We start from the raw sequence: 56412 nt of genomic DNA on the forward strand, positions 1-56412 counted from the left end.
TGGCGTCCCCTAGGGGACTCGAACCCCTGTTACCGCCGTGAAAGGGCGGTGTCCTAGGCCACTAGACGAAGGGGACAAAACCTTCTGTACATCTGATCAGAGCTGAGACCTGATCGATTCAAGGACGGTGTGGCCAGACCTTGAACCTGTAAATTGGTGGAGCTAAACGGGATCGAACCGTTGACCTCTTGCATGCCATGCAAGCGCTCTCCCAGCTGAGCTATAGCCCCTCATCGGTGAGGACGGGGCGAATCTTAATGGCGGTTTGGAAGTGTGTCAAATTTATTTTCAACAATTTCCAAAATTTTTTGCCGGGATAACAATCACTTACCGGCGAAACCCCGAAAAACCTGGGTTTCGCCGTTACCGCAGCCAGCTTAAGCAATAGCGCCCAGCAGCTTTTCCCACTCTTTGTTTTCTTTCTTCGACACACCACCAAGCAAATCAAGGGCTTGGCGCAGACGGAAACGCGTGAGGTCCGGGCCGAGAATTTCCATCGCATCGAGCACCGACACCGAACTGGCCTGCCCGGTGATCGCGGCAAACATCAACGGCATCGCATCACGCAATTTCAACTCCAGGGACTCCACCACCGCCTGGATCGTCGCGGTAATCGCATCCTTCTCCCACTGGCGCAGGCTTTCGAGCTTCCACAGGATCAACTGCATCAACTGACGCACCTGATCACCGGAGAGCTTCTTGGACTCGAACAGCTTGGCATCCGGGCTCACGCCACCGGCGAAGAAGAAGCTGGCCAACGGTGCGACCTGGCTGAAGGTCTCCACCCTGCCCTGCACCAGCGGTGCGATCTTCATCATGTACTCCGGATTCAGCGCCCACTGCTGCACACGGCTGGCAAACTCTTCCACCGGCAAATCACGCAGCCACTGGCCGTTGAGCCACGACAGTTTCTCGATGTCGAAGATCGGACCGCCCAGGGAGACACGGGACAGGTCGAAGTTGTCGACCATTTCCTGCAGCGAGAACTTCTCGCGCTCGTCCGGCATCGACCAACCCATGCGGCCCAGGTAGTTGAGCATCGCCTCAGGCATGAAGCCCATGCGCTCGTAGAAGGTCACCGAGGTAGGGTTCTTGCGCTTGGACAGCTTGCTCTTGTCCGGGTTACGCAGCAGCGGCATGTAGCACAGCTGCGGCTGCTCCCAGCCGAAGTACTCATAGAGCAGGATCAACTTGGGCGCCGACGGCAGCCACTCTTCACCACGCAGCACGTGGGTGATGCCCATCAAGTGGTCGTCGACCACGTTGGCCAGGAAGTACGTCGGCAGGCCGTCGGTCTTCATCAGCACCTGCATGTCCATGCGGTCCCACGGGATCTCGACGTCACCGCGCAGCATGTCCGGCACCACGCACACGCCCTCGCTCGGCACCTTCATGCGGATCACGTGAGGTTCGCCGGCGGCCAGGCGCTGGGCCACTTCTTCCTTCGACAGCAGCAACGCGCGGCCGTCGTAGCGTGGGGTTTCGCCACGGGCCATTTGTTCGGCGCGCATCTGGTCCAGTTCTTCTGCGGTGCAGAAGCATGGGAACGCATGGCCCATGTCGACCAGTTGCTGGGTGTACTGCTTGTAAATGTCGCTGCGCTCGCTCTGGCGATACGGGCCGTGCGGGCCACCGACGTCCGGGCCTTCCGCCCAGGTAATGCCCAACCAGCGCAGGGCGTCGAAGATCTGCTGTTCCGACTCACGGGTGGAGCGCAACTGGTCGGTGTCTTCGATCCGCAGGATGAATTCACCGCCGTGCTGCTTGGCAAAGCAGTAGTTGAACAAGGCGATGTAAGCAGTACCGACGTGGGGATCCCCAGTAGGCGATGGCGCAATGCGCGTGCGGACGGTGGTCATGGCAGGTCTCGAATGGGCGATAAAACTGAAAATTGAAACAAGGGGCGAATGGTAACACCAGCTTGGGTGATTCTGGCAGACCGCGGTGCCTGCATTCGCGAGCAAGCCCGCTCCCACATTCGACCGCATTCTCATGCTGGAAATCGGTCAAGTGTGGGAGCGGGCTTGCCCGCGAAGAGGCCAACCCAGTCACCGCAAATCAAACAGCCAGCAAGCGCTCACGCAACTTGCCAATCTCATCCCGCGTCTGCGCCGCCGCCTCGAACTCCAAGTCCCGCGCCAACTGGTACATCTTCTCTTCCAGTTGCCGGATACGCTTGGTGATCTCACTCGGCGAGCGCAGTTCGTTCTCGTACTTGGCACTTTCCTCGGCGGCCTTGGCCATCCCCTTGCGCTTCTTGCTGCGCGAACCTGGCACGGTCGCACCTTCCATGATGTCGGCGACGTCCTTGAACACACCCTTGGGCGTGATGCCGTTAGCCAGGTTGAAGGCAATCTGCTTGTCGCGACGACGCTCGGTCTCGCCAATCGCCCGTTCCATGGACCCTGTAATGCGGTCGGCGTACAGGATCGCACGCCCATTGAGGTTACGCGCCGCGCGGCCAATGGTCTGGATCAACGAGCGCTCCGAACGCAAGAAGCCTTCCTTGTCCGCATCCAGGATCGCTACCAGCGACACTTCCGGCATGTCCAGGCCTTCACGCAGCAGGTTGATGCCCACCAGCACATCAAAAGTGCCCAGGCGTAGGTCGCGGATGATCTCCACGCGCTCCACGGTGTCGATATCCGAGTGCAGGTAACGCACACGCACGCCGTGGTCGGCCAGGTAGTCGGTCAAGTCCTCGGACATGCGCTTGGTCAGCGTGGTGACCAGTACTCGCTCTTCCAACGCTACGCGCTTGGTGATTTCCGACAACAAGTCATCGACCTGGGTCAACGCCGGGCGGATTTCGATTTCCGGGTCTACCAGGCCGGTCGGGCGCACCAACTGCTCGATCACGCGACCAGCATGCTCGGCCTCGTAGTTGCCCGGCGTGGCAGACACGAAAATGGTCTGTGGGCTGATACTTTCCCATTCATCAAAGCGCATGGGCCGGTTGTCCAGCGCCGATGGCAGGCGGAAGCCGTACTCCACCAACGTTTCTTTACGCGAACGGTCGCCCTTATACATGGCACCGACCTGCGGCACGCTGACGTGGGATTCGTCGATCACCAGCAAAGCGTCCGGCGGCAGGTAATCGTAGAGCGTGGGCGGCGGTGCCCCGGCCTCGCGACCCGACAGATAGCGCGAGTAGTTTTCGATACCGTTGCAGTAACCCAGCTCCAGGATCATCTCCAGGTCGAAGCGGGTACGCTGCTCCAGACGCTGGGCTTCCACTAGCTTGTTGTTGGAGCGCAGGTATTCCAGGCGCTCAGCCAGCTCGACCTTGATGCCCTCGATAGCGCCCATCAGGGTTTCACGGGGTGTCACGTAGTGGCTCTTCGGGTAGAAAGTGAAGCGCGGCAACTTGCGGATCACCTCGCCGGTCAACGGGTCGAAGGCAGACAGGCTCTCGACCTCATCGTCAAACAACTCGATGCGGATCGCTTCCAGGTCGGATTCGGCCGGGTAGATATCAATCACATCGCCACGCACACGGAAGGTGGCGCGGGCAAAGTCCATGTCGTTGCGCGTGTATTGCAAGCTCGTCAGGCGACGCAGCAGCTCGCGCTGGTCGAGTTTGTCACCACGGTCGACGTGCAGCACCATCTTCAAATAGGTTTCCGGGCTGCCGAGGCCGTAGATGCACGACACCGTGGTGACGATGATCGCGTCCTTGCGTTCCAGCAATGCCTTGGTGGCCGATAACCGCATCTGTTCGATATGGTCGTTGATCGACGCATCTTTCTCGATGAAGGTATCGGACGACGGCACATAAGCTTCGGGCTGGTAGTAGTCGTAGTAAGAAACGAAGTACTCCACCGCGTTGTTCGGAAAGAACGCCTTGAACTCGCCGTACAACTGCGCAGCCAAGGTCTTGTTCGGCGCCAGCACCAAGGTCGGGCGATTGATCTGGGCGATCACGTTGGCGATGCTGAAGGTCTTGCCCGAACCGGTTACCCCGAGCAGCGTCTGGTGCGCCAAGCCAGCCTCGATGCCTTCGACCATCTGGCGAATGGCTTCCGGTTGATCTCCGGCGGGTTCAAAGCGGGTGACGAGTTGGAAATCCGACATAACGTACCTCGTGAAGTCACTCCCAGACTGTAAACCCGTCGAGGACGAAATAGACCACCCTCCGCGAAGATTCAGAGCGGATAGTAGGAAAAACCATGATAGCCATGGAAGTGGTGGCGAATGTGATGGGTTTCAAGGCAATCGTCCTACACGCCATTACCAATCAATGTTGCAATAAGACTAACGGTCGGTAAATAAACCGAAAAACTTGGCCGAAAAGCCGTTTCGGCTGTCGCCCTCGGCGGTGATGGCCTCTATACTAGCTCCCCGTTTGTGCACCGCTCTAGTGCATTCGGCTGGAGCGCGACACGTCCCTCCTATCCCCCATAGAGCTGCCGCAAAAATGAGCCTGTTCTCCGCTGTCGAAATGGCACCACGCGATCCTATCCTGGGCCTCAACGAAGCATTCAACGCCGATACACGAACCACCAAGGTCAACCTTGGCGTGGGCGTTTACTGCAACGAGGAGGGGAAGATTCCACTCTTGCGTGCCGTTGCCGAAGCGGAAGCCATTCGCGTGGCGCAACACGCCGCCCGTGGCTACTTGCCGATCGATGGCATCGCCGCCTACGACAAGGCCGTGCAAACCCTGCTGTTCGGTGCTGAATCGCCATTGCTGGCAGCTGGCCGCGTCACCACCGTACAGGCGGTGGGCGGCACTGGCGCCCTGAAAATCGGCGCGGATTTCCTCAAGCAACTGCTGCCCAACGCCGTCGTCGCCATCAGCGACCCGAGCTGGGAAAACCACCGTGCCCTGTTCGAGACCGCCGGTTTCCCGGTGCAGAACTACCGCTACTACGACGCCGCCACCCACGACGTGAACCGTGCTGGCCTGCTCGAAGACCTCAACGCCCTGCCGCCACAGTCCATCGTGGTGCTGCACGCCTGCTGCCATAACCCGACCGGCGTCGACCTGAGCCCGGCCGATTGGCAGAACGTGCTGGACGTGGTCAAGGCCAAGAATCTGGTGCCGTTCCTCGACATGGCCTACCAGGGCTTTGGCGACGGTATCCATGAAGACGCCGCAGCGGTGCGCCTGTTTGCTGAATCGGGCCTGACCTTCTTTGTATCCAGCTCATTCTCCAAGTCGTTCTCCCTGTACGGCGAACGTGTGGGCGCCTTGTCCATCGTCGGCGAGTCCAAGGAAGAAAGCGCGCGTATCCTGTCCCAGGTCAAGCGTGTGATCCGCACCAACTACTCCAACCCGCCCACCCACGGCGCAGCGATTGTTGCAGCGGTATTGAACAACCCTGAACTGCGCGCCCAGTGGGAAGCCGAGCTGGGCGAAATGCGCCTGCGCATCCGCGGCATGCGCGAGCAGATGGTCGCTGACCTGGCCAAGGCTGCACCGGGCCACGACTTCAGCTTTGTCGGTCGCCAGCGCGGGATGTTCTCCTACTCCGGCCTGACCGTTGAGCAAGTCACCCGTCTGCGCAACGAGTTCGGCATCTACGCCCTCGACACCGGCCGTATCTGTGTGGCGGCGTTGAACCAGTCGAACATTGATGCAGTCACAAAGGCAATCGTCCAGGTGCTGTAAACCTGTAGCCGTTGCACGAAAGGGGAAGCCGATGGCTTCCCCTTTTTCGTATCCAGCTCCTAGACTGAACCCCAACTGCCCCTTTGCTGTGAGAGCCCCATGAGAAACGATGACCTGGACCTGCGCGCCGACCGCGACGAACTGGACGACTACACCCCGCGCACGCCGCAACCCAAGCGCCAGAAAAGCCTGGTGCTGCAAGTGGCGCTCGGTGTATTCCTCGGCGGCCTGGCGTTGTGGTTAGTGCAACTGGGGGCGACAGCGCTGATGGCAAAGCTCGCAATGGGCACCCTCCAATTCGGCGGCTAACGCCGATCAAAAGTGTGGGAGCTGGCTTGCCTGCGATAGCGGTGGACCCGTACCAGAGATGCAAGCTGACAGACTGCTATCGCAGGCAAGCCAGCTCCCACATTGGATTCAGGGTGCCACCAGATTGCGTTCTTCCAGCAGCTTTACGAAGCTATTCAAACTCTGCGACACCGTCCCCCGCCGCCAGATCAACCACGTATGCAAAATGCGGAAGTTATCCATCAACGGCCACACACTCACCGCCGCAAACCCCGGCATGCTTTCCAGCATGCTGCGTGGCATCAGTGCCAGGCCGGCTCCGGCGCTGACGCAGGCGAGCATGCCGTGATAAGACTCGATCTCGAAGATCTTGCCCGGCACCGCGCCATCCTGGGAAAACCAGCGCTCCAGGTGATGCCGGTATGAGCAGTTCGAGCGAAAGGTGTAGATACTCTCCCCGTTCACATCCTGCCCCCGTGTGATCGGCGCGTGATGCAGCGGTGCAATCACCACCATCTCCTCCTCGAACACCGGCACCCCTTCCAGCGTGGCGTGCAGCAGCGGCCCATCGACAAACGCCGCCGTCAGCCGCCCCGACAGCACCCCCTCGATCATCGTGCCCGACGGCCCGGTACTCAGGTCCAGCTCGACCTTGGTGTGCTTCTGGTTATACGCCGCCAGTAATGCCGGAATACGCACCGCCGCCGTGCTTTCCAGGGAGCCGAGGGCAAACGTGCCCTGGGGCTCCTCCCCCGCCACCGTCGCCCGGACCTCCTGGACCAGATCGAGAATGCGCCGCGCATAGCCGAGGAAATTCCAGCCGGCCGGTGACAGACGCAGGCGGCTCTTCTCGCGGATAAACAATTCCACGCCCAGGTCCTGCTCCAGTTGCTTGATACGCGTGGTCAAGTTCGACGGCACGCGATGAATCAACTGTGCGGCAGCGCTGATACTGCCCTGCTCGGCAACGGCCTTGAAGATTTCCAGCTGCACCAGATCCAAATCATTCTCCAATCGTGAATATATTGCTTAATATTATTCAGTTTCTGAAAAACATACATCCCCGTAGGCTGAACCCATCCCACTCATTCAGCAGGACGGTGCCATGAACGCGACTACCCACGCCCTCTCGATCAACCCCACCAACGGCGAAACCGTCGGCAGCTACCCATACGAAACCGAGTCGCAGCTGAATGCCGCCCTCGATCGCTCCACCCGTGCCTTCCACACCTGGCGTCGCCAACCGATCAGCCAGCGCGCCGAGTTGCTGCTGGCCCTGGCCACCACCCTGCGTGAGCAAGCCGAAACCATGGCGCAGATGATCACCCTGGAAATGGGCAAACCCATCGCCCAAGCCCGCGCCGAAATCGAAAAGTGCGCCCAACTCAGCCAATGGTACGCAGCCCAGGGCCCGGCCATGCTTGCCCCGGAACCGACCTTGGTGGACAACGGCAGCGCGCAGATCGAATACCGCCCACTGGGCCCGATCTTCGCCGTGATGCCGTGGAACTTCCCGGTGTGGCAAGTGTTGCGCGGTGCCGTGCCGACCTTGCTGGCCGGTAACACCTACGTGCTCAAGCACGCGCCCAATGTGATGGGCAGCGCCTACCTGATCCAGCAAGCGTTCCAGAAAGCCGGCTTCGCCGAAGGCATTTTTGAAGTGGTCAACGTGACGAACGAAGGCGTCTCCAAGGCCATCGCCGACCCACGCATCGCCGCCGTCACCCTCACCGGCAGCGTGCGCGCCGGCATCGCCATCGGCTCTCAGGCCGGTGCTGCGTTGAAAAAATGCGTGCTGGAACTGGGCGGTTCCGACCCATTCATCGTGCTCAACGACGCCGACCTCGACGCTGCCGTGCAGGCCGCCGTGATCGGCCGTTTCCAAAACAGTGGCCAAGTCTGCGCCGCCGCCAAGCGCCTGATCATAGAAGAAGGCGTAGTAGCCGCGTTCACCGCCAAATTCCTCGAAGCCAGCCGCACACTGGTAATGGGCGACCCGACCGCAGCCGACACTTACATCGGCCCGATGGCACGCGTTGACCTGCGTGAAGAGCTACACGGCCAGGTCCAGGCTACCCTGGAAGAAGGCGCGACGCTGCTGCTGGGCGGCAACAAAGTGCCCGGTGCCGGCAACTACTATGAGCCGACCGTATTGGCCAACGTCACCGACCAGATGACCTCGTTCAAACAGGAACTGTTCGGGCCGGTGGCATCAATCATCACTGCACGCGATGCCGACCACGCTGTGGCCCTGGCCAACGACAGCGAGTTCGGGCTGACGGCGAGCATCTTCACCACCGATGCGGCGAAGGCGCGGGACATCGCCAACCAGCTGGAAACCGGCGGGATCTTCGTCAATTCCTTTAGCGTCTCCGACCCTCGGGTGGCGTTTGGCGGGATCAAAAAGAGTGGGTTCGGTCGCGAGCTGTCGCACTTCGGCGTACGGGAGTTCTGCAACGCACAGACCGTCTGGCTGAACCGCCAATAACCCCTGTAGTGAGCGGGCTTGCCCCGCGCTGGGTGGCACAGCCGCCCTAAACCCAGACACCTTGGTCTTCCTGAAACACCGCAGCGTCTTTGTTGGGGTGGCTTCGCCCCCAGCGCGGGGCAAGCCCGCTCACTACAATCAAGAAGCGAGCATCAGCAGCGAATATGCCGCCGCACGCACTGCACCAATCCGTCCAGCGCCTGAGACTTCACCGGCGCAAGCACACAGACCGTGTGCGCGCGCGCGCCTTCCGTCACCGTCAGGGTGTAATGCACCTGGCCTGGATTCCCGGGCGCTGGAGCGGTGCTTTGTGGCAACTGAAAAAAGTCTGACGCGGCGATCAGTTGCCGCAATTCCTGTTGATCCTGCTCGGGTAGCGTGTCCAGTTCCACCGTACGCGGTTGGGCCAGGCCCGGAAAAAAACCAGGCCCGCCGATTTCCTTGATCGAAATTTGCATGACTGTTCCTCACCTCAGACGGAAATACCGACCGCTTTCCAACCGTCCTTGACCGCCTTCTGCTCATCCTTGTTCACGCCATAAAGGCGACCGGCCACATCGTAAGTAATGCGCGCAAAGCGCAAGAACCCCGAGCTGGGCCGAAGCCGCGCATCACGCAACGCGTCATACCAGATGCGCCCCGCACGTTCCCAGGCGAACCCGCCCAATTGAGTCGCTACCTGATAGAACGCATGGTTGGGAATACCGGAATTGATATGCACCCCGCCATTGTCCTCGTAGGTCTGGACAAAATCATCCATGTGCCCAGGTTGAGGGTCCTTGCCCAGCAGTTTGTCGTCAAAAGCAGTGCCGGGAGCCTTCATTGAACGCAGTGCAGTGCCTTTGATTTTTTTGGTAAACAGCCCTTTGCCAATCAACCAATCGGCGTCCTCGGCCTTTTGCTTCAACGCATATTGCTTGATCAGTGAACCGAACACGTCCGACAACGATTCGTTCAATGCCCCGGACTGGTTGAAATACATCAGCTTGGCCTCATCCTCGGTGACGCCATGGGCCAATTCATGGCCAATCACGTCAAGGGCTACCGTGAACCGGTTGAACAACTGGCCATCCCCATCCCCAAACACCATCTGGGTGGAGTTCCAGAACGCGTTGTTATAGCTCTGGCCAAAATGGACGGTTGCGTCCAACGCCATACCTGCATCGTCGATGGAATTGCGGTCGAAGACCTGGTCAAAAAAATCGAAGGTGGCGCCCAGGCCATCATAGGCCTCGTCCACCGCAGCATCACCACTCTCGGGCTGCCCTTCACCACGGATCAACGTTCCTGGCAGGCTATCGGTACCCTCGGCGCTGTAGATCGAACGCTGTTTCTCGGCGCCCATGGCCAGGGCCTGATGGGCCGGGCTCTTGGCGGGCACCGCGACCATCCGCAACGAGCGGAACGTGCTGTCCTTGGCACGAGTACGCAGCGCGACATCTCGTTGCGCCTTATTACCGTGGCGCGCGATCTGGTCGAGCATGTAGGGCGGAATCAAGCAGAAAACAGGGTTACGCAAATGGCGATCACACATTGGCTGGCTCCTTTTGGCGTGCGGTGAACGTCCGGGAGACTGTTTCAGGATAGCCCCCGAGGGTTAACGCGTACCTTCAATTGTCATCAAGCTATGTTGCAGTCGCGTTTATCCGAGGAGGACTCACCGATGCCAGCACGTAAAGCCAAAATCGACCTTGCCCACCGCCCCAGACTCGGCGATTTACGCCCGTTGATCATGCCCAGCCCCAGCCTCATGGAAGCCAGGGCGGCGGCGCCCCGCGTTACCTCGGCCAAAGATTTGAAAGACCGGCGCGGCTACGCAGACGACTTTCTCGGCAGCTTCGTAGTGCCATGGCCAACGGTGGAGGAAACCCTCGCAGGTGACGTTCAGACACTGGACGGTGGCGGCCAGCGCCTGGACTACACGCACTTCTCGGTGACGATGTCACGCTCCAAGCGGCTCGCACTGTATGTGGGCGTCAATATCGACGGAGGCCGGTCGGTAGACATCATCCGCCGCAACGACAGCTGGGCCTACGATGGTCGCCTGCCCAACAGTGCCCAGGTGGGCGACGAGCTGTATGCCAAGAACGGCCTGGATCGTGGTCATCTGGTCCGCCGACAAGACCCCAATTGGGGCGACGACGCCCAGACCGCCAACGCCGACACCTTCCATTTCACCAACTGCTCGCCACAGATGAGTGGGTTCAACCAGAAGACCTGGCTGGAACTCGAAGATTACATTCTGGACAACACGCAACGCTGGAAAGCCCGCGCCACGGTGTTTACCGGTCCGGTGTTTGCCGCGGGTGACCGTGTGTACCGAGGCGTTCAAATTCCCCAAGCGTTCTGGAAAGTCGTCGCCTACCTCAACGACGACGGCAAACCCTCTGCCAGCGCCTACATGATCGACCAAATCCGCGAACTGGATCAGCTCGACCTGGTATTCGGTCAACTCAGGACCTACCAGCGCAGCGTGATCCAGATAGAGCGCCTGACCGGCATCCGCTTCGCCAACCTGGCCGACTACGATGGTTTCAGCAACGAAGAACGCGCCACCGGCACGCGGATCGAAGCGCTGATCCAAGGCCTTGAGGACATTCGCGTCTGAACAAGCGCACCTTGGGCTATGTCGCCTCGTCCTGATCGACTACCATACCGCGCCGGTTCCCAAACGGGACTAATAGGGAATCCGAAGCGCGGCCCCATCGCGTCAATCGGAACTGCCCCCGCAACTGTAGGTGCTGAGCCTGCTCCACACTGCCACTGAGCCATGCTCGGGAAGGCCGGAGCGAGGCAACGACGCATCAGTCAGGAGACCTGCCGGCCCAGCTAGATCACTAACCGGCGGGGTGTCCGGGAAGGACATCCTTGCCCTGCCCCATCGGCAGCGTTCATGGCTGTATTTCCAAACCGTGCCTCCCCAGCTCCTTGTACGGTTCAAACGGAGATGCCCCATGCTGCCACGCGTTACCGCCCTGCTCACCGGCGTAGGCTTCTGTGCCTTGGCCCAGGCCGCGCCCACCCACTACCCACTGACCGTCGAAAACTGTGGCAGCCACCTCATCTTCCAACAAGCTCCCGCCCGCAGCGTGACCATCGGCCAGGCCGCCACCGAAATGCTCTACGCCCTGGGCCTGGCGGACAAAGTGGTCGGTACCTCGTTGTGGTTCAACAACGTACTGCCTCAATTCCAGGCGCAGAACGACAAGATCGAGCGCTTGGCCAGCAACGAGCCGAGCTTCGAAGCCGTGATCGCCAAGCGCCCGCAACTGGTAGCCGCCGAGCTGGAATGGGTGGTCGGGCCGCAGGGCGTGGTCGGTACCCGCGAGCAATTCCATGAACTGAAAATCCCCACCTACCTGCTGCCCTCCGACTGCGAAGGCAAGGACAACCTGGTGGGCGCCGACGGCACGCGCCTTGAGCCGTTTCGCATCGAGACGATCTATAAAAGCATCAGCCAACTGGCGCAGATCTTCGACGTACAGGACCGCGGCCAGCAACTGAACGACACGCTCAAGGCGCGCCTGGCCAAATCGGTCGCCACCGCGCAGAGCAAAGGCCTCAAGCAAGCCAGCGCACTGGTGTGGTTCTCCAGCGCCGAAATGGCCAGCGATCCGTACGTGGCCGGTCATAAAGGTATTCCGGAGTTCATGCTGGAAACCCTGGGCCTGCACAACGTGGTGCAGTCCGATGAAGAGTGGCCCGCCGTCGGCTGGGAAACCCTGGCCAAGGCCAATCCGACCTTCCTGGTGATCGCCCGCATGGACCGCCGCCGCTACCCCGCCGACGACCATGAAAAGAAACTCGCCTTCCTGCACAGCGACCCGGTGACTCGCAACATGGACGCCGTGAAAAACAACCGCATCATCATTATTGACGCCCTGGCCCTGCAAGCCAGCATCCGCATGTTCGATGGCCTGGAACAACTGGCCGGCGCGATCGACGGCTACGACCTGCCCCAATGATCCGTACCCTGCTCGCCCTCACCCTGCTACTGCTCGCGGTCCTTGCTGGCGTGGCCATCGGCGAAACCGCCATCGAACCGCAGGTGGTGTTGCAGGTGCTCGCCAACAAACTGTGGGCGGCCGGCTATGTGCTGGACCCCATCGACGAAGGCGTGGTGTGGAACTACCGCCTGACCCGCGCCCTAGTCGCCGCCGCCTGCGGTGCCGGGTTGGCGACCTGCGGCGTGATTTTACAGTCGTTGCTGCGTAACCCCCTGGCCGACCCGTACCTGCTCGGCATCAGCGCCGGTGCGTCGACTGGCGCCGTGCTGGTGGCGTTGATCGGCGTGGGCGGCGGCTTGATTTCGCTGTCGGCGGGCGCGTTCGTCGGCGCCATGGCGGCGTTTGCCTTGGTGATTCTGCTGGCCCGCGCCAGCGGTTCGGCCAGTGGCACCGGGCAGATCATCCTCGCCGGTATTGCCGGTTCGCAGTTGTTCAATGCCCTCACCGCCTTCCTGATCACCCAGTCGGCCAGCTCCGAACAGGCCCGCGGCATCATGTTCTGGCTGCTGGGCAACCTCAGCGGCGTGCGCTGGCCGTCAGTGTGGCTGGCGATGCCCGTGGCGGTCTTGGGCCTGGCGGTGTGCCTGTGGCATCGCCGTGCGCTGGATGCATTCACCTTCGGCACGGACTCGGCGGCGTCCCTCGGCATCCCGGTGCGCCGCGTGCAGTTCGTGCTGGTGGGTTGTGCGGCGCTGGTGACGGCGGTGATGGTGTCGATTGTCGGCTCCATCGGCTTTGTCGGGCTGGTCATTCCCCATGCCGTGCGCCTGCTGCTGGGCACTGGACATTCGCGCTTGCTGCCGGCCAGTGCCCTGGGTGGCGCGCTGTTCCTGATTGCGGCAGACGTCCTTTCACGCACCTTGATCAAAGGCCAGGTGGTTCCGGTCGGGGTGGTCACAGCATTGGTGGGCGCGCCGGTGTTTGCGCTGATCCTGATCGGCCGGAGGAACGCGCGATGAATGTCTTGAGTTGCACCGGCCTGGGTTTCAAAGTGCGTGAGGCCCAGTTGCTGCATGACATTCACCTTGACGTTCAGTTGGGCGAAACCCTGGGCATCGTCGGGCCGAACGGTTCCGGCAAATCCACCCTGCTCAAGCTGCTCGCCGGCTTGCGCGCACCGGCCAACGGCGAAGTACGGTTGGGCGGCCAGCCCCTGGGCAAACTGTCACGCCGCGCCATCGCGCAGCAACTGGCGATGGTGGAGCAACAAGCCGACACCGACGACGCCATCCGCGTGTTCGACGCTGTGGCCCTGGGGCGCACGCCCTGGCTGTCGGCACTGAGCCCGTGGTCCGGCGAAGACCATGCCATCGTAAGTCAGGCACTGCATGACGTAGACGCCACCCACCTGGGCCAACGCGCCTGGCGCAGCCTCTCCGGCGGTGAACGCCAACGCGTGCACATCGCCCGCGCCCTGGCGCAACGTCCGCAGATTCTGCTACTGGATGAGCCAACCAACCACCTGGATATCCAGCATCAGCTGGCAATCTTGAAAGGTGTGCAAGCGTTGCCGGTGACCACGCTGATTGCCCTGCATGACCTGAATCAGGCGCTGACCTGCGATCGCCTGGCCGTGCTGGATCGCGGGCACTTGGTGGCGCTGGGCAAGCCGCTGCAGGTACTGACGCCACAACGCTTGCAGGACACATTCGGGGTGCAGGCGCATTACCTGACAGACCCGTTCGACGGAGCGCAGATCCTGCGCTTACGCCCAAGTTGACTGATGGAGCACCGCTCAGATGTGGGGCAGGCAACCTATTCATTGGCAGTGCCGCCGCCTTCGCAGCCTCGCTAAAGCTCGACAGCTCCCACAGAGGTCCTGGAGAGGCCACTTAGGGATAGTTCACCGCAGATTTTCATCAATGATCCTGAGCCACGGCCAGCGCGCCTGATAACTGCGCGCCTTCTGCACGAACAACTCAGGCTCCGGGTGCAGGGGGTTAATCCGCAGTACACCCTGCTCTACATCCGCCAACCCATACGGCGCATACACCTCACCCGTCTCAATCTCCAGCCCGATGCACGTGCCCGCTACCAGGTAACGGTCAACGCCCTGTCTGGCCGAGTGCAACTGCGGATAAGGCCGGCCAAACCGCTCGGCGTACCACAGGTGAACCCGCGCCTGGTTCTTGACCTCGACGTTGACGCCCAAGTCCTGAAACAGCTGCTCAGCGGCGCGGATCACTTTGTCTTCAGCATCGTAGGACAGGTCGGTATCGAAGTAAAAAACGTCGTAGTCCTTTACTCCCTGGGCGGCGGGAAGGTTCGATTGATGATTCCACACCGCCTGGAACAGACAGCCTGCCGTGAGCATGCATTGGGACACGCAGAGGTCAGGCAGGCGCGCTGTGATTTCAGCATTGATGGGGTTGGCCATGGCCAGTTCGAGCAAGGTTTTGACGGTCAATGTCATGGTGACTCCTTCATCTACGGTGTAAGCGACCGACTGTAACCCACCCATGATGACAGTCCCCCTTAAGCCAGTTGACTGTTTAGCCCCTGGAAGGAATGGAGGCGACAAAATCCCCTTGCCACTCAGTGGATGTGTGCAGCTTTTCGTTCTCCAGCCATAAGAGCCCGATATCCAGCCACTTCAACAGTTTTTCGGTCTCACTGTCAGGCCGTGTCGGCTGCACAATCGCGGTATGACAACTCTCCGAAGGACCTATAAGCCGGTGCCAATAGGAGAAGACCTGACCAATCGCCATCCGAACTTGCGATGGATCTGCGCTGCTCTTCACCTCGATAAGTAAATCGTCCTTGGGGCCCTTGTATTCTTTGACCAAGATATCGTAACGGCAATCCTTTGCTCGCCCCTCAAGAAGGGTCCAGCCCTGGCTGACGATCAGCCCTTCAATTCAACTGCCCGATTGCCCGCCGCGTCGTCGTAGGCCACATACAACGACTCGGCGATCTGGCTTTTGATGGCTTTGGTGGATTCCAGCCCCAGCACAAAACCTTCAGCCTTGCCTCCGGCGCGGTTGAGTTCTTCATGGGTAGAGGCGCCAGTGATGGCATCCAGGAGTTTGGCGGCGTGAGGGCCTACACCCTTGGGAAGGGAAATTTGGTCGATGGACATGGCGATACCTATAAGAAGAAGGATCGGTAGCGCGTGGAACCACTGCCGGGGTTGGCATGTTAGACCTGTTTGGAAATAAAGTTCTGCTTTCCAGCCTTATCGCTCGACTTCGCGCACCAACACCCCAAACAACTCCCCGCGCGGCCTCTCACCCACCCCAATCCCCGCCTTCTCAAACCACTCCCGCCCCGCCTCTGGATGCGGCCCGCTCAACACCACCACACCCTTCCCGTACGTATACCGGGCCGCCGCCACATCGCCATCCCGATAAGTCGCAATCGTCGTATAGGGTGACGCCGCATCAGCCGGCGGGAAGTATGGCCCATCCTGATAAAACACGTTATCCGGTTGCCCATCCCACACCACCCGCACCGCCGCATCATCAACCCCTTTCACTTCAAACTCGGGCCGTCCCGCTTCGGAGTCCAGGTCTTGCGGTATCAAACCCAGGTTGCTGTCATCCGCCAGGTAAGCTCCCATGCACAGCCCCAGGTAGCGCCCACCCTTGGCCACATAGTCACGAATGGCTTGCGCCCGTGCGTCGCCCAGGCTGGCCAGGGCGCCGGGAATGTCCTGGCCGCCACCGGGTTGCACATAGAGGTCATAGCGGGCGAGGTTTTGCGGAGTGATGTCGATCGACTCTTTCGCGCCGACGAAGTCGATGTGGACGTTCGGGTTGAAGTGCAACAGGGCGGTTTTGACGTTTTCAGAGCAGTCATCACAACCCGCCGGGCCACGGTAGATGGCGACGTGGCTGATAGTGGGCGCCGCCTGGGTTGGAGACGGCTGCAATGCGGCGAAGGCAAGTAATGTTGAGGCAACGGCACGTAGCTTCATGGTCACGAGTTCACGGAAAAGGGATGCGCGTGAATACGCTAGCTCGAACGGCGTGGGGAATACGTTAATAGTTGTAAATCGGCTACTGTCGCGTAAATCAACATTCAACCGGGGCAAGCCATGGAGCTGAAGTTCAGTCACGTCGATGTATTGGTAGAAGATCTCGAAGAGGCCTGTGCGTATTACGCGAAAATCCTCAAAGCCAGGATCTCCACCACCCAAGTGTGGGAACGCGGTGGCTTGCATGTGCGCTATGCAGTGGCGCTGATGGGCCAGGAGCGTTTCATGCTGGTGCAACCACTGGCGGGCAACCTGCGGGAGCTGCTGGATAAGCACGGCGAAGGAATGATTTACCGGCATTGCTACACCACACCTGATATCGAGGTGGCCTATGCCGAGTTGATCGCCGAGGGGGTCCAGCCGCAGGATGAGAACGGCCGGCCATTGGCCCTGGAGGATCTGCAGTCACCGTCCGGCACGCGCATCATTTGGCTGCCCAAGCGTTTTGGGCATTTCTCTGTCGAGATCTTGGAGGAGAAAGGCCTGGAGGCCTTTATCGCGCGCGTGTTTGCATGAACAGCGTGGGGCGGACCTCACCGCCCCAACAGCTCCCTGACCCGCCCCCCTAGCCCCTCCACCGCAAACGGCTTCGTCAACACACCCATTCCCGCCGCCAGTTGCCCATAACCCATCACCGCGTTTTCGGCGTAGCCGGTAATGAACAGCGTCTTCAAGCCTGGCCGCAACTCCATGCCCGCTTCCGCCATCTGCCGGCCATTCATCCCGCCCGGCAGCCCGACGTCGGTCACCAGCAAATCAATGTGCACGTCCGACCTCAACAGTTTCAGCCCCGCCGCGCTGTCGGCGGCTTCGATGACGGTGTAGCCGAGTTCACCGAGCACGTCGGCGAGCAGCATGCGCACGGTGGATTCGTCGTCCACCAGCAGGATGGTTTCGCCATGTTGGGCGCCTTCAATCTCGGCTTGTCCGAGGGGGAGTTCGTCTAAGGGCGCGGCGCCGTGATGGCGTGGCAGGTAGAGGGACACACAGGTGCCAACACCTTCGGTGGAATGCAGGTGCACTTGGCCGCCGGACTGCTGGGCAAAACCATAGATCATCGACAGGCCCAGGCCGGTACCTTGGCCGATGGGCTTGGTAGTGTAGAAGGGTTCGAACACGTGGGCCATCACGTCGGGCGGCATGCCGGTGCCATTGTCGGTGACACTCAGACACAGGTATTGACCTTCGGGCAGGTCGTGGGTGCGGGCGGGGGCGTGGTCGAGCCAGTGGTTGGCAGTTTGCAGGGTGATCTTGCCGCCTTCAGGCATGGCGTCGCGGGCGTTGATGCACAGGTTGAGCAAGGCGTTTTCCAATTGGCTGGCGTCGACAAACGCTGCCCAGGCATCCACGGCTCCGACGGTTTCGACTTGCACACCAGGCCCGGCAGTGCGCTGGATCAGTTCGGCCATGCCGTACATCAAACTGTTGACGTTGGTGACGCGGGGCTCCAGGGTTTGCCGGCGAGAGAAGGCCAGCAGCCGTTGGGTGAGCACGGCGGCGCGTTTGGCCGAGCCTTGGGCGGCGACCATGTACTTGTCGACGTCACTGAGGCGGCCCTGGGCAATGCGCCGGTTCATCAGCTCCAGGGCACCGGAGATGCCCGCCAGCAGGTTGTTGAAGTCGTGGGCCAGGCCTCCGGTGAGCTGGCCGACGGCTTCCATTTTTTGCGACTGGCGCAGCTTCTCTTCGGCCTGCATCAACAGCGCGGTGCGTTCAGCCACGCGTTGCTCAAGGGTTTCGTTGAGGGCACGCAATTGGGTCTGGGCATCACGCAGGGCTTCATCCGCGATGGTGCGCTCAAGCAGGTCGGCGGCCTGGCGTGCAAGGATGTCGAGCAGGCGCAGGTCGCGTTCGGACGGCTGGTGCGGTTGGCTCCAGTGGGTGGAAATCATGCCAAGCAGGCGACCGTCGCGGGAGCGCAGCGGGGTCGTTTGCGCGGCGCGAATGCCCGCTCGGCGAAACGCCAGAAGATCTTCGGTATCTGCAATGTCGGCCCACTCTTCAAAATCGGGAATGATCGCGCGTTGGCCGAGTTTGAGGGCCATGGTGCAGCTGCTGTAGGCCACGGGGCTCACCCACTGCCAGAACCCCACGGCTTCGGGCGGCAGGCCACGAGAGCAGAGCAGTTGCAGCTCGCCGCCGTGCCCGCCGGCATGCCCCTGGGGGCATAACAACTGCATGGTGCCGAACTGCGAACCGGTAATGGACACGGCAGCATCGACGATCTTGCCGTAGAGGGCTTCGAGGTCCTGTTCGCCGATCAGGTCCAGGCTGATGCGGTGCAGGAATTCGATGTCCGACAAGGCCGTTTCCGATTCGCTGGCGGTGCCTCGCGGGAAAACGCCCGGAAAGGCGGTGCGTAGGGTTTTCATGGCTGCTCCTGGGGAGCCTGAAGTGAGCGGTATCAAGCGTATCAACAAAGTTCTGACCACGCGACGCAGCCGTAGGTTCGGCGCCGATCAGCGCCCTTCCCTACCAAACGTCGCCTTTACGAAATCCACAAAACTGCGCAATTTCGGGGTCAAGCGACGATCCGGCGCGTACAGCAGGTTCATTGGTGATACCGGCACATGGTATTCCGGCAACACGTTGACCAAAGTGCCCTTGCGCAGCGCGTCGTTGACCAGCTCCAGCGGCAACAACACCACCCCCAACCCCGCCACGGCGGCCGAGAGCAGCGGGTCGCCCTGATTAATCGTCAAACGGCTTGTAATCGGCACGTCAATAGGCCCGCCCGGTCCCTCGAAATGCAAGTGGGAACGCCCGTCGGAATAGGCGAACGCCAGGCATTCATGCTCTTGCAGGTCCGACGGTGTGAGAAGGGGCGGCCGCCGCGCCAGGTAAGCTGGAGCGGCGCACAGCAGCATTTGATACGGCCTGAGGGGCAAGGCCTTGAGGCCGCTGTCGGTGAGTTCGCCGATGCGAAATACCACGTCGTAGCCGTCTTCGACCAAGTCGATGATGTCGTTGGACAAGGTCAGGTCCACCGCCACCTGCGGGTACTTGACCATGTACTCCAGCAAGCGCGGCGACAGCGTACTCACGCCGAACGTCACCGGGGCATTGATGCGCAGGCGCCCGCTGGGAACGCCACGGGTCACGGCGGCCATTTCTTCGGCGGCGTCCATGTCGGCCAGGATCAGCTTGGCGCGTTGATAAAACGTACGGCCAAAATCGGTGAGGCTTTGCTTGCGTGTAGTGCGGTTGAGCAGCGATACACCCAAGTGCTGTTCAAGCATTTTCACCTGCTTGCCTACCAACTGCGGCGACAGGTTGAGCTCATCCGCCACGGCGCTGAACGAGCCCAGCTCCACCGCTTTAACGAACGTGGCCATCAAGGTCAGGCGGTCCATTGGAAACCCGTTGTTTCTAGTGTTGCGCCATCCTAGGCCTTTATCCCTGCGCAACCAACGCCTAAATTGAACGCCTCATTGATGAACACCGAGGTCAACATGGCACGTATTGTCAGGATTCACGCCTACGGCGACGCAAGCGTCTTGCAACTGGAAGACGTTGATGTGCCTGCACCCCAGGCGGATGAAGTACAAATCCAGGTCAAGGCGATTGGCTTGAACCGCGCCGAAGTGATGTTCCGTAACCACGCGTATTTGCAGGAAGCCGAATTCCCCAGCCGCCTGGGCTATGAAGCCGCAGGCGTGGTGGTGGCGGTCGGCAGCGCTGTCAGCGAGTTCAAGGTAGGCGATGCGGTCAGCGTAATCCCGCCGCTGGATATCGCCCGCTGGGGCACCTACGGCGAGGTGGCGAATGTGCCCGCTTACCTTGCAGTCAAGCATCCTTCAAACCTGAGCTTCGAACAGGCCGCCGCATCGTGGATGCAGTACGTCACGGCCTGGGGCGCGCTGGTCGAACAGGCCAAGCTGAGCCAAGGCGACGTGGTGCTGGTGACCGCCGCGTCCAGCAGTGTCGGCCTGGCCGCCTTTCAAATCGCCCGCAGCGTCGGTGCCACGGCCATTGCCGTCACCCGTACCCGTGCGAAACAACAGGCCTTGCTCGACGCAGGCGCCACCCATGTGATCATCGGTGATGAAGAAGACCTGGTGGAACGGGTGATGGCCCTGACCAACGGCCAGGGCGTGCGCGTGGTGTTCGACCCCATCGGCGGGCCGTCCTTCGAAGCGCTCACACAAAGCATGGCCAGGGGTGGCATCCTGCTGGAGTACGGCGCACTGAGCCCTGAACCCACGCCGTTTCCGCTGTTCACCGTGCTAGGCAAGAGCCTGACGCTCAAGGGCTACCTCTACGCGGAAATCGTCTCCGACCCCGCGGCACTGGCCAGGGCCAAGGCGTTCATCCTGGAAGGGCTCGCGTCGGGCGCACTGGCGCCGATCATTGCCAAGACGTTTGCGCTGGATGAGATCCAAGCGGCCCATGGTTTTCTGGAGGCGAACCAGCAAGTGGGGAAGATTGTGGTGACGGTTTAGTGTCTGCATCGAAACGCTGAACCACAGTGAGGGCAGTGCAATAACATTGCATTGCCCTTCTACTTGAGGATTACTGTAGGCCGCGCCCCAGGTCGAGGTCCCTGCCATGTTTGAAATCACCGCCCTTATCACCTACGTCGCCGTTGTGATCGGCTTGTTCCTGATCCCCGGCCCTTCCGTGCTGCTGGTGCTTACACGCACGCTTCAAGGCGGGCGCAAGGTCGGTATCGCGACCGGGCTGGGCGTGGCTTGCGGAGACCTGGTGCATACACTGTGCGCGGCGTTGGGGTTGTCGGCGATCTTGATGACGTCGGCGACGGCATTCAATGCCGTGAAGTGGGCGGGTGCGGCTTACCTCATCTACCTCGGTATGCGTGCCTTCATGACCAAGACCGGCACCCACGCTCGGCTTGAGTTGCCGGCGGTGACACCGCGCCAGGCGTTTTTCCAGGCCGTGGGCGCGGAGGTGCTGAACCCGAAAACGGCGATCTTCTTCCTGGCCTTTCTGCCGCAATTCGTGCACCCGGAATCGGGCTCGTCGCTGGTGCAATTTGCCGTACTCGGCTTGATCTTTTCGGTGCTCAGCGCGGTGTACACCAGCCTGTTGGCCATCGCTATCCGTCCGTTGAGCCGAGGCCTCAAAGGGCTGTCCGCGCTACGTAAATGGGAAGGTAAAATCATCGGTACGCTGTTTATGGGGTTGGGCGTGAAAGTGGCGTTTCAGCAACGATGAAGCCTGCAACACCCAACATGGCGGTTATCGGCGCCGTCTGGTCTGATACTGCTCGAATGCAGGCGCAAGGTCGAGCTTGAGCAAGGCCGGCATTGAACCATTGTGGGAGAGGGCTTGCTCCCGATAGCGGTGTGTCAGTTATAGATTACTGATCTGACACGCTGTCATCGGGGGCAAGCCCCCTCCCACATTTGATCTGCGGTGTTGCCTCTACAACGCAGACGCCAGCAATAATTCTCGCGTATAGCCATGCCGGGGCGTCTCGAACAGTTGCTCGGTGCTCCCCGCCTCCACCACCACCCCATCCTTGACCACGATCAGGTCATGGGCCAACGCGCGCACCACCGCTAGGTCATGGCTGATGAACAGGTAGGTGAGCCCGTGCTCTTGCTGCAAGCGGCGCAACAAGGTCACCACTTGTTTTTGCACGGTGCGGTCGAGGGCCGAGGTGGGTTCGTCGAGCAGAATCAGGTCCGGCTTGATCACCAGCGCTCGGGCGATGGCGATACGTTGGCGCTGGCCACCGGAGAATTCGTGGGGAAAACGATGGCGGGTGGCGGGGTCGAGGCCGACGTCGCGTAACACTGCAATCACTTGGGCTTCGCGCTCAGTCCGGTCGAGATCAGTGTGCACGCGCAGGCCTTCTTCGATGATCTGCTGCACGCTCATGCGTGGGCTGAGGCTGCCGAACGGGTCCTGGAACACCACTTGCAACTTGCGCCGCCACGGGCGCAGGGCCTTGCCCTTGAGCGTATCGAGGGCTTGTCCCTGGAAGCGGATACTGCCCTGGGCGTCGATCAGCCGCAGGATCGCCTGGCCGAGGGTGGATTTGCCCGAACCGGACTCGCCGACAATGCCCAGGGTCTTGCCGCGTTGCAGGCGCAGGTCAATGCCGTCCACCGCTTTGATCGGCGGCCGACGGCGCAACAGGCCGCCTTGGGCGAACCAGACTCTGAGACCGTCCACTTCCAATAGATTTTCGGTCGCGGCCTGCTCGATCGCACAGCCTTCTGGTTCGGCTTCGAGCAATTGCTGGCTATAAGCATGTTGCGGCGCGGCAAACAGCGCCTCACAGTCGGCCTGCTCGACGATCTGCCCGGTACGCATCACCGCCACCCGCTGAGCAATGCTGCGCACCACATTGAGGTCGTGGCTGATCAGCAACAGCGCCATGCCCAGGCGCTGTTGCAGGTCTTTGAGCAACGTCAGGATACGCCGTTGCACGGTCACATCCAGTGCGGTGGTGGGCTCGTCGGCGATCAACAGCAGCGGCTCGCACGCCAACGCCATGGCAATCATCACGCGCTGGCGCTGCCCGCCGGAAAGTTGATGCGGATAGGCACTCAGGCGTTGGCGCGGCTGCCGGATACCGACCAGTTCCAGCAACTCCAACACCCGTTCCCGCGCCGCCGCGCCGCCCAGGCCCTTGTGCAGCAGCAGGGTTTCCGACAGTTGCCGTTCGATGCTGTACAGCGGGTTGAGCGAGGTCATCGGCTCCTGGAAGATCATCGCGATGCGGTCCCCGCGAATCTGGCGCAAACGCTCGGGGCGAGCACCGAGCAACTCCTCGCCCTGGTAACGGATGCTGCCTTCGGTGCGCGTGGTATGCGGCGGCAACAACTGCAGGATCGAATGGGCCGTCACCGATTTGCCGGAGCCCGACTCCCCCACCAGCGCCAGGCACTCCCCTGCGTGAATATCCAGGTCGATGCCGCGCACCGCCTTATGCCCGTCGAAGGCCACCTGCAAGTTACGAATTTCAATCAATGCATCAGTCACGGCACGGGCTCGCTTATCAGGATCGAGGGTCGAAGGCGTCGCGGCAGGCTTCACCGATAAACACCAACAGGGACAGGATCAGCGCCAACGCAAAAAATGCCGTCAGTGCCAGCCACGGGGCTTGCAGATTGTTTTTACCCTGGCCGATCAACTCGCCCAGGGACGCACTGCCGGCGGGCATGCCGAAGCCGAGAAAGTCCAGCGCGGTGAGTGTGGAAATCGCTCCGGTAAGGATGAACGGCAGGTAGGTCAAGGTGGCCGTCACTGCGTTGGGCAGCACGTGCCGCACCATCACCTGAACATCCCCCACGCCCAACGCACGGGCGGCCTTCACGTACTCCAGGTTACGCCCGCGCAAGAACTCGGCGCGCACCACATCCACCAGGGCCAGCCAGGAAAACAGCGCCATGATCCCCAGCAGCCACCAGAAACTCGGCTCGACAAACCCGGAGAGGATGATCAACAGATACAGCACCGGCAGCCCGGACCAGATCTCAATCAGGCGCTGCCCCAGCAGGTCGACCCATCCGCCGTAGTAACCTTGCAACGCGCCCGCGGTGATACCGATCAGCGTGCTGACCAAGGTCAGCGCCAGGGCGAACAGCAGCGACACCCGCGTACCGAAAATCACCCGGGCCAACACATCCCGAGCCTGGTCGTCGGTACCCAGCCAGTTCGTCGTACTGGGCGGGGTGGGCGATGGCGCGGTGAGATCGTAGTTGACCGTGTCATCACTGAACGGGATGGGTGCGAACAACAGCCAGCCGCTCTGCTCGATCAGCTCGCGCACATAGGGATCGCGGTAGTCTGGTTGAAACGGCAACGTGCCGTTGAAGTCTTGTTCGGTGTAGCGCGCGAAGGCCGGGAAATACCACTGGCCCTTGTAGGCCACCAGCAGCGGTTTGTCATTGGCCAACAGCTCGCCGCCCAGGCACGCGGTGAACAGCGCCAGAAAGATCCACAGCGACCACCAGCCTCGGCGATTGCGTCTGAAGTGCAGCCAGCGACGGCGGGTAATAGGCGAAAAAACCGACATCACTGGGCCCTCGCGGAGAAATCGAGCCGAGGGTCGAGCAGGCGGTAGCACAAATCACCGAGCAATTTGATCACCAACCCGACCAAGGTGAAGATAAACAGCGTGCCGAACACCACGGGATAGTCCCGCGCCACCGCCGCCTCGTAGCTCAGGCGGCCGAGGCCATCAAGGGAGAAAATCACCTCGATCAGCAGTGATCCGCCGAACAACATCGCGATCAGCGCCTGGGGCAGGCCCACCACAATCAGCAACATCGCGTTGCGGAACACATGCCGGTAGAGCACCTGCTGTTCGCTGAAGCCTTTGGCCCGCGCCGTCACCACGTACTGGCGGCTGATTTCATCCAGAAAGCTGTTCTTGGTCAGGATGGTCAAGGTTGCAAAACCGCCGATCACCAGCGCCAGCACCGGCAGTACCAAGTGCCAGAAATAGTCGAGCACCTTGCCCGGCCACGACAGGTCGGCGAAGTTCTCCGAGACCAACCCTCGCACCGGGAACCAGTTCAACAGGCTGCCACCGCCGAACACCACAATCAGCAACAGGGCGAACAAAAACGCTGGCATCGCATGGCCGATGATCACCGCCGCACTGCTCCATACATCGAAGCGGCTGCCATGGCGCACGGCTTTGCGGATGCCCAGCGGGATCGATACCAGGTAACTGATCAACGTGGCCCAGAAGCCCAACGACAAGGTCACCGGCAGCTTTTGCAGAATCAGGTCGGTAACCTTGGCCCCACGGAAAAAACTGTCGCCGAAATCCAACTGCGCATAGCGGCTGAGCATCAGCCATAGGCGCGCGCCCAAAGGCTTGTCGAAACCGTATTGACGTTCGATCTCGGCCACCAGCGCCGGGTCCAACCCACGCTGGGTACGCGATTCATTGCTGCCGCTTTCTACCCGGGTGCCCGCCACCGATGCCTGGGTGCCGATCCCTTGCAAGCGGGCGATGGCTTGTTCCACCGGGCCACCCGGAGCGGCCTGCACGATAAAGAAATTGACCAGCAGGATGCACAACAGGGTCGGCACGATCAGCAGTAAACGGCGCGCGCTATAGGCCAGCATGTTGGGACACCTCAGTCAGTTGGCGCATTTGCGCAGTGGTCAGCGGCGTGGGACTCAGTTCCCACCAGGTGTCGATGCCCACTTCATTCAGTGGCGCGGTGTGCGGGCGGCCGAAACGGTTCCACCACAGCGTGGACGAGCCCGGCGGGTAGTAATTGGGAATCCAATAGAAGCCCCACTGCAGGACACGGTCGAGGGCATGGGCGTAGCGCACCATGGTCGGCCGGTCGCCGGCGCGTACCAGGCCGTCGATCAAGGCGTCCACTGCCGGGTTGCGCAGGCTCATGTAGTTGTTGGAGCCCGGATCGTCGGCACTGTCGGAGCCGAAGTAGTTGATCAGCTCGCGCCCCGGCGAGGGGCTGACCGGGTAGCCGGCGACGATCATGTCGTAGTCCCGGGCGCGCACTCGGTTGGTGTACTGGGCGGCGTCGATCAGGCGGATATTGAAGCCGATGCCGATCTGCGCCAGGTTGCGTTTGTAGGGCAGCAACAAACGCTCGAAGCCCTTCTGGCTGTTGAGGAAAGTGAATTGCAACGGTGTGCCTTGGGCATTCACCAGTTGATCGCCACGCGGCGTCCAGCCGGCCTCCTCCAATAGTTTCAAGGCGCGGGCCTGTTGCGAGCGAATGCGGCCGCTGCCATCGGTGTGGGGCGGCTGGTAGACCTGAGTGAAGACTTCATCGGGAATGCGCCCGCGCCAGGGTTCCAGAATCGCCAACTCCTCGGCATCCGGCAGTTGGCTGGCGGCCAGGGCGCTACGGGAAAAAAAGCTGCGCTGGCGCAGGTACATGCCGTGCATCATCTGGCGGTTGCTCCAGTCGAAATCCCACAACAGGCTCAACGCCTCGCGCACGCGGCGATCCTGGAACGGTGGCTTTTGCAGGTTGAACACAAACCCCTGGGTACCCTGCACTGCGTGCGGCGCCAGATGCTCACGTTGCAGGCGGCCATCGCGCAACGCCTCGCCGTCGTAGCCCACCGAGTAGCTGGTGGCGGAAAACTCGCGGTTGAAGTCATACCCCTGGGCTTGCAGGATCTGGCGCGACACATCGGTATCGCCAAAAAACTCCAGGCGCAGGGTGTCGAAGTTGTATTGCCCCCGACTCACCGGCAGGTCCTTGCCCCACCAGTCCTTGACCCGTTCAAAGGTGACGCTGCGACCGTTGTCCACCGCACTGATGCGGTACGGGCCGCTGCCCAGAGGCGGTTCAAAGCCACCGCCGTTGGCGAAGTTGCGCCCACGCCACCAATGTTCCGGCAGAACCGGCAGCGAAGCGATGTCCAGGGGCAAGGTGCGGTTGTCTGCACTTTTGAAGGTAAAACGCACCTGGCTCGGTGACTCCACCAGCACCTGGTCCACATCGGCAAAGCTTTGGCGATAAGCCAGGCTGCCTTGGGTGGTGAACAGCTTGAAGGTGTAGGCCACGTCTTGCGCGGTGATGCGCGTGCCATCGGCGAACTGCGCCTTGGGGTTGAGGGTGAAGCGCAACCAGGAATGGTCCGGCGCCAGCTCCATGGACTGCGCTACCAGGCCATACACGGTGTAAGGCTCATCCTGGGAACGGTACGCCAGTGGACTGTACAGCCAGCCCTGGATCTGGGTGATGCCGGTGCCTTTGTCGACATACGGAATCAAATGATCAAACGCCCCGCCCTCCATGGACGAACGCCGGAAGCTGCCGCCTTTGGGCGCGTCCGGGTTGACGTAGTCCAGGTGTTTGAACGTGGCCGGGTACTTGGGCGCTTCGCCGTAAACCGTCAGGGCGTGTGTTGGCTGAGCGAACAGCGATGGTGCCCAAAAGCCCATCAGCGCTGCCCATAAGATGCAACGAAACAACCTCACAAACGCAGCTCCTTTTCCGAAAACACCGGAGATCCAATGTGGGAGCTGGCTTGCCTGCGATAGCGGTATGTCAATGACTGAAGCATCGACTGACACGACCTCATCGCAGGCAAGCCAGCTCCCACCTTCAAATTGCATCGTTTTGGCGAATGTCTTTCGCACTCAAAAGTTGTAGGAAACCCGGCTATACAACGTGCGCCCGAACGGGTCGGAATAGCGCGGGTCGTAGCCACTCTGGAAGGTCGAGGTCTGGTTGCTGAACGGCGGTTCGCGGTCGAACAGGTTCTGCACGCCGACCGTGACTTGGGCGGTGTCGCGCCAGGTGTAGGTGCCGGCCAGGTCCCAGACGCTCCAGGCGCTGACCTTGTCGTGATACGCACGGTTGTAGTCGTTGTAGCCACTGGTGTAGCGGTTGGTCAGCGAGGCGCCGAGCGGGCCTTTGCTCCAGGTGCCGGTCAGGCTGTGGCGCCAACGGGCCACGGCCCCCGCCGAGGCGAAGTCACCGCCGCGGTAGTCGCCAAGCTTGTCGATGAACGCGCCCTTGAGCTGCTGCTGGTACTCGTAGCTGTTGACGTAAGTGCCTTGCAGGTTGGCGCCGAACAGGCCCAGCCTGGACTCGGGAAAACGGTAATCGACACTGACGTCCACGCCATTGGTCTTGACCTTGCCCAGGTTGGCCAGCCCGGTGACGATGTGGTCGATCGAACCATCGGCCTTGCGCACGATGCGCTCGGGGTACAGGTCGGGCTGTTCGAACACCGCCGACTCGGGGAATTCGGCGATCTGGTTGGCGATCTTGATCCACCAGAAATCCAGGCCCACGGACAGATCGCGTACCGGCTGATAGACAAAGCCCAGCGTCACGTTGCGCGCCGTCTCGGGGCTGAGGTCCGGGTTGCCGCCCGTGCGGCTGAAGAACTGCTGGGCGCAGTCGCGGTTGGCCAGGCCGCCGTTGCTCGGTGAGCCGCCGGCGCACAGGCGCGGGTCGTTGTAGTTGGCGTTGGTGAAGCCGGTGCTGTTCGGGTTGTACAGCTCATACAAGGACGGCGCACGAAACCCTTCGCTGTAGGCACCGCGCACCACCAACTCACGCCACGGTTGGAAGCGGAACGAGTACTTGGGGTTGGTGGTGTTGCCGAAGTCGCTGTATTTGTCGTGCCGCAATGCCGCCGACACTTCCAGGCTGTCGAGCACCGGCACGTTGACCTCGGCATACTGCGCCGACACCGTGCGGTCCCCCGCAACGCTGCCGGCCGGGTCGATCCCCAGGCTTTGCACATTGGCGGCAAAGTCTTCAAAGACCTGGTGAAAATCCTCCTTGCGGTATTCACCGCCCAGTGCCAAGGCCGAGGGTCCGGCGCCAAACCAATCGCCAATGTCACGACTCACGCGCCCATCGAGGCTTTTGACCCGGCCGACGGCCGTGGCGTAGTCACCGTCCACCGCGCTGGCATCGAGCAATGCCCTGCCCGCCGCCGACTGCGGGCCGAACGGGTTGATCACGCCGGTATTGATGCCGTTGGCCACCGCGCGGTCATCCACATAACCGCTTTGGATCGCGTTGGTGACTTTGTTCTGGTTGTAGGCCGCGCCGACGTTGTAATCCCAACCTGCCGCCGTGCCCTCGAAGGTCAGCAGCAGGCGCTGACTGACGTTATCGTCCTCATGCTTGCGCGGCCCCACCTCGCTTTCGCGCCAGTTCACATCGACCGGCTGGGTCGGGTCGAGGGCAAAGCGGGTTGGCCCCGGCGTGATGCCGTTGCCAGGGTAGAACGGCGTGCCGGGCTGCACTTGCAACCCCTGCAACAAGCCCGGGCCGATCTGGGTGCGGTTGAGATTGCGTGCCCAGAAATATTCGAGGCTGGCGGTGTGGTCGTCGGCCAGTTTGGCGCTGGCCTTGCCGAAGAACGAGGTTTTTTCGGTTTCCGGCACCAGGTCCAGGTAGCTCCACAACGATTGTCGGCAGATGCCGCTGCGGGCGATCAAGCCGGGCGCGTTGCAACCGGACGCGGCCAATGGGTTGCTGGCATTCGAGCCCTGGCTCCAGTTGGCCGGCGAAGACACGCCCGATGAGTAATCCAGGCCACGGCCCGGCTGATAATTGTAGGTGTAGTCACGGTCTTTGGCTTTGAGGCTCTGTTGTTTGTCGTGACTGACCACGCCGAACACGTTGAAGCGATCCTCCTCCAGGTCACCGAAACCCCAGCTGCCGCTGATGTTGTTGGTGTCACCCCCACCGGAATGGGTCGGTGTGCTGCCGCCCACGGTCAGTTGGCCTTCGGTCACGCTCTTCTTGGTGATGAAGTTGATCACGCCGCCGATGGCGTCCGTGCCATACAGCGCCGAGGCACCGTCGCGCAGGACTTCCACACGGTCGATGGCGGCGAACGGGATCGTATTGAGGTCGACGCCCGACGCGTTGATCGCGCTGGTCGCGTTATTACTCAGGCGCCGACCGTTGAGCAGAACCAAGGTTTTGTTGGGGCCGATGCCACGCAAATCGGCATACGCCGCGCCGCCGCTGCTGGAGCCAATCGAACGGCCAGAGCCCACCGAAGATTGGTTGGCGGCAATGCGGCTGACCAGTTGCTCGGTGGTGGTGACACCCTGTTTTTTCAGCTCGTCGGTGCGCAGGATCGTCACCGGCACGGCGGTTTCCGCATCGACCCGGCGGATAGCGCTGCCGGTGACTTCGATGCGTTGCAGTTGCGGGATCAGCGAGGGGCTTTCGTCACTCTGCGGGTCAGCCGCCGCCACAGTGGCGGCGGCGAAGGTCAGTAGAAAACCAATGTGTTTGGGTTCAAGCATGGCGTCGAGGGCTCCCTGTCCAATGTCTGGGTATGCAGGGTTGTGCGTCGACGCCGAGGTTTTTATAGAGGCCCGTTTAGACCGTTAACGCATGTGCTTATGCTACTGGCCGAAGTGGTAACTCACGTCCAGCCACACCTGCCGGCCATAGGGGTCGTAGTTGCCGACCGGGTAATAGGGCCAGCCGGCAGAGTCGTCATGCTTGTAGGTGTTGAACAGGTTGTTGACGGTCAGCCCGACGCTGGCCTGTTTGTTGACTTGGTAGCGCGCACTGGCGTTGAAGGTGGTCCACGGCGACAAGCGCCCGTCACCGGCGCCGTTGGTCACGCTGCCATAACGCAGCGCCGTGAGGGTGCTGGTGAAGTGTTGGTAATCCCAGGTCAGGCTGGCGTTGACCTTGCTGCGCCAGTCGTAGTTGTTGGTGCTGCTGCGCAGGTTCTGGGTTTGTGCTTCGTCCGACTCCTTGAGGTAATGGGACAGTACCAGGCTGTAGCCGATGGTTGAGCTGAACGCACCGTATTGCCCCGCGCCCCAACGGATATTGCTTTTCAAATCCAGGCCGCTGGCCCGTTCGCTGGCGGCGTTGATCGCGTTGACATACACCTGTTGCAGTTTGTTCGGGTCGACCGCCGCCGTGCTCGCATTGCGCTGCACGCGAGCCAGCACGTCGGCGCAGGTGGCCGCATCGAGCAAGCCGTTGCGGCATTGGTCTTCCTGTTGCAACAGGCGGTTGATGTCGACGGTGGTCAGCAGGTCTTTGATCTGCACGCGCCAGAAGTCGGCGGAGAAATCGAACTGCGGCGATGGCGACCACACGAAGCCATAGGTCCAGGATTTGCCACGCTCGGAAGCCAGGTCCGGGGTGCCGCTTTGGGTGTAGTCCACGCGCCCGCGATCACAGGTACCTTCAAGGCCCTTGCTGCAACCGTAGTAGTCGATCTGGTCCGGTTTGTAGCCCTTGGTGGGGGCTTGATACAGGTAATTGAGGTCCGGCGCGCGGAAGCTGGTGCCGTAGCTGCCGCGAAACAGCAAGCTGCTGATGGGCCGCCACTCCAGGCCCAGGTTGTAGGTTTTCTGCTGCTCGGAGCGACCACTGAATTTGTATTGGTCCCAACGCCCGGCAGCCGATGCCAGCAAGGTATCGGTCAGCGGAATGCTGAACTCACCACCGGCCGCATAACGGTCGCGAGCGCCGCCCGAGTTGCGGGTGGGCGTGGTGTTGTAGAAGGTGCCGTCATTGAGTTGGTCATCGGCATGCACGCTGTAGGACTGGCGCCCCACTTCGGTCACACCGGCAAAGCCCACCGGCCCGGCAGGCAGCTCGAACAGGTCGCCGTTAATGTTGGCACTGAAGGTCTGAGACACCGACTTGCTCTTTTGCACCAGGTTGCCGCGAAACTGCCGCCATTGTTCCTCAGTCAGCGGCTGGTCCAGGCGCGAAGGGTCCGGGGCAAACACCGGATGTCCGTCCTGTGTGCCCAGTTGCGGCCCCAGATAATAATCGCGGATGCCACTCAACGGCGTGTAGCGGGTGCTACGAGTGCTGCTGTACTCGGAGCGGTTCGCGGCGATCTGATAACCCCAGCCGGTGTCGGCGATTTTGTCTTCCAGGCCCAGGGTGCCGGTCCATGACAGCTCGCGCCATTTGCTGTTGTTGCTGGTCTTGCCGCCGATTTCTTCACTGGCGAAGGTACGCGACCAGCGCTCCAGGTTGCCGGTGTTCTGGTTGATGAAATCGGGCGAGGTGAAACTCGGCCCACGGGTGTTGTTCTGGATATGGTCGAAGCCGAACAGCAGGTCGGCGAACACCTTGCCGCTGTCGCTGAAATGCCAGGTGCCCCGGGTGTAGCCGTCGTAGTTTTCCTTTTGTGCCTGGATAGTGGAGTAGTCGTTGTAGTACTGGTTGGTGGTGCAGCGGTTGCCGGTGTTGCCCAGCTTGCCGTTGAAGATCCCTCCATAGGCCGCACAGCCGGGGCCGAGGTAGGCACCGGTGTCGAGGTTGCGCCGGTAGCCGACGTTGACCGGCGGACCGTCGGTCATGAAGCCGCGCTGGTTGGCCCATATCGGTTGGCGGTTGCTCAGCTCCAGGCCGAACACGCCGTCGAAATCGCCCCAGCTGTCACCGCCGCTGATCTGCAGGCGCTGGTTGTCACCGCCGCCGCGCTCGGCATAACCGCCGCGTACGTTCACATCCACGCCGCTGAGTTTGTCCTTGAGAATGATGTTGACCACGCCGGCAATTGCATCGGAACCGTACACCGCCGACGCGCCGCTGCTGAGGATCTCGATGCGTTCGATCATCACCGCCGGGATGTTCGCCAGGTTGGTGAAGTTGACCGTGCCGTCGTACGCCGTGGGGTAGTCGGCCACGCGCCGGCCATTGATCAACACCAGCGTATGGTTCGGCCCCAATCCGCGCAGGTTGAGGGCGCTGGCGGCCGGTTGGAAGGTGTTACCGTAGTCTTCGCCCTGGGTCATGCCGGTGTTCTGGGTTTGCGAGGCGATGGCGTCATAGACGTTCTTGTAGCCACGGCTGGTGATCTCTTCGCCGCTGATCACCGTGACCGGCGACGGCCCTTCGACCTGCGCACGGGCGATGCGTGAGCCGGTGACCACGACTTTTTCCAAGGCCACATCCCCCGGTACTTTGGCCGCCGTCGGTGCCGCCTTGACCGCCGCCGTCGGCGCCTTGGCCACCCGGCGCAACACCCAGCCGCCGTCACCGCTGGGCAGCGCTTCCAGGGCCGAGCCACGCAGCGCTTGTTGCAACGCCTGTTCGGTGGTGAAGGTGCCGCGCACCGGCGCACTGCTCAAGCCTTGCACCAGGTCTTGCTGGAAGGAAATGATCTGCCCGCTGCTGCGCGACAGGGTCAACAACGCCTGGTCGAGCGGACCGCTGGCGATATCGAAGGCAAACGTCTGAACCTGCGCGGCCGCCGCCAACGGCTGCCCGAGGGCGATGGCGCCGTGGCCGTACAGCGTCATGCCAATCGCCAAAGACAGTGCCGCCAGAGAGGCGCGACGCGGGTGTGTGAAATGCATGGTTAAGCTTCCCATCAGTGATGTCCGTTTGATGGGTTGAACAACCAGTCAGAGTTTTTTATAGGTCGGCGTTAGGCCAAAAAAGCATGGGGTTATAACACTCACGAGGATGACGCGCAGGCAGACAAACCCGTGCCTGCATGGGGTTGTGCAACAACTTCGGGATTTTTATAGAGCCTGCGATGATTTTTTATCGACGATCGATGCTGACCCAATAAGCGCTGTGCTGGTCGATCTGCACCGGCAAGGATTTAGCCAGCAATTGTAGCGCGCTGTCGGTGTCATCCAAGGGGAAGATCCCGCTCAAGCGCAAGCTCGCCGCTGCGGGACTGACGCGGATGATACCGCGCCGGTAATCACGCAACGCGTCCACCACCTCGCCCAAGGAGCGGTCGCGCACCTCCAGGCGGCCCTGGGTCCAGGCGGCTTCGCCACCGCTCGCAGCCTCCAGGGTCAGGATGCCCTGGGCGTCGAACGTGGCTTTCTGGCCGGCACTGAGCACCTGCACCGCACCGCTGCGCGTGGTGATTTCAACCTGGGAGTGCTGCATGACGATCTGGGTGTACGCCTGCCCCTGCTGCACCAGGAAGCGCGTGCCCAAGGCGCGCATTTGGCCGTGTTCGGTTTCGACGATAAACGGCCGATGGCTGTCTTTGCTCACATCCACCCACAGCTGCCCCTCCAGCAACTGCAACAACCGTTGCCCGGCGTCGAAGTGCGGCATCACTTTGCTGCGTGCCGCCAGGGTCAACGCGCTACCGTCCTCCAGGGTCACACTCAAGCGCTCAGCGGTGCCGGTGCGCAACGCGCCTAACGGCAGCCAGCCGTCGGACAGCCGCGTCACCAGCCCCGCAAACGCCGCGACGCCCACCAACGCCAAGGTATTACGCATAAAACCACGACGGCCCGACGGTGCATTCAAGGTGTGCAACAGGCTGTCGCGGGGCATGCGCCGCAACTCGTCGCTGCCCAGCAAGGCCATGCCGCTGCCCATGCGATTGAACACCTCTGCCCGCCTTGGGTCGCCTTCGCGCCAACGCCTGAATGCCGTGTGTTCCTGGGCACTGGCATGGCCGGATTGCAGCAGCGCCATCCATTGCGCCGCCTCCTCGATCATCGCCTCGTCCGGCGCTTTAGCATTCATGGTTGCGCCATCGCCAGGTAGCAACGCTTGAAGGCATCGGCCATGTATTGCTGAACCCGGCTCACTGACACCTGCAACCGCTCGGCAATCTGTACATAGGTCAAACCATCCAACTGGTGATACAGGAACGCCGCCTTGGCCTTGGCCGACAACCCGTTGAGCAAGCGGTCCACCTCCAGCAGCGTTTCGATCAACAGCAAACGTTCTTCAGGCGAGGGATGCACCACCTGCGGCGCCAGGGCCAACGCTTCAAGATAGGCCCGCTCAAGGTCCTGGCGACGCCAGCCTTCATACATCAACCGTCGTGCGATGGTGGTCAGCAAGGCACGCGGCTCGCGGATCGCCGCCGGGTCCGGCAACGCCAGCACCCGCAGGAAGGTTTCCGAAGCAATGTCCTGAGCCCCATGGGGACAGCCCATGGCCCGGCCAACACGGGAACACAGCCAGCTGTAATCACTCTTGAACATCTGCCCGATCAGGCCGAAATGTGGGTTCTGGTTCACACCCATGACATGCTCCGTGCGGATTACGGCCGTTCAGCCTTGCTGTTGAGGCGCGATGGGAAGTCATCGCGGCAAGGCCGGACTGTGCATGAACTTCGGCTAGGTCAGGAAAGAATAAAAAATTTCAAAGAGCTTTGTTATTGGCATATGCCAGGACCTGGGCAGGTCTGCGCCCTATTTCTTTGCAAACGCATAGTCCCCACCCTGCTCCACGGCCTTGCGGTACGCGGGTCGCGCCTGAAACCGCTGCACCCACGCCGACAGGTGCGGATACGCCGGCAGCTTGCCCTGGGCCCAGGCAACGTCGCCGACGAAGCTCATCTGGATGTCCGCGCCACTCAATTCGTCACCCATCAGATACGGCGTATCCGCCAGCACGTCGTTCAGGTAACCCAGGTAATTGGCAACCTCCGACTCAATGCGCGGATGCAGCGGCGCACCCGCCTCACCCAAACGGCCAACATAGAGATTGAGCATCAGCGGCAGCATGGCCGAGCCTTCGGCGAAGTGCAGCCATTGCACGTATCTATCGTAAGTGGCGGTGGCGGGATCGGGTTGCAAACGGCCTTCGCCGTGACGACGGATCAGGTAGTCGATGATCGCGGCGGACTCAATCAATACCAGGGCGCCATCTTCGATCACCGGGGATTTGCCCAGCGGGTTGATGGCCTTGAGTTCGGGCGGCGCGAGGTTAGTCTTGGGGTCGCGGTGGTAACGCTTGATTTCATAGGGCAGGCCGAGTTCTTCGAGCAGCCAGAGGATACGTTGCGAGCGCGAGTTGTTGAGGTGGTGGACAGTGATCATGGTAGCTCCGCTAAGCGAAAGTGGGGGTGTCTTGCAAAGAGACTACGCCACCGCTCGGGAGTGCCGACACTTCATTCACGGTGTTTTTGCTTAAGGCTCGGTGCTTGCCAGCATGTACTGACTGAAATTATTGATGTGATCATCCAGATTGTCCTCAAGCATCATCCGGTACTGATCGCAGAAATACTTCAGCATTGCCTCTCGCGCCTGGGCCATTTCTGCGCCGGACTTGAAGTTGCGTGCGCTGGCCCAGGCGTTGAAACGCGTGGTGCCGAACATCATCGAGGCACTGACTTCGCCGAGGTTTTCACAAGCCTTGAGTTGTTCGTTCGACAGTTCGATGTGTGCGTCGGCACGGTCGTAGAAGGCTTGGTCGGTGGTGTCGGCCATGGCGCGGTTCCTGGGTGAGCGAATGAAGGACGGCATTGGAGCATAAGACTCGGCGTTAGGCGAACGCTGCCCGCAGTCCTATGTGGGAGCTGTCGAGCTTTAGCGAGGCTGCGAAGACGACGGCACAGCCAATAGAGATGTCGCCTGACCCACCGCTTTCGCAGCCTCGCTGGGGCTCGACAGCTCCCACATTTATTCGGTGGCGGTCAGCCGAGTAAGGCCGTGATCCAACGCGCCTGCCGGGCCACTTCCTGCATCTTTTCCTCCGGCACCCGCTGCCGCGCCTGCTCAAAGCTGGCCAGCGTCTTGTGCTTCTGGCGCAGCATGCGCTGCCACTTGGCCAGGAACACGGGGCTGCGCGTCTGCATCTGCAAGGGGCCGAAGTACAGTTGTTCGGCGCTGTAGACCACCGATTCCGCACGTTCGGCGACAATGATTTCGTAGTAGAAGCGGTTTTCCTGCAGCAGCTCTTCGTGCAGGATCGGGTAGCCGTTATCCATCAACCACTGGCGCAGCGGTTGCTCGCCACCGTTGGGTTGCAGGATCAGGCGTTCCTGGCCGCTCAGGTGCGTTTTACCGCTGTCGAGGATGTCGCGAATGGTTTCGCCGCCCATGCCGCACAGGCTGATCGCGGTGATCCCGTCACCCGGTTCGATGGCCGCCAAGCCACTGGCCAAACGCACGCGGATGTGTTGCTCCAGGCCGTTGTCACGCACGGTGCGTTGGGCCGCATGAAAGGGGGTGGTCGCCACCTCCCCCGCCACCGCTGCCGAAATTGCACCACGGTGCATCAAGGCCACCGGCAGGTAGGCGTGGTCGGAGCCGATATCGGCCAGGCGTGCACCGGCCGGCACGTTCGCGGCCACACGCTCCAGGCGCATGGACAAAGTGTGTTCGTTCAACGGTGGTCCCTTTTCATTCCCCGGAAAACCGATCCCGGCTATTGGTCAAATGCAACACCATGGCGGCCCGCGCTGCGTCCGGGTCCTGGCGTTTGATCGCATTGAAGATCGCCTCGTGCTCCAGGTTCGCCAACTGCCCCAGCTTGGCAAAATCCGCCCCGCCACGTTCAACGCCCTTGACCTGGGTGCGCGGGATCATCGCATTGCCCAGGTGCAACATGATCTCGGTGAAAAACGTGTTGCCGGTAGCCTCGGCGATCAACTGGTGAAAGCGTTTGTCTTCGTCCACGCAGCTGTCGTTGTTGGCCAGCGAAGCCTGGTAGTCATCCAGCGCCTGGCGCATATGGGCCAGTTGCTCGTCGGACCTGCGCAGTGCCGCCAGGGCCACGGCCTGCACTTCCAGGCCCAGGCGCAGTTCAAGCATGTTGCGCACGCTGGCGACGGTGTCCACATGCAAGCGCAAGCCTTGCTGGGTGCGTGGCTCCAGCACGAAGGTGCCGATGCCGTGACGCGTCTCCACCAGGCCCGAGGCCTGCAACTTGGAAATGGCTTCACGCACCACGGTGCGGCTCACGCCGTGCTCCAGCACGATGGTGGATTCAGACGGCAGTTTTTCGCCGGGCTTGAGTTGCCCGAGCAGGATGCGCTGAGTCAGCGCGTCGACCACACCTTGGGCCAGGTTATTGGAGCGTCTACGGACAAGGGTTCCGTTTTCAATGGGCATCGCGCGGGTCCACGGGTTGGGCTGATGGGAGCTTAACACCCCGCTCTGAGCCTGCGCAGGCTTGATTCACTGGCCAACCAACTTGTATGACAACCAATCTGATCGAACAACATTCCAGCGATCTTCACCGCCCGCTCCCGACTGTCTAAGCGCCTATCAATCGCTCGCAAAAATACGCATACCGACCAATGAAAATGGGCAAATAACCATAATCAGTGATACAGCCACGGCCTTATAAGCACAAAAACATCCATCACCCAATTGCGAAGCCAAGAAAAGCACTTGTATGATGTCTATCAACAAAGCACGCAAACCCGCATAAAAACAAATCAGGGGGAGTTTTGAATTGTGAACAATTCAAGCCAAGTATCTGCCGCCGCAGAAAGTGATTCGGTGCTCAACCGCGCCGTGAGCAAAGTGAAGAGCCATGTGCTCCCACTGTTCGTGGTCATGTTCATCCTCAACTACATCGACCGGGTCAACATCGGCTTCGTGCGCACGCACATGGAGCATGACCTGGGCATCGGTGCCGCTGCCTACGGCCTGGGTGCCGGGTTGTTCTTCATCGGCTACGCCCTCTTCGAAGTGCCGTCCAACATGCTGCTGCAAAAGGTCGGCGCACGGATCTGGCTGACCCGCATCATGTTCACCTGGGGCATCGTCGCCACGTTGATGGCGTTCATCCAGAACGAAACCCAGTTCTACATCCTGCGCTTTCTGCTGGGCGTAGCCGAAGCGGGCTTTTTCCCCGGCGTGATCTACTACTTCACCCGCTGGTTGCCAGGTGTCGAGCGCGGCAAAGCGATCGCGATTTTCCTCAGCGGCTCGGCCGTGGCTTCGCTGATTTCCGGCCCTTTGTCGGGCGCGCTGTTGCAGATCGAAGGGTTCGGTTTTCATGGCTGGCAATGGATGTTCGCCATCGAAGGCCTGGCCTCCGTGGCATTGGGATTCTTCGTGTGGTTCTGGCTCGACTCCAACCCCCACGACGCTAAATGGCTGACCCGCGAAGAGCAGGACACCCTGGTGGACGCCATTGACGAGGAACAGCGCCAGCGTGATGCCCTCAACACGGTCAAACCGACCCTCGGCAAGCTGCTCAAGGACCGCCAGATCCTGCTGTTCTGCACCCTGTACTTCTGCATCCAGCTGACGATTTACGCCGCCACTTTCTGGCTGCCGAGCATCATCAAGAAGATGGGCGACTTGAGCGACGTGCAGGTCGGCTTCTTCAACTCGATCCCCTGGTTGATCTCGATCATCGCCATGTACGCCTTTGCCGCGCTGTCGGGCAAGTTCAAGTTCCAGCAAGCCTGGGTGGCCGCCGCGCTGTTGATCGCTGCGGCGGGCATGTTCATGTCCACCACCGGCGGACCGATCTTTGCCTTTGTGGCGATCTGTTTTGCGGCCATTGGTTTCAAGTCCGCTTCTTCGCTGTTCTGGCCGATCCCCCAGGGCTACCTGGATGTGCGCATCGCCGCTGCCGTGATCGCGCTGATCAACTCCATCGGCAACCTGGGCGGCTTTGTCGCGCCCACCACGTTCGGCTTTCTGGAGCAGACCACCGGTTCGATCCAGGGCGGCCTTTATGGCCTGGCCGGCACTTCGGTGCTGGCGGCGATCCTGGTGTTCTTCGCCAAGACTTCACCTGCTCCCACGCTGGCTTCGCCGGATGTTGCGCCAACGGCCACCGCCATCAGCAAACCTCTTTGAGCTTAATTAGGACATTGTCATGACTACCCCCGTCGTCACCCATTTCCAAGTCATCCCCGTGGCCGGCCACGACAGCATGCTGCTGAACCTGAGCGGCGCCCATGGGCCGTTCTTCACCCGCAATATCGTGATTCTCAAGGACAGCTCAGGCAAGACCGGCGTCGGTGAAGTACCCGGTGGCGAGCGCATCCGCGAAACCCTGGAAGACGCACGCAGCCTGGTGATCGGCCAACCCATCGGCCAGTACCAGCGCATCCTCAACCAGATGCGCAGCACCTTTGCGTCTCGCGATGCAGCGGGACGGGGCCTGCAAACCTTTGACCTGCGCATCACCATCCATGCCGTCACCGCCATGGAAGCCGCCCTGCTCGACCTGCTGGGCCAGTTCCTCGAAGTGCCAGTGGCTGCCCTGCTCGGCGAAGGCCAGCAACGGGACGCGGTAAAAATGCTCGGTTACCTGTTCTACATCGGCGACCGCACGACGACTGATCTGGCCTACCGCAACGAAGCGGACGCCGACGATGAGTGGTTGCGCCTACGCCATGAAAAGGCCCTGACTAGCGAGGCCGTGGTACGCCTGGCCGAAGCCGCCAAAGCGAAATATGGCTTCAACGACTTCAAGCTCAAGGGCGGTGTTTTGAGCGGCGACGCGGAAATCGAAGCGGTCACCGCCTTGGCCGAACGCTTCCCGGATGCGCGCATCACCCTCGACCCGAACGGTGCCTGGTCACTCCAGGAAGCCATCCGCTTGTGCCGTGATCAACATCATGTGCTCGCCTATGCCGAAGACCCATGCGGTGCGGAAAACGGCTACTCGGGCCGTGAAGTCATGGCTGAATTCCGTCGCGCCACCGGCCTCAAGACCGCCACCAATATGATCGCCACCGACTGGCGCGAAATGGGCCACGCGATCCAGCTGCAATCGGTGGACATTCCCCTCGCCGACCCACACTTCTGGACGATGCAAGGCTCGGTGCGCGTGGCGCAGATGTGCAACGACTGGGGCCTGACCTGGGGTTCACACTCCAATAACCATTTCGATATTTCCCTGGCAATGTTCACCCACGTGGCGGCGGCGGCACCGGGCGATATCACCGCCATCGACACCCACTGGATCTGGCAGGACGGCCAGCGCCTGACCAAAGAGCCGCTGAAGATCGAGGGCGGCTACGTGAAGGTACCGGCCAAGCCGGGCCTGGGTGTGGAGATCGACATGGACGCGGTGGCCAAGGCCCACGAAGTCTACAAAGGCATGGGCCTGGGGGCGCGGGACGACAGCGTGGCGATGCAGTTTTTGATTCCAGGCTGGCGCTTCAATAACAAGCAGCCTTGCCTGGTGCGCTAGCACCCTCATTCGATGCAGCCAAGGCCAGCTTCACCAGCTCCTTGCGCTGCATCGCGCGCGGCGACACCGCCAATGCACCTTGCCAGTCGAGCGACAACAGAAGGCTCAGCTTGTGCTGGCTGAGCAAAGGCCCTGCCAACCAGTAGCTCTTGCACTCGCGAATGCTGATGGCGTTCAACAGCCAATCGTCACCGTGGGTCGCCAGCCATTGTTCAATGACTGGGCGATGCCGCTGAATCAATGCTCCCGCGTCCCACACCGTCATCTGCGCAACAGCCAGCGGCAGGTTGCGCGTGGCGGTCATCTGCTTCATGTCGGCAGCCAGGGCATCAAGCAGGTCGGCTTCGATGGCCGCCTGGCATTCGCTGAAGTAGTGCTGGGGCCAATCCGCCGCCAAGCCCGCCCGTGATGCGAGCACCTCATAGGCTCGACGATCCAGTGGCGTGGTCATTTGCCCGGTGAAATTCAAGGTATTGTCCAGAATCGCCGTGGCCAGCAGCGCAGCACTCTGTTGACTGATCTGCGTCAGCAGGCCGGCGCGTTCCCAACGCTGGAACACTTGGGTCGCCGCTGCTCCAATCGATTGAATATCGGCAGCAGCACCCAGCTTGTGCGTCCAATAGGTTTCAAAACCTGGGTGATGGTCGATGACTTCCCGTACCTGATCGAGCACCACCATCGGGTCGAAGTGGTGATAGTCGGAAACGTCCACCAGCACGAACTCATCCTCAGTCTCGGGCCTGTAAGCATCCAGCGAAACGGACCAACCCCGCACGCTCTGGGGAATACTGAAATTCAGCGGCGCACTGCTCACCGCACGCGCATCAATGCCTTGGCGGTTGAGCAGTTCGGCGTACGCGATGCAGCAGGCGTAGGCGTCGATGTCCAGGTAGGCGGAGCCTGCGGTAACGACCCTCATGCTTGAATCTCCTTGAAATGCCCCTCAGGTGCCGACAGTGGCGCGGTGTTTTGGGCTGAGGGAAACTCCCATGGATTCATGACAAAAACATGACGACTGCGGGAGTGACACAGCAAACATCAGGGTTTGCCAGAGGTTGCCTGTTTTGACATCGGCTGCACCGTCAGCTCCACCCCTAACGCCAGCATGAGTTTCTGGACCGTCTCATAGCGGGTTTTCGAACCGCCTTTGAGGGTTTTATACAGGCTCTCCCGATTAACCCCCGCCGCCTCGGCCACCTTGTTCACGCCCTGTGCCTTGGCGACCTCGGCCAGCGCCTTCATGAAGACCTGCGGGTCTTGGGACTTCATGCTTTGCGCCAGGTAAGCGCTGATGGTTTCAGGGCTGTCGAGAAAGCGCGAGGCCTCATAGACGGTCGCGCCGGATGTATCTAGATCGAGGATCGGCATGTCCTCGGGTTTGAATTTCGATTCACTCATGTCATTGACCTCTCAGGGCATCGAGGATCTCTTTTGCCCGTTTGATTCCTCTTTTCTGGTCGGTTTTATCACTGCCCCAGAGCATCAGGTAAGCGGTGAGCCCGGTGCGTACGAAGTAAATCCTGTAACCGGGCCCGACAAAAACACGCATTTCACTCAGGCCGTCGCCTACCGACTCGCAATCCCCAAAATTGTTTTCCTCGGCCCGGTCCAATCGAGTCAGAACCGCCACCCTCCCCCAGACATCCCTCATACCGTCGAGCCATGTATCAAACTCCGGCGTCCTGCCGATCAAGTTGGTCACAACCCCACCTGTAGCCTACTGGCTACTCCATGCCGATGCCAGTCAATTTTTAGTTCCAATGAAAGCCGGAAGAAAAAATCCTAGTCCAGCACCCGTACGTGCGGCCGGTCGATACTATTAGCGCTTGTTTCCCTCGTGTTTAAAGGGGTGCGTAGTGGGTGATTTGGGGTCTCAGTGTAGTGGTCAACTAATCCCGTACTCCCCTACTCAATCCGCCCACTTCCAGTCATGATGCGCCCTCACTTCAAGGACGATAAAAACAGTGAAAAACCCCTTCGCCGCCCTCCTTCTGCTTTGCCTGGCCGCTCCCGCATTCGCTGACGAAAGCGCCATCGGCTTCAAAACCACGACCCTGCCCGACACTCACAATAATCGCCCCCTGGAGCTGGCTGTGTGGTACCCGAGCACAAGCACTGCCAAACCCGAATTGATTGCTGACTCCGTGGTATTCATCGGCGCCCTCGGCGTGCCCGACGCAGCGCCGGCAGCGGGCGAACATCCGCTGGTGGTGCTTTCCCACGGTTACGGTGGCAATTGGGGCAAACAGGTATGGTTGGCGAGTGCCTTGGCGCATCGGGGTTACATCGTGGCAGCGGTGAACCACCCCGGCACCACCAGCAAGGATCGCAGCCCGGCTGCCGCTGCGCAGCTATGGCAACGCCCGGCCGACCTGAGCCGTGCGATCGACGCAGTCTTGGCCGCACCAACGTCATTCGGCGCGGTGGCTAAAAACCTGATTGCTGCGGTGGGCCATTCCCTCGGCGGCTGGACCGTGATGGAAATCGCCGGCGCGCGCTTCGACCCAGACCTGTTCAGCCAGGACTGCAGCGCACACCCGAAGCTGGGCGGTTGCATTGGCTATCAGGAGATGAACCCCGCCGCCACGCCAGCCGGCAAGGCCCACCTGGCCGCTGACTTGAGCGACAAACGCGTCACCGCGATTGTGTCTTTGGACCTGGGCCTGTCTCGCGGCATGACCGACGCCAGCCTTGCAGTGCTACCGGTGCCGGCGCTGGTGATTGCAGGCGGCGTGCCGACAGAGGATATGTCCCCCGAACTGGAGTCGGCCCACATGGTCAAGCGCCTGCCAGAAGCATCGACGCAGTACGTGGAAATCAGCGATGCCACCCACTTCAGCTTTATGTCGATCTGCAAGCCGGGGGCGGTAGCATTGATTGAAGAAGGGTCACCGGGCGATGGCAAGATTTGCCGGGATGGTGACGGCGCGCGGCCACGAGCGGTGATACAGCAGCAAGTGGTAGAGCTGATCAGCGGGTTTCTGGCCCGGACAAGCGCGCAGAGCCAGGCAATCACCAAACGCTGACCACGCGATGCAGCCCGGCGCCTCGTAGCGCCGGGCTTTTCACACCACGATCAGAACGGTTTGGTCGGCAGGTATTTGCCATCCAGGGTAATCACGGCGCGGGAGCCACCGTCCGGGTCATCGACCTTTTTGACGTCCAGCTTGAAGTTGATGGCGCTGATGATGCCGTCGCCGAATTTCTCGTGAACCAACGCCTTGAGCGTAGTGCCGTAGACCTGAATCATTTCGTAGAAGCGGTAGATGGTCGGGTCGGTGGGGATGCCGTTGCCGATGCTGCCGCGTAGCGGAATGGTTTGCAGCAGGACGACCGCATCCGCGTCGAGCCCCAAGGTGTCGGCAACCACTTGCGCAGCCTTGGCCGGCAGTGGGTGTTGGCCTAGCAAGGCCGCGGTGACGAAGGCTTCGTGCAGGCCGGTGCCTTCGGCGATCTGGGCGAACGACAAGTCTTTGCGAGCCTTGGCCAACAGGATCACGTCGGTCAGGGCAAAGCGAGTGTTCTGGCTGATTTGTGACTGGATCATGGGGTTATCTCCGTGGGTAAAAAACAGGTTCAGTGAGAAACAGCACGAACGGTAGGGTTGTCGGCAAGCGCGACGAACTTACCGGTGTGGCTGTCGAAAGCTTGGATGCAGCCGCTTTCGATGTCGTAGACCCAACCATGCAGCGTCACGCGCTTTTCTTCGAGGGCGAGGCGCACCGAGGGGTGCGTCTGGATATTGGCCAACTGTGCGATCACGTTTTCGCGAACCATGGACGCGACTTTGGCGTGCGGGTCGACATGCTGGCGAGCCTCATTGACGACCCGGCCAGAGTCGGCATAACGCAACCAGCCGGCCACTGCGGGCATGTGGTCAAGGCATTGGCAAGTGGCGATGGCGGTCATGGCGCCGCAGTCGGAATGCCCGCAGATTACGATGTCGCTGACTTGTAGCGCAGCGACGGCGTATTCCACCGAGGCCGACACCCCCCCCGGTTCCGGGCCGTAGGACGGCACGATATTGCCGGCATTGCGGATCACGAACAGGTCGCCAGGCTCCCTCTGCGTGACCAGCTCAGGCACCAGGCGGCTGTCGGAGCAGGAGATGAACAACGCCCGTGGGCTCTGCTGATTGGCCAGGTCCCTGAACAGGCCGGCGCGCTCGGGGAAGGCGTTACGTTGGAACTTCAGGAAACCGTCGATGATGTCTTGCATGGGTGACTCCATGGGTTCGCGATGCGATGGAGCAAAGGTTACGCAGCCCTCTTGATAAGGTAAAAGTCTGATATATGATCAAGCTCATTAGATAACCTTATGAGTTCACATATGCTGGCACGACACATCCAGTACTTTCTTGCCGTGGCGCAACACGAAGGTTTCACCAAAGCCGCGACGGCCCTGCATGTCTCGCAACCGGCACTGTCACAGCAAGTGCGGCAATTGGAGGAAAGCCTCGGCGCACAATTATTCGACCGCTCGGGGCGCAAGACGCGTCTGACCGATGCCGGGGAGGTTTACCTGCGCTATGCGCTGCGGGCGGCGCAGGAACTGCAGGAAGGCAAACGTGCGATCCACGACGTGGGTGATTTGAGCCGGGGGACGCTACGGATTGCGGTGACGCCTACGTTCACCACTTATCTTGTCGGGCCGCTGGTGGAGGCCTTCCACCGTCGCTACCCGAACATCACCTTGAATGTGCATGAGCTCTCTCAGGAACACATGGAAAGCCAACTGCTGGCCGATGAGCTGGATGTGGGCATTGCGTTTGATGAGGTGCATGCACAGGACATTGACGCCTGTCCCCTGCTGGTAGAAACCCTCGCACTGGTGGTCGGCAAACAGCATCCGCTAGCGGCGCAACAGGCTATCGGCCTGGAGACCCTGGGCGCCGAATCCATGGTTTTGCTGAGTAAAGCGTTCGCGACCCGCGAACAGATCGACCGCTACTGCAACCAACACGGCATCCGTCCGCGCGTCGTCATGGAGGCCAATGTGATTGGCGCGCTGATTGAGGTGGTACGCAGGACCACGCTGTCGACGCTGTTGCCAGCCGCCCTTGCGCGGGCGTATCCGGATTTGGTGGCCATTGAGCTGGGACCGCAGCCGCTGCAACGCACTGCGGTGGTGATGCAACGCACAGGGGTTTATCAATCGGCGGCGGCGCGGGTGTTTATTGAGGTGGCGAAGGAAGTCGCGGCAACGTTTGGCGACAACGCAGTCATCGCCGACTTCAACTAAACACCAAAACCTCGCACAATCGGCAGCCCTTTTCCCGAACTGGAAGCCCCATGCAACGGATTGTAATCTTGGGCAACGCCGGAAGCGGCAAGTCCACCCTCGCCCGCCTGCTGGGTCAGCATCTTGGCTTGTCCGTGGTACATCTGGACAAATTGTTCTGGGAGCCCAACTGGACCGAACCCGACGCCGAGCAGTTCCGGGCACGGGTCCGCGAATCCATCGCTGTAGATAACTGGGTGTGTGAAGGTAACTATGCGCGCCGCACGTTCGATCTGCGCCTGCCCCGTGCCGACCTGATCATCTGGCTCGATACGCCCAGGTTGACCTGTTTCGCCCGCGTACTCTTGCGCAGCTTCTTGAACCGTCCAAGCCCTGACAGACCGGTGGGCTGCCAAGAGAAACTCGACCGTGAGTTTCTGACTTTCCTGAAATTCGTCTGGAGTTTCGATCATGGTTATCGACCAGGGATCGAAAAGGTTCGCCTGGCCGTTGGTCCACAGATTCCGGTAATGCATTTGCGCGGCAATCAGCAAATTGCTGCGTTTCTCAAGGGCTTGCCCGTCGTCTCAGAGGCATGCCCCGAGTGAGCCAGGAAAACACCACCGCGTTTGCCTACCAAGCGGTGTACCGCTACCTCGTCGAGTTAATCGAGGCGGCCCCTGCGCGCAGCGAACAAAAACTGCCGTCGCTGCGCCAACTGGCGCGGCGCCTGGGGGTGTCGGTGTCGACCACCAAGTACGCTTATGCGCTGCTCGAAGATGAAGGCCGGGTCGAGGCCAGGCCCAAGTTCGGCTACTTCATCAAAGTGCTCCCCGGCGTCGTATTGCCCACTGGCGCGTCCAGCTTGCTCGACCAGGTCTTCGCTAACGCGCGCCAACCGGGAACGCTGGCGCTGAGCAGTGATGCACCGGCCATGTTGCTGTCACTCGAAAACCCGCTGTGGACGGTGGAGCGTGAATTGGCGCGGCAACATCCACGCTCGCTTGCGCCCCAGTACCTGCCGTTCGGTGATCCTGAGTTGCGTGCCGCGTTGGCCGAGCGTTACACCCAATCCGCCGACCGCTATTGGCAAGCCGATGACGTGTACATCGGCGCCGACCTGCACAGTGTGTTGGACCTCTCCCTTGACGCCTTGGGCCTGGCGGGCACGGTGGCGTTAGTGGAGTCGCCCTGTTCGTGGGCGGTTTTACGTCAACTAGCAGCGGCGAAGGTGCGGGTGATCGAACTGCCCCTCGATGCGAACGGGTGTTTCGACCTGGCGGCACTCAATGGGTTGCTCCAACAGGAGCCGATTCGGCTGGCGGTGCTGTCATCGACCGTGAATATTCCCCAAGGCGGCCTGATGCCGGCCCAGGACAAACAACAGATCTGCCGCTGGCTAGCGGAGCGGGACATCTGGCTGTTCGAGAACGACACCTACGGCGAGTTGCATTTCGGGCCACCGCCGGCGCGTTATCGCGACTTTGCCGACCCCAGCAGACTGCTGGTGTTCTCGACGTTCGACAAAGTGATCGGTGCGGAGGCGCCCTACGGTTACGTACTGTGCCGCGAGCAAGCGCCAGCCTTGCAGCGATTATTTCTGGAGCGGGGTTTTCGTCTGTCACCGCTCCGTCAGAAAGCCATCGCCAAGCTGTTCACCTCCCGGCGCCTCGACGTCCATTTGAAAGCACTTCGGTCGCGTCTGTGGGACCGCATGAACCAACTCAAAGCCCTGCTGGACGCCCACGATCTGTGGCACGTACAAACGCCCCAAGGTGGGGCAAGTTTCTGGTTGCAGGCCAAGCGTCCCGTGGACATGCGCCAGGTGTTCGAACACCTACTGGCCCAGCGCATCGTCATCGCCCCCGGTGAACTGTTCAGCCAGCAAGGTACCTGGCAGCAGCATCTGCGCCTGAGCTTTACCCTCGACTGGAGCAAGGATATTGCCCAGGCCGTGCAGCAACTGGCACAGGCGATGCGTCAAAGCCCGTAGCAGTGCCGCGCTTCGGGGAAGCGGCCATGGCGCACGTCGTCGGCAAAGCGCTCGCAAGCCTCGCGGATCACCGCCCCGACATCGGCGTACTGTTTGACGAAGCGCGGCAAGTGCTCACCGCCCAGGCCCAGCACATCTTCGGTGACCAATACCTGGCCGTCGCACGCGGGTGATGCACCAATGCCGATGGTGGGCCTGTTTGCATCCAGGGTGATCTGTCGCGCAACACCCTCGGCCACACCTTCCAACAGCAGGCTGAAGGCGCCTGCCTCCAGGTTGGCGCGGGCATCTTCGGCAATCACCGCACCGGTTTGCGCCGTGAGGCCCTGGGCCTTGAAGCCGCCCATCACATTGACGAACTGCGGCATCAACCCCACATGGGCCATCACCGGAATACCCCGCGCGACCAGAAACTCGACCGTGCCCGCCAGCGCCTGATTGGCTTCCAGCTTGACCGCGTCGCAACCCGTGCGCGCCAGCACCTGGGCGCAATTACGAAAGGCCTGCTCGTTGGATTCCTGATAGCTGCCGAAGGGCATGTCGGCGATGACGCAGGCCAGCCGCGTGCTGTCGACCACGGCGCGGGTGTGGCCGATGATTTCTTCCAGTTGCATGCTCAAGGTCGAGGCGCGGCCGTAGCCAACCATCGCCGTGGAGTCGCCGACCAGAATGAAGTCGACCAGCGGGTCGATCAGCTTGGCGATGGCACTGGAGTACGCCGTCAGCGAGACGATTTTCTGCTGGCCCTTCATCGCCACCAGTTGGGGAACGGTCATGCGTTTGGTACGGGTGTGAATACTCATCAGGGGCTTCCGTTTGCGCTGGATACCCGTCCCGATTATTAGCAAAAAGCCCCAAGGTTCAATGCACAGATCGATGCTGAAAAGCGACCCAGATCACGGCCGTGTTTTTTAAACTGGTATCATCCGGGTCTGTACAACCCAGGTAAAAACACATGAATCGCCAAAAGAAACTCCAGCAGCTTTTCAAGGCCAAGGCCAAAAAGGCCAGCGCCAAATTGGCGCCGAAAAGCAAAGACAAATACATCAGCAAAGCCGACCGCGCGAAACTGGCGGCTGAAGCCGCTCAAGAGCCGGTCATCTCCTGCGACTCAGCCTGCTGAACAAACCGCTCGATCAACCACCGCGCGGCCGGGCCTGGCGGCAGGTCCGTGCGGTAGATCACGCCAAAGGGATATTTACCGCTTTGGTACTCGGGGATATTCAGCCGCACCAGCCGGCCGCTGCGCAGGTCTTCCTCGACCATCGGCGCGGGCATGTTGCCCCAGCCGATCCCTTCACGCAGCAACATGTGTTTGGCACCCAGGTCCGCTAAGCGCCAAGTGCGATTGCTGAGCACGGCGAACTCCTTGTCCTTGGTCAGCAGCGAACGGTCGGAGAGCACCAACTGCGTAAGCTCGCGACCGGCCCCCGGGGCATTCGCGCCGCTCAAGGCCAGCGGGTGGTCGGGCGCAGCCACTGGGATCAGCTCAACACTGCCCGCGCCAATTCTTTCGATCCCGTCGATGCTCTCGTACATGGGCCCGCTCACACCGATGATGGCTCCCCCGTTGATCACTCGCTCCGTCACGGCGCCGAGCGCTTCCATGTGCAAATGCAGGGCGACCGTGGGGAATGCCTCGCGAAACGCCTTGAGGGCGTCCACCACGCGCGCGGCAGGCAGCATCACGTCTAGTACCACATGCACTTCCGCCTCCAGTCCCTGCAGCAGCCCTTTGACTTTGGCCCGCAGCCCATGAATACCGTTGGCGATGGATCGGGCCTCGGCCAGCACGGTGCGGCCGGCTTCGGTGAGCTGGGGCTTGCGGGTGGTCTGGCGGTCAAACAGCGCCACGCCCAACTGCATTTCCAGATTGGCGATCGCGTAGCTAACCACCGACGTCGCGCGGTGCAGCTTCCTGGCGGCAGCAGCAAAACTGCCGACCTCCACGACGGTGAGGAACACCCGCAGTTGGTCCAGAGTGGGTGTACCAGGGTCGGAAATCATGTGTCGGTCCCTTGATTAACTTGTCTATTTTTTCGAACCTAACCGTCGAAATTAGTCGTCTATTCAGATTAGCCGATGCGGTCCAAGATTTCCTCACTCGGGCGGTTCATGTCGAACCGTACCTCATCGAAGGAAATACACCATGACCACACAAACCCTGAGCACCACCCGTTCCGACACCCAGCAAGCTTCGGCCGCCTTGATCGGCCGCGTACTGTTGAGCGCCATTTTCATCCTCTCCGGTTTTTCCAAACTGGCGGCTCCGGCCATGATGATCGGCTATATCGGCTCGGTGGGTCTGCCTTTCCCGACGCTGGCACTGGCGCTGGCGATCGTTGTTGAAATCGGTGGCGGCCTGGCCCTGATCGCCGGTTACCGCACCCGCACCGTCGCCGCCATCTTGGCGCTGTTCAGCGTGGCGACTGCGCTGGCGTTCCACAACGCGCTGGCTGATCAGAACCAGTTCATCCACTTCTTCAAGAACATCGCGATGGCCGGCGGCCTGCTGCAGGTCGTAGCGTTCGGTGCCGGTCGCTTCAGCCTTGACGCACGTCGCGGCTGATCCCCCCACTCAGGCTCCTCGGGAGATTTTCATGAAAGCCATCCGTGTTTATGCATATGGCAGCCCTGAAGGGCTGCTCTTGGAAGACATTGCCGCACCGGTAGCCGGTGCGGGCGAGGTGCTGATCGATGTAGCAGGTGCCGGGGTCAACCCGATTGACTGGAAAGTGCTGTCCGGCGCCATGCAAGCGTTCATCCCCCTGCCGCTGCCGTTTACACCGGGCATCGAAGTGGCCGGCACGGTGGTTGCGCTGGGCACAGGCGTGACTGAATTCGCGGTAGGTGATGAGGTGTTCGGTTTCATCAATATCGTCGGCGGCTACGCCACACACGCGGTGGCCCAGGCATCCAAGCTGGCCTTGAAACCGCGCACGCTCAGTGCACTACAGGCGGCCGCGGTGCCGGCTTCGGCACTGACCGCGTGGCAAGCCCTGACCGAGCATGCCGTCGTGCAACCGCGCCAGAAGGTGTTGATCCACGCGGCAGCCGGCGGCGTCGGCAGCATGGCGGTGCAGATCGCCAAGTACCTGGGCGCCGAAGTGTATGCAACGGCGTCCGCACGCAATCATGAGTATGTGAAGGCCCTCGGCGCCGATCATCTCATCGACTACAGCACCCAGGTGTTCGAAGAACAGGTCGGTAAGGTGGATGTCGTGCTCGACCTGGTGGGTGGCGATACCCAGCAACGCTCGTTTGCAGTCTTGAAGAAACACGGTGTGCTGGTTTCACCCGTGAGCGCACCCAGCGCGTCCCTGGCCAATGACCATGGCGTGACCGCCATCAACTTCGCCGCCCGTTCGGACGCTCAACAGCTCGCGCACATTGCCGAACTGTTCGACCAGGGGCGTTTATCGGTGACGGTTGAAGCCTATCCTCTGAGCGCTGCGAAAGCCGCCATCGAGAAAAGCCTGGGCCGTCACCTTCAAGGCCGGTTGGTACTCGACACGGCGCACTGATCAGTCGGCGCCAAGCAGGCGCATCGTGGAAGGCGTGCCGACTTCGTATTTGCTCCAGATGCGTCGCAGGTGGCGCGCCGAACCGAAGCCTGCACGCTCGGCAACGGTTTCAATGCCCAGGGTCGATTCGGCCAGCAGTTCACGGGCCACAGCCAGTCTCAGCCGCTGCAGGTAGTCGAGCGGGCTGAGACCGACGTGTTCATGGAACAACCGCGCCAAGTGGCGACTGCTGGTGTAGGCCAGGTCGGCCATGCGCGTGACGGGCCAGGCTTCACAGGGCGCAGCGGCGATGGCGTCCTGCACCCGATGCACCGCCGGATGCAGGTGGTTACGACCGGTTACCCAGGGTGACAGTTGTGGGTCGGCGCCACTGCGGCGCATGTACACCACCATGTCTCGGGCGACCGCACAGGCCAGCCGTGGCCCGGCCAGTTCGGCGAGCAGGTGCAGCATCAGGTCGATACCGGCAGTGACGCCGGCACTGCAACTCACCGGACCGTCGGTGACGTAAAGCCGGTTTTCAAGCACACGAGCCTTGGGCGCGATGGCCTGTAATGTCGCGCACAATGCGTGGTGGGTGGTGCACTGGCGACCGTCCAGCAACCCGGCCCGGGCGGCACTCAGGGCGCCGGCGCATACACACAGCAGTCGCTCGCCCGAAGGCGCGAACACCTTTTGCAGCCACTGGGTCAGGGTGGCGCTGGCTACCTCGAAAGCCTGTTGGCGTGCCTTCGTCACCTTCGATGTGGAACCCACCAACACCACCAGGGTGCCGGGCGCCAAGACCGGTGGAAGCGGCGCCAAGCCAGCCAGCGGCAAACCGATGGACGTTTGCAGCGACTCCACCGGGCTGACGTACTGCAAGTCGAAATCGATGGCGGCCGGGTCTTCAAATTGCGCGGCCAGACGCAGCACCTCGGCCGGACCTGCCAGGTCCAGCATCAGCACATTGGGCAGCAGCACGAACAGCACCGGCACACTCACGGTTTTATGCCTCCAGCGCCTGGGCGACGGTGACAATACGGGCAAAGCGATCTTCCAGCACCAGCTCGGTGCGCTCGCGAATCTCGGCAGCGGTGTACACCCGGCCGCTACGTGCGTGCGTCATCGGGAAGGTCAACGTCGCCTCGCTGACAAAATCCACCGTAAAGCCGCTGTCCGAGGCGTGTCGCGTGGTGGTTTCACAGCACTGCTCGGTGCGAATGCCGCTGATGATCAGCCTGGTCACCCCCATCTCCGTCAGCCGTGCAGCCAGCGGGGTGCCGGCGAAAGCACTGTGGTAGCGCTTGTGGATAGTCAAGGCAGGGGCGATCGACAATTCGCTCAAGGTTCTGACGTTGCCCGATGCCATCGAAAAATGCCCCTGTTCTTCAACATGGAACACTTGTATCACCGGGATGCCGTGCTGAACACACCCGTCGATGAGGGCCTGCTGTTTTTCCAGGTAGTCAGCCAGGTCATTTTCAGACCAGTAGGTGGAATGGCGGAACGAATGCTGGGCGTCGATCACGATCAGGGCTTTTCGGCTCATGGGCAGTCCTCTTGGTGTGCATTTCAGCGAGTGATGCACACCATGGTAGAGATACTGGTGCACGCACAACAGGCGCAAGCCGGACCACTTAAGGACGGATTCGGACATCCATTTATGGGAGTCTCAGCAACCGCTCAACGCCACCTGCGGCCGTTCGCCCGCAAAGAAAAACGGCCGCAAGCGCACGCCCACGCTGTTGCCGATAAACGCCGCCACCAACCAGACCCAGCCATGCAGGCTGCCCGAAGCAATGCCGCTGAAGTACGCGCCGATATTGCAACCGTACGCCAGGCGCGAGCCGTAACCCAGCAGCAGACCGCCGATCACCGCCGCCACCAGCGAGCGCACCGGGATCTTCAGGCTCGGGGCGAAGCGCCCAGCCAGGCCGGCAGCCAGCAGCGCACCGAGGACGATGCCAATATCCATCACGCTGGTGATGTCTTCCCACACCGGCGCGGCCAAGGCCTTGGCATTGCCGGGCATCTGCCAGAACGCCCAACCGGCGACGTCCACACCCAACCCACTCGCCACCTTGGCCCCCCACAGCGCGAACGCCGAGGTGATACCCCACGGACGCCCGGCCAGAGCCAAGGTCGCGTAGTTGAGTAGCGCCAGGCCAATCGCGCCCCACAGCAGCGGCCAAGGCCCGCGCAGAAAGCGGCGCAAACCGCTGTGCTCGCTGATCACGCCCGCCTCAAGCTGGCCATGACGGCCCTTTTCCAAACGCCCGGTCACCAGCGCGATCAACGCAAACACTGTCAGGCTCAGCGCCATGGCCGGCATCACGCCGAAGCTTTTGACGATGGACACTGCCGGGAACGATGGCAGCGCAAACCACCAGTCCACATGGTGTGTGGCGATCAACGAACCGCAGATGAAGAACACCAGGGTCACCAGCATGCGTGCATTGCCGCCGCCCACGGTAAACAAGGTGCCCGACGCACAGCCGCCGCCCAGTTGCATGCCGATGCCGAAAATGAACGCACCAAACACCACGGAAATCCCCGCCGGCGCCACCAGCCCGACCACCGGCTGCCCGAACAACGTGCCCGCCCCCAGTGCCGGGAAGAACAGCAGCACCGCGATGGCCAACATCACCATCTGCGCACGTAAACCGGCGCCGCGCCGATCATTGATAAACACACGCCAAGCCGAGGTGAAACCAAAAGCCGCGTGATACAGGGTCAAGCCCAGCGCAGCGCCGACGACCAGCAACAACACCTGGCGCGAGCCGACTGTGTTTTGCAGGAATACGGCGCCGAACAACAGAAGGACAAAAGCCAGCAATGGCGCGGTGGGCTTGCGCGCGGGGCTCAGGGTAAGAGAGGTACTCATGGGGGTCTCGATTCACTTGTAGAGGGTGAGTGACAAGGGGCTGGAGAGTATAAACCGCTCACCCCTTGTATAGGGGGGCGGGGTATGCAAAGATCCGCGCCATTATAGGTAGGGGGGGTATGCCATGGGCCATATAGCCGCAAACAAAGACAGCTTGATCAAGCGCGTCAAACGCATCGCCGGACAAATCCAGGCGGTTGAAAAAGCACTGGAGTCAGACGCTGACTGCGCCAAGACCCTGCACCTAGTGGCGGCCACCCGTGGCGCCATCAACGGTTTGATGGAAGAAATCATCGAAGACCACGCCAGAGCCCATGTGGCCGATCCCTCCCTCAGCGAAGAAGCCCGTAACAAGGGCGTCGAAGAATTGCTCGAAGCCATCCGCCGGTATTCCAAATGAACAGCACTCATAGCCACGAACACGTGTTCCTCGGCGCGGCCCACGAAGAAAACGCCAAGCGTACCCTTTGGGTGGTCATACTGACCGTCGTCATGATGGTGGCGGAAATCGCCACCGGCGCGTTGACCGGCTCCATGGCCCTGCTGGCTGACGGTTTTCATATGGCGACCCATGCGGCCGCCCTGGGCATTGCCGCTGCGGCCTACGCCTACGCCAAACGCAATGCGAACAGCCCACGCTACAGCTTCGGCACCGGCAAAGTCGGCGACCTCGGCGGCTTCGCCTCGGCGCTGATTCTGGCGTTGGTGTCCCTGGGCATTGGCGTGGAGTCGGTGATTCGCCTGCTGCAGCCTACCGAGGTGCAGTTCGGGACCGCGACCCTGATTGCCGTGGTGGGCCTGGCGGTGAATATCATCAGCGCACTGCTGTTGGGCCATGGTCATAGCCACGGGCATGATCATGATCACGATCACCACCCTCACGGCCACGACAACAACATGCGTTCCGCCTACGTGCACGTGATCGCCGATGCATTGACCTCCGTGCTCGCCATCGCCGCCCTACTCGCTGGTCGCTACCTGGGTTGGGTCTGGCTGGACCCGCTGATGGGCATTGTCGGCGCCATCGTGATTGCGCGTTGGGCCTGGAGCCTGATGGGCGCCACTGCCGGTGTGTTGCTGGACCAGACCGATGAACATGTCGCCGCGGAGATCCGCGAGCTGGTCGAACAACCCGGCGATGCCAGGATCACCGACTTGCACGTCTGGCGCGTCGGCCCCGAAGCCCACGCGGCGATTGTCAGTGTGGTTGGCCGCTCGACCACGGATGCCGACAGCATTCGCCAACGCCTTAAGCCGGTACATGAAGTGAGTCATCTCACTGTCGAATTTCACGCGGCCTAGCTGTGACCTTTTACTGCACACCCGGGTGAACCCTTGGCCAAAGATATTGAAAACCCCTGCATTTCCATCTGCCAGCTCAGCGGCGACCTGTGCGTCAGCTGTGGGCGCAGCAAGGACGACATCCGCAAGTGGAAACGCATGAAACGCCCCGAGAAAATGGCCGCCGTCCAGCGTGCGACGCAGAGGCTCAAGGCGTTGAAGAAGGTCAAGTGAGGTAGGCGAGTCAGGTACGCCCGACTGACCCCGTGACCGGCAGATTACCCAGCAACTTGAGCCCCGTACTCTTCACAAAGGTGTCGTAGTCCATCGGCTTTTCGATGCGGGTTTCGCCGTTGGGCAGCACATAGGCCCAGGCGCGTTTCGACGAAGCGTCGTACACCAGCTTGAACAGGCGCGTCGGCACCCAGACCTTGTGGGTGCCGATGGTGCTATAGCCCGGGTCAAACAGCGGCCCAGTGAACACGAACACATTGCCACCGGCCCGGATGGCGAACTTGCGCACGTCCGCCTCGACCTTGCTCCAGATCTTGCGGTTGTTGGTGGGGTCTTGGGGCACCATGTTCGACAACGCGAAGGATTGGGCCATGGCATTCGCACTGGGTGCGTCGGCCGCAGGGGATTGGTGACCACGGTCCACCGCCGGATGCTGGCCACGATAGTCGCTCAGCTCGGCGCGGCCACCCTTGGGAATACGCGGGTCCGGGTAGAACTGGTTGGTGCGCTCCTCGCCCTTGGCGTTCCTCAACTGCGCAGCATTCAGGCGCTCGACCACGACCAGCGGCGTCCTGCTGGTTTGCGAATAGAGCACCGCGAAGTTGTCTGAACACAGCGCCAAGGGCTTCATCGTAGCCGGCACGGTGGCGGT

55 protein-coding genes, 2 tRNA genes and 1 riboswitch (1 of these 58 only partly in view) are annotated in these 56412 nt (G+C 61.3%); of the genes, 22 read left to right on the forward strand and 35 right to left on the reverse strand.

Annotated elements, in window-relative coordinates; translation table 11 throughout:
• The 4 genes from AC07V4_RS07885 to uvrB form a co-directional block, all read right to left on the reverse strand.
• Positions 1 to 76, reverse strand: a tRNA-Glu gene (locus AC07V4_RS07885).
• Between the two features lie 78 nt (positions 77 to 154).
• Positions 155 to 230, reverse strand: a tRNA-Ala gene (locus AC07V4_RS07890).
• Between the two features lie 147 nt (positions 231 to 377).
• A complete protein-coding gene (gene gltX, locus AC07V4_RS07895) occupies positions 378 to 1859 on the reverse strand; it encodes a glutamate--tRNA ligase (protein WP_248733227.1) in 1482 nt (493 codons plus the stop codon).
• A 199-nt stretch (positions 1860 to 2058) separates the two neighbouring features.
• Positions 2059 to 4074 (reverse strand): excinuclease ABC subunit UvrB, encoded by a 2016-nt coding sequence (gene uvrB, locus AC07V4_RS07900; RefSeq protein ID WP_492636050.1) that lies wholly within the window; start codon positions 4072 to 4074, stop codon positions 2059 to 2061.
• 343 nt (positions 4075 to 4417) lie between these two features.
• On the opposite strand from uvrB, the gene AC07V4_RS07905 reads away from it, so the two are divergent.
• Together AC07V4_RS07905 and AC07V4_RS07910 are read left to right on the forward strand one after the other, a co-directional pair.
• On the forward strand, positions 4418 to 5614 hold the full coding sequence (locus AC07V4_RS07905) for an amino acid aminotransferase (protein ID WP_492636049.1): 1197 nt from the start codon (positions 4418 to 4420) through the stop codon (positions 5612 to 5614).
• A gap of 99 nt (positions 5615 to 5713) precedes the next feature.
• On the forward strand, positions 5714 to 5923 hold the full coding sequence (locus AC07V4_RS07910; protein WP_492636048.1) for a hypothetical protein: 210 nt from the start codon (positions 5714 to 5716) through the stop codon (positions 5921 to 5923).
• Positions 5924 to 6031: 108 nt separating this feature from the next.
• Here the strand turns inward: AC07V4_RS07910 and ptrR are convergent, their stop codons facing one another.
• A complete protein-coding gene (ptrR, locus tag AC07V4_RS07915; protein ID WP_492636047.1) occupies positions 6032 to 6904 on the reverse strand; it encodes a putrescine utilization regulator PtrR in 873 nt (290 codons plus the stop codon).
• A 103-nt stretch (positions 6905 to 7007) separates the two neighbouring features.
• Between ptrR and AC07V4_RS07920 the strand changes: the two genes are divergently transcribed.
• Positions 7008 to 8390, forward strand: a complete 1383-nt coding sequence (locus tag AC07V4_RS07920; RefSeq protein WP_492636046.1) for an aldehyde dehydrogenase family protein — start codon at positions 7008 to 7010, stop codon at positions 8388 to 8390.
• Between the two features lie 152 nt (positions 8391 to 8542).
• Here AC07V4_RS07920 and AC07V4_RS07925 read toward each other — a convergent pair whose 3' ends face one another.
• Both AC07V4_RS07925 and AC07V4_RS07930 read right to left on the reverse strand, forming a co-directional pair.
• Complete coding sequence (locus AC07V4_RS07925; protein WP_492636045.1) at positions 8543 to 8848, reverse strand: protealysin inhibitor emfourin; 306 nt, start codon at positions 8846 to 8848, stop codon at positions 8543 to 8545.
• 14 nt (positions 8849 to 8862) lie between these two features.
• On the reverse strand, positions 8863 to 9924 hold the full coding sequence (locus AC07V4_RS07930) for a M4 family metallopeptidase (protein WP_492636044.1): 1062 nt from the start codon (positions 9922 to 9924) through the stop codon (positions 8863 to 8865).
• 129 nt (positions 9925 to 10053) lie between these two features.
• On the opposite strand from AC07V4_RS07930, the gene AC07V4_RS07935 reads away from it, so the two are divergent.
• The 4 genes from AC07V4_RS07935 (at position 10054) to AC07V4_RS07950 (ending at position 14117) form a co-directional block, all read left to right on the forward strand.
• Positions 10054 to 10998, forward strand: coding sequence for a DNA/RNA non-specific endonuclease (locus tag AC07V4_RS07935; RefSeq protein WP_492636043.1), 945 nt, complete (start codon positions 10054 to 10056; stop codon positions 10996 to 10998).
• A 36-nt stretch (positions 10999 to 11034) separates the two neighbouring features.
• Positions 11035 to 11229: riboswitch (cobalamin riboswitch) on the forward strand.
• A gap of 115 nt (positions 11230 to 11344) precedes the next feature.
• Complete coding sequence (locus AC07V4_RS07940; RefSeq protein ID WP_492636042.1) at positions 11345 to 12355, forward strand: ABC transporter substrate-binding protein; 1011 nt, start codon at positions 11345 to 11347, stop codon at positions 12353 to 12355.
• On the forward strand, positions 12352 to 13356 hold the full coding sequence (locus AC07V4_RS07945) for a FecCD family ABC transporter permease (RefSeq protein WP_492636041.1): 1005 nt from the start codon (positions 12352 to 12354) through the stop codon (positions 13354 to 13356). Before AC07V4_RS07940 ends, AC07V4_RS07945 begins: the two co-directional genes overlap by 4 nt.
• Positions 13353 to 14117, forward strand: a complete 765-nt coding sequence (locus tag AC07V4_RS07950; RefSeq protein WP_492636040.1) for an ABC transporter ATP-binding protein — start codon at positions 13353 to 13355, stop codon at positions 14115 to 14117. The genes AC07V4_RS07945 and AC07V4_RS07950 overlap by 4 nt, the downstream gene beginning before the upstream one ends.
• 123 nt (positions 14118 to 14240) lie before the next feature.
• Here AC07V4_RS07950 and AC07V4_RS07955 read toward each other — a convergent pair whose 3' ends face one another.
• The 3 genes from AC07V4_RS07955 to AC07V4_RS07965 all read right to left on the reverse strand — a co-directional run bounded on the left by AC07V4_RS07955 (position 14241) and on the right by AC07V4_RS07965 (position 16313).
• Positions 14241 to 14810 carry a nucleotidyltransferase family protein gene (locus AC07V4_RS07955; RefSeq protein ID WP_492636039.1) on the reverse strand — a complete coding sequence of 190 codons (570 nt, stop codon included), beginning with the start codon at positions 14808 to 14810 and terminating at the stop codon, positions 14241 to 14243.
• A 432-nt stretch (positions 14811 to 15242) separates the two neighbouring features.
• Entirely contained in the window at positions 15243 to 15476 is a 234-nt protein-coding gene (locus AC07V4_RS07960; RefSeq protein ID WP_431752216.1) for a hypothetical protein, read from the reverse strand.
• Between the two features lie 96 nt (positions 15477 to 15572).
• Positions 15573 to 16313: a BPL-N domain-containing protein gene (locus AC07V4_RS07965; RefSeq protein ID WP_492636038.1), complete on the reverse strand. Its 741-nt coding sequence runs from the start codon at positions 16311 to 16313 to the stop codon at positions 15573 to 15575.
• A 120-nt stretch (positions 16314 to 16433) separates the two neighbouring features.
• Here AC07V4_RS07965 and AC07V4_RS07970 point away from each other — a divergent pair, with 120 nt between their 5' ends.
• Positions 16434 to 16889 (forward strand): VOC family protein, encoded by a 456-nt coding sequence (locus AC07V4_RS07970; protein WP_492636037.1) that lies wholly within the window; start codon positions 16434 to 16436, stop codon positions 16887 to 16889.
• Between the two features lie 17 nt (positions 16890 to 16906).
• On the opposite strand, the gene AC07V4_RS07975 is transcribed toward AC07V4_RS07970, so the two are convergent.
• Entirely contained in the window at positions 16907 to 18745 is a 1839-nt protein-coding gene (locus AC07V4_RS07975) for an ATP-binding protein (RefSeq protein ID WP_492636036.1), read from the reverse strand.
• 87 nt (positions 18746 to 18832) lie between these two features.
• Positions 18833 to 19726 carry a LysR family transcriptional regulator gene (locus AC07V4_RS07980; RefSeq protein ID WP_492636035.1) on the reverse strand — a complete coding sequence of 298 codons (894 nt, stop codon included), beginning with the start codon at positions 19724 to 19726 and terminating at the stop codon, positions 18833 to 18835.
• Positions 19727 to 19825: 99 nt separating this feature from the next.
• Between AC07V4_RS07980 and AC07V4_RS07985 the strand changes: the two genes are divergently transcribed.
• Positions 19826 to 20815, forward strand: coding sequence for a zinc-dependent alcohol dehydrogenase family protein (locus AC07V4_RS07985; RefSeq protein ID WP_492636034.1), 990 nt, complete (start codon positions 19826 to 19828; stop codon positions 20813 to 20815).
• A gap of 106 nt (positions 20816 to 20921) precedes the next feature.
• Positions 20922 to 21548: a LysE family translocator gene (locus AC07V4_RS07990; RefSeq protein WP_492636033.1), complete on the forward strand. Its 627-nt coding sequence runs from the start codon at positions 20922 to 20924 to the stop codon at positions 21546 to 21548.
• A 210-nt stretch (positions 21549 to 21758) separates the two neighbouring features.
• Here AC07V4_RS07990 and AC07V4_RS07995 read toward each other — a convergent pair whose 3' ends face one another.
• From AC07V4_RS07995 to AC07V4_RS08050, 12 genes are all read right to left on the reverse strand, one after another.
• On the reverse strand, positions 21759 to 23327 hold the full coding sequence (locus AC07V4_RS07995) for an ABC transporter ATP-binding protein (protein ID WP_492636032.1): 1569 nt from the start codon (positions 23325 to 23327) through the stop codon (positions 21759 to 21761).
• Positions 23328 to 23343: 16 nt separating this feature from the next.
• Complete coding sequence (locus tag AC07V4_RS08000; protein WP_492636031.1) at positions 23344 to 24363, reverse strand: ABC transporter permease; 1020 nt, start codon at positions 24361 to 24363, stop codon at positions 23344 to 23346.
• The gene (locus tag AC07V4_RS08005; protein ID WP_492636030.1) at positions 24363 to 25427 is read right to left on the reverse strand and encodes a microcin C ABC transporter permease YejB; all 1065 of its coding nucleotides are present in this window, start codon (positions 25425 to 25427) and stop codon (positions 24363 to 24365) included. The genes AC07V4_RS08000 and AC07V4_RS08005 overlap by 1 nt, the downstream gene beginning before the upstream one ends.
• The gene (locus AC07V4_RS08010) at positions 25414 to 27234 is read right to left on the reverse strand and encodes an extracellular solute-binding protein (protein WP_492636058.1); all 1821 of its coding nucleotides are present in this window, start codon (positions 27232 to 27234) and stop codon (positions 25414 to 25416) included. The genes AC07V4_RS08005 and AC07V4_RS08010 overlap by 14 nt, the downstream gene beginning before the upstream one ends.
• 198 nt (positions 27235 to 27432) lie before the next feature.
• On the reverse strand, positions 27433 to 30078 hold the full coding sequence (locus tag AC07V4_RS08015) for a TonB-dependent receptor (RefSeq protein ID WP_492636029.1): 2646 nt from the start codon (positions 30076 to 30078) through the stop codon (positions 27433 to 27435).
• Between the two features lie 102 nt (positions 30079 to 30180).
• Positions 30181 to 33120: a TonB-dependent receptor gene (locus AC07V4_RS08020; RefSeq protein WP_492636028.1), complete on the reverse strand. Its 2940-nt coding sequence runs from the start codon at positions 33118 to 33120 to the stop codon at positions 30181 to 30183.
• Between the two features lie 190 nt (positions 33121 to 33310).
• A complete protein-coding gene (locus tag AC07V4_RS08025; RefSeq protein WP_492636027.1) occupies positions 33311 to 34264 on the reverse strand; it encodes a FecR domain-containing protein in 954 nt (317 codons plus the stop codon).
• Positions 34261 to 34773 (reverse strand): sigma-70 family RNA polymerase sigma factor, encoded by a 513-nt coding sequence (locus tag AC07V4_RS08030; protein WP_492636026.1) that lies wholly within the window; start codon positions 34771 to 34773, stop codon positions 34261 to 34263. Before AC07V4_RS08030 ends, AC07V4_RS08025 begins: the two co-directional genes overlap by 4 nt.
• 168 nt (positions 34774 to 34941) lie before the next feature.
• A complete protein-coding gene (locus AC07V4_RS08035) occupies positions 34942 to 35571 on the reverse strand; it encodes a glutathione S-transferase family protein (protein ID WP_492636025.1) in 630 nt (209 codons plus the stop codon).
• A 90-nt stretch (positions 35572 to 35661) separates the two neighbouring features.
• Complete coding sequence (locus AC07V4_RS08040) at positions 35662 to 35961, reverse strand: DUF3144 domain-containing protein (protein WP_492636024.1); 300 nt, start codon at positions 35959 to 35961, stop codon at positions 35662 to 35664.
• Between the two features lie 206 nt (positions 35962 to 36167).
• On the reverse strand, positions 36168 to 36863 hold the full coding sequence (locus AC07V4_RS08045; protein WP_492636023.1) for a tRNA (adenine(22)-N(1))-methyltransferase: 696 nt from the start codon (positions 36861 to 36863) through the stop codon (positions 36168 to 36170).
• 13 nt (positions 36864 to 36876) lie between these two features.
• The gene (locus tag AC07V4_RS08050; RefSeq protein ID WP_492636022.1) at positions 36877 to 37587 is read right to left on the reverse strand and encodes a FadR/GntR family transcriptional regulator; all 711 of its coding nucleotides are present in this window, start codon (positions 37585 to 37587) and stop codon (positions 36877 to 36879) included.
• A 348-nt stretch (positions 37588 to 37935) separates the two neighbouring features.
• Between AC07V4_RS08050 and AC07V4_RS08055 the strand changes: the two genes are divergently transcribed.
• Together AC07V4_RS08055 and gudD are read left to right on the forward strand one after the other, a co-directional pair.
• Positions 37936 to 39297 (forward strand): MFS transporter, encoded by a 1362-nt coding sequence (locus AC07V4_RS08055; protein ID WP_492636021.1) that lies wholly within the window; start codon positions 37936 to 37938, stop codon positions 39295 to 39297.
• Positions 39298 to 39316: 19 nt separating this feature from the next.
• Positions 39317 to 40642 (forward strand): glucarate dehydratase, encoded by a 1326-nt coding sequence (gudD, locus tag AC07V4_RS08060; protein WP_492636020.1) that lies wholly within the window; start codon positions 39317 to 39319, stop codon positions 40640 to 40642.
• On the opposite strand, the gene AC07V4_RS08065 is transcribed toward gudD, so the two are convergent.
• The 3 genes from AC07V4_RS08065 to AC07V4_RS08075 all read right to left on the reverse strand — a co-directional run bounded on the left by AC07V4_RS08065 (position 40611) and on the right by AC07V4_RS08075 (position 42344).
• Positions 40611 to 41561 (reverse strand): DHH family phosphoesterase, encoded by a 951-nt coding sequence (locus tag AC07V4_RS08065; RefSeq protein ID WP_492636019.1) that lies wholly within the window; start codon positions 41559 to 41561, stop codon positions 40611 to 40613. The genes gudD and AC07V4_RS08065 overlap by 32 nt on opposite strands.
• Positions 41562 to 41680: 119 nt before the next feature.
• Positions 41681 to 42040 carry an addiction module antidote protein gene (locus AC07V4_RS08070; RefSeq protein ID WP_492636018.1) on the reverse strand — a complete coding sequence of 120 codons (360 nt, stop codon included), beginning with the start codon at positions 42038 to 42040 and terminating at the stop codon, positions 41681 to 41683.
• Between the two features lies 1 nt (position 42041).
• A complete protein-coding gene (locus AC07V4_RS08075) occupies positions 42042 to 42344 on the reverse strand; it encodes a type II toxin-antitoxin system RelE/ParE family toxin (RefSeq protein ID WP_492636017.1) in 303 nt (100 codons plus the stop codon).
• 262 nt (positions 42345 to 42606) lie between these two features.
• Here AC07V4_RS08075 and AC07V4_RS08080 point away from each other — a divergent pair, with 262 nt between their 5' ends.
• A complete protein-coding gene (locus tag AC07V4_RS08080) occupies positions 42607 to 43668 on the forward strand; it encodes an alpha/beta hydrolase family protein (RefSeq protein ID WP_492636016.1) in 1062 nt (353 codons plus the stop codon).
• A 50-nt stretch (positions 43669 to 43718) separates the two neighbouring features.
• Here the strand turns inward: AC07V4_RS08080 and cynS are convergent, their stop codons facing one another.
• The gene (cynS, locus tag AC07V4_RS08085) at positions 43719 to 44189 is read right to left on the reverse strand and encodes a cyanase (RefSeq protein ID WP_492636015.1); all 471 of its coding nucleotides are present in this window, start codon (positions 44187 to 44189) and stop codon (positions 43719 to 43721) included.
• Between the two features lie 29 nt (positions 44190 to 44218).
• Positions 44219 to 44860, reverse strand: coding sequence for a carbonic anhydrase (locus AC07V4_RS08090; RefSeq protein WP_492636014.1), 642 nt, complete (start codon positions 44858 to 44860; stop codon positions 44219 to 44221).
• A gap of 111 nt (positions 44861 to 44971) precedes the next feature.
• Between AC07V4_RS08090 and cynR the strand changes: the two genes are divergently transcribed.
• The 3 genes from cynR to AC07V4_RS08105 are packed head-to-tail and all read left to right on the forward strand — an operon-like array spanning position 44972 to position 47855.
• Positions 44972 to 45883 (forward strand): transcriptional regulator CynR, encoded by a 912-nt coding sequence (gene cynR / locus AC07V4_RS08095; protein WP_492636013.1) that lies wholly within the window; start codon positions 44972 to 44974, stop codon positions 45881 to 45883.
• Positions 45884 to 45933: 50 nt separating this feature from the next.
• Positions 45934 to 46470, forward strand: a complete 537-nt coding sequence (locus AC07V4_RS08100) for a P-loop NTPase family protein (RefSeq protein ID WP_492636012.1) — start codon at positions 45934 to 45936, stop codon at positions 46468 to 46470.
• Positions 46467 to 47855 carry an aminotransferase-like domain-containing protein gene (locus AC07V4_RS08105; protein ID WP_492636011.1) on the forward strand — a complete coding sequence of 463 codons (1389 nt, stop codon included), beginning with the start codon at positions 46467 to 46469 and terminating at the stop codon, positions 47853 to 47855. Before AC07V4_RS08100 ends, AC07V4_RS08105 begins: the two co-directional genes overlap by 4 nt.
• Here AC07V4_RS08105 and panB read toward each other — a convergent pair.
• On the reverse strand, positions 47843 to 48658 hold the full coding sequence (gene panB, locus AC07V4_RS08110; protein ID WP_431753096.1) for a 3-methyl-2-oxobutanoate hydroxymethyltransferase: 816 nt from the start codon (positions 48656 to 48658) through the stop codon (positions 47843 to 47845). The two genes, AC07V4_RS08105 and panB, sit on opposite strands and share 13 nt — an antisense overlap.
• Before the next feature lie 152 nt (positions 48659 to 48810).
• On the opposite strand from panB, the gene AC07V4_RS08115 reads away from it, so the two are divergent.
• On the forward strand, positions 48811 to 48978 hold the full coding sequence (locus tag AC07V4_RS08115) for a DUF2986 domain-containing protein (protein ID WP_492636010.1): 168 nt from the start codon (positions 48811 to 48813) through the stop codon (positions 48976 to 48978).
• Here the strand turns inward: AC07V4_RS08115 and AC07V4_RS08120 are convergent.
• Positions 48942 to 49862: a LysR family transcriptional regulator gene (locus AC07V4_RS08120; RefSeq protein WP_492636009.1), complete on the reverse strand. Its 921-nt coding sequence runs from the start codon at positions 49860 to 49862 to the stop codon at positions 48942 to 48944. The two genes, AC07V4_RS08115 and AC07V4_RS08120, sit on opposite strands and share 37 nt — an antisense overlap.
• 142 nt (positions 49863 to 50004) lie before the next feature.
• On the opposite strand from AC07V4_RS08120, the gene AC07V4_RS08125 reads away from it, so the two are divergent.
• Together AC07V4_RS08125 and AC07V4_RS08130 are read left to right on the forward strand one after the other, a co-directional pair.
• A complete protein-coding gene (locus tag AC07V4_RS08125) occupies positions 50005 to 50424 on the forward strand; it encodes a DoxX family protein (RefSeq protein ID WP_492636008.1) in 420 nt (139 codons plus the stop codon).
• 31 nt (positions 50425 to 50455) lie between these two features.
• Positions 50456 to 51379, forward strand: a complete 924-nt coding sequence (locus tag AC07V4_RS08130) for an NADP-dependent oxidoreductase (RefSeq protein WP_492636007.1) — start codon at positions 50456 to 50458, stop codon at positions 51377 to 51379.
• Here AC07V4_RS08130 and AC07V4_RS08135 read toward each other — a convergent pair whose 3' ends face one another.
• The 3 genes from AC07V4_RS08135 to AC07V4_RS08145 all read right to left on the reverse strand — a co-directional run bounded on the left by AC07V4_RS08135 (position 51380) and on the right by AC07V4_RS08145 (position 54245).
• Positions 51380 to 52363 (reverse strand): GlxA family transcriptional regulator, encoded by a 984-nt coding sequence (locus tag AC07V4_RS08135; RefSeq protein WP_492636006.1) that lies wholly within the window; start codon positions 52361 to 52363, stop codon positions 51380 to 51382.
• Positions 52364 to 52367: 4 nt separating this feature from the next.
• The gene (locus tag AC07V4_RS08140) at positions 52368 to 52910 is read right to left on the reverse strand and encodes a cysteine hydrolase family protein (protein WP_492636005.1); all 543 of its coding nucleotides are present in this window, start codon (positions 52908 to 52910) and stop codon (positions 52368 to 52370) included.
• A gap of 123 nt (positions 52911 to 53033) precedes the next feature.
• A complete protein-coding gene (locus AC07V4_RS08145) occupies positions 53034 to 54245 on the reverse strand; it encodes a YeeE/YedE family protein (RefSeq protein WP_492636004.1) in 1212 nt (403 codons plus the stop codon).
• 124 nt (positions 54246 to 54369) lie between these two features.
• Between AC07V4_RS08145 and AC07V4_RS08150 the strand changes: the two genes are divergently transcribed.
• Genes AC07V4_RS08150 through AC07V4_RS08160 form a run of 3 tightly spaced genes read left to right on the forward strand, consistent with a single transcriptional unit; the run spans position 54370 to position 55760 of the window.
• On the forward strand, positions 54370 to 54645 hold the full coding sequence (locus AC07V4_RS08150) for a metal/formaldehyde-sensitive transcriptional repressor (RefSeq protein ID WP_060755830.1): 276 nt from the start codon (positions 54370 to 54372) through the stop codon (positions 54643 to 54645).
• Positions 54642 to 55547, forward strand: a complete 906-nt coding sequence (dmeF, locus tag AC07V4_RS08155) for a CDF family Co(II)/Ni(II) efflux transporter DmeF (protein WP_492636003.1) — start codon at positions 54642 to 54644, stop codon at positions 55545 to 55547. Before AC07V4_RS08150 ends, dmeF begins: the two co-directional genes overlap by 4 nt.
• Before the next feature lie 33 nt (positions 55548 to 55580).
• Complete coding sequence (locus tag AC07V4_RS08160; protein WP_431749859.1) at positions 55581 to 55760, forward strand: DUF1289 domain-containing protein; 180 nt, start codon at positions 55581 to 55583, stop codon at positions 55758 to 55760.
• A gap of 10 nt (positions 55761 to 55770) precedes the next feature.
• Here the strand turns inward: AC07V4_RS08160 and AC07V4_RS08165 are convergent, their stop codons facing one another.
• Positions 55771 to 56412: the 3' portion of a DNA/RNA non-specific endonuclease gene (locus tag AC07V4_RS08165; protein WP_492636002.1), read on the reverse strand. It continues 222 nt past the right edge of the window; the window shows 642 of its 864 coding nt (coding positions 223-864); its start codon lies off the right edge, out of view; it ends in the stop codon at positions 55771 to 55773.

The organism is Pseudomonas sp. GW821-FHT03A09, from assembly GCF_059421065.1.

Coding starts and splice junctions, on each gene's coding strand:
- gltX (WP_248733227.1), bottom strand. CDS start 1,859: ATGACCACCGTCCGCACGCGCATTGCGCCATCGCCTACTGGGGATCCC.
- uvrB (WP_492636050.1), bottom strand. CDS start 4,074: ATGTCGGATTTCCAACTCGTCACCCGCTTTGAACCCGCCGGAGATCAA.
- AC07V4_RS07905 (WP_492636049.1), top strand. CDS start 4,418: ATGAGCCTGTTCTCCGCTGTCGAAATGGCACCACGCGATCCTATCCTG.
- AC07V4_RS07910 (WP_492636048.1), top strand. CDS start 5,714: ATGAGAAACGATGACCTGGACCTGCGCGCCGACCGCGACGAACTGGAC.
- AC07V4_RS07920 (WP_492636046.1), top strand. CDS start 7,008: ATGAACGCGACTACCCACGCCCTCTCGATCAACCCCACCAACGGCGAA.
- AC07V4_RS07925 (WP_492636045.1), bottom strand. CDS start 8,848: ATGCAAATTTCGATCAAGGAAATCGGCGGGCCTGGTTTTTTTCCGGGC.
- AC07V4_RS07930 (WP_492636044.1), bottom strand. CDS start 9,924: ATGTGTGATCGCCATTTGCGTAACCCTGTTTTCTGCTTGATTCCGCCC.
- AC07V4_RS07935 (WP_492636043.1), top strand. CDS start 10,054: ATGCCAGCACGTAAAGCCAAAATCGACCTTGCCCACCGCCCCAGACTC.
- AC07V4_RS07940 (WP_492636042.1), top strand. CDS start 11,345: ATGCTGCCACGCGTTACCGCCCTGCTCACCGGCGTAGGCTTCTGTGCC.
- AC07V4_RS07945 (WP_492636041.1), top strand. CDS start 12,352: ATGATCCGTACCCTGCTCGCCCTCACCCTGCTACTGCTCGCGGTCCTT.
- AC07V4_RS07950 (WP_492636040.1), top strand. CDS start 13,353: ATGAATGTCTTGAGTTGCACCGGCCTGGGTTTCAAAGTGCGTGAGGCC.
- AC07V4_RS07955 (WP_492636039.1), bottom strand. CDS start 14,810: ATGACATTGACCGTCAAAACCTTGCTCGAACTGGCCATGGCCAACCCC.
- AC07V4_RS07960 (WP_431752216.1), bottom strand. CDS start 15,476: ATGTCCATCGACCAAATTTCCCTTCCCAAGGGTGTAGGCCCTCACGCC.
- AC07V4_RS07965 (WP_492636038.1), bottom strand. CDS start 16,313: ATGAAGCTACGTGCCGTTGCCTCAACATTACTTGCCTTCGCCGCATTG.
- AC07V4_RS07970 (WP_492636037.1), top strand. CDS start 16,434: ATGGAGCTGAAGTTCAGTCACGTCGATGTATTGGTAGAAGATCTCGAA.
- AC07V4_RS07975 (WP_492636036.1), bottom strand. CDS start 18,745: ATGAAAACCCTACGCACCGCCTTTCCGGGCGTTTTCCCGCGAGGCACC.
- AC07V4_RS07980 (WP_492636035.1), bottom strand. CDS start 19,726: ATGGACCGCCTGACCTTGATGGCCACGTTCGTTAAAGCGGTGGAGCTG.
- AC07V4_RS07985 (WP_492636034.1), top strand. CDS start 19,826: ATGGCACGTATTGTCAGGATTCACGCCTACGGCGACGCAAGCGTCTTG.
- AC07V4_RS07990 (WP_492636033.1), top strand. CDS start 20,922: ATGTTTGAAATCACCGCCCTTATCACCTACGTCGCCGTTGTGATCGGC.
- AC07V4_RS08000 (WP_492636031.1), bottom strand. CDS start 24,363: ATGTCGGTTTTTTCGCCTATTACCCGCCGTCGCTGGCTGCACTTCAGA.
- AC07V4_RS08005 (WP_492636030.1), bottom strand. CDS start 25,427: ATGCTGGCCTATAGCGCGCGCCGTTTACTGCTGATCGTGCCGACCCTG.
- AC07V4_RS08010 (WP_492636058.1), bottom strand. CDS start 27,234: ATGGGCTTTTGGGCACCATCGCTGTTCGCTCAGCCAACACACGCCCTG.
- AC07V4_RS08015 (WP_492636029.1), bottom strand. CDS start 30,078: ATGCTTGAACCCAAACACATTGGTTTTCTACTGACCTTCGCCGCCGCC.
- AC07V4_RS08020 (WP_492636028.1), bottom strand. CDS start 33,120: ATGCATTTCACACACCCGCGTCGCGCCTCTCTGGCGGCACTGTCTTTG.
- AC07V4_RS08025 (WP_492636027.1), bottom strand. CDS start 34,264: ATGAATGCTAAAGCGCCGGACGAGGCGATGATCGAGGAGGCGGCGCAA.
- AC07V4_RS08030 (WP_492636026.1), bottom strand. CDS start 34,773: ATGGGTGTGAACCAGAACCCACATTTCGGCCTGATCGGGCAGATGTTC.
- AC07V4_RS08035 (WP_492636025.1), bottom strand. CDS start 35,571: ATGATCACTGTCCACCACCTCAACAACTCGCGCTCGCAACGTATCCTC.
- AC07V4_RS08040 (WP_492636024.1), bottom strand. CDS start 35,961: ATGGCCGACACCACCGACCAAGCCTTCTACGACCGTGCCGACGCACAC.
- AC07V4_RS08050 (WP_492636022.1), bottom strand. CDS start 37,587: ATGCCCATTGAAAACGGAACCCTTGTCCGTAGACGCTCCAATAACCTG.
- gudD (WP_492636020.1), top strand. CDS start 39,317: ATGACTACCCCCGTCGTCACCCATTTCCAAGTCATCCCCGTGGCCGGC.
- AC07V4_RS08065 (WP_492636019.1), bottom strand. CDS start 41,561: ATGAGGGTCGTTACCGCAGGCTCCGCCTACCTGGACATCGACGCCTAC.
- AC07V4_RS08070 (WP_492636018.1), bottom strand. CDS start 42,040: ATGAGTGAATCGAAATTCAAACCCGAGGACATGCCGATCCTCGATCTA.
- cynS (WP_492636015.1), bottom strand. CDS start 44,189: ATGATCCAGTCACAAATCAGCCAGAACACTCGCTTTGCCCTGACCGAC.
- AC07V4_RS08090 (WP_492636014.1), bottom strand. CDS start 44,860: ATGCAAGACATCATCGACGGTTTCCTGAAGTTCCAACGTAACGCCTTC.
- cynR (WP_492636013.1), top strand. CDS start 44,972: ATGCTGGCACGACACATCCAGTACTTTCTTGCCGTGGCGCAACACGAA.
- AC07V4_RS08100 (WP_492636012.1), top strand. CDS start 45,934: ATGCAACGGATTGTAATCTTGGGCAACGCCGGAAGCGGCAAGTCCACC.
- panB (WP_431753096.1), bottom strand. CDS start 48,658: ATGAGTATTCACACCCGTACCAAACGCATGACCGTTCCCCAACTGGTG.
- AC07V4_RS08115 (WP_492636010.1), top strand. CDS start 48,811: ATGAATCGCCAAAAGAAACTCCAGCAGCTTTTCAAGGCCAAGGCCAAA.
- AC07V4_RS08120 (WP_492636009.1), bottom strand. CDS start 49,862: ATGATTTCCGACCCTGGTACACCCACTCTGGACCAACTGCGGGTGTTC.
- AC07V4_RS08125 (WP_492636008.1), top strand. CDS start 50,005: ATGACCACACAAACCCTGAGCACCACCCGTTCCGACACCCAGCAAGCT.
- AC07V4_RS08130 (WP_492636007.1), top strand. CDS start 50,456: ATGAAAGCCATCCGTGTTTATGCATATGGCAGCCCTGAAGGGCTGCTC.
- AC07V4_RS08140 (WP_492636005.1), bottom strand. CDS start 52,910: ATGAGCCGAAAAGCCCTGATCGTGATCGACGCCCAGCATTCGTTCCGC.
- AC07V4_RS08145 (WP_492636004.1), bottom strand. CDS start 54,245: ATGAGTACCTCTCTTACCCTGAGCCCCGCGCGCAAGCCCACCGCGCCA.
- AC07V4_RS08150 (WP_060755830.1), top strand. CDS start 54,370: ATGGGCCATATAGCCGCAAACAAAGACAGCTTGATCAAGCGCGTCAAA.
- dmeF (WP_492636003.1), top strand. CDS start 54,642: ATGAACAGCACTCATAGCCACGAACACGTGTTCCTCGGCGCGGCCCAC.